This window comes from Spirosoma litoris (assembly GCF_054776755.1).
This window is the reverse complement of record NZ_BAAHBI010000065.1, coordinates 57,672-99,428: the sequence shown is the minus strand read 5'-3', so window position 1 is coordinate 99,428 and position 41,757 is coordinate 57,672. Positions and strand designations below refer to the sequence as shown.

General features: G+C 45.7%; 38 protein-coding genes. 19 read left to right on the top strand and 19 right to left on the bottom strand.

The features are described from left to right. Positions 1-276 precede the first annotated feature (276 nt). The 3 genes from ACYVGR_RS32005 to ACYVGR_RS31995 all read right to left on the bottom strand — a co-directional run bounded on the left by ACYVGR_RS32005 (position 277) and on the right by ACYVGR_RS31995 (position 3,291). Complete coding sequence (locus ACYVGR_RS32005; RefSeq protein WP_460964154.1) at positions 277-912, bottom strand: peroxiredoxin; 636 nt, start codon at positions 910-912, stop codon at positions 277-279. Positions 913-1,052: 140 nt separating this feature from the next. Continuing rightward, positions 1,053-1,709 carry a response regulator transcription factor gene (locus tag ACYVGR_RS32000; RefSeq protein ID WP_182464410.1) on the bottom strand — a complete coding sequence of 219 codons (657 nt, stop codon included), beginning with the start codon at positions 1,707-1,709 and terminating at the stop codon, positions 1,053-1,055. Between the two features lie 4 nt (positions 1,710-1,713). Continuing rightward, entirely contained in the window at positions 1,714-3,291 is a 1,578-nt protein-coding gene (locus tag ACYVGR_RS31995; RefSeq protein WP_460964152.1) for a sensor histidine kinase, read from the bottom strand. 90 nt (positions 3,292-3,381) lie between these two features. On the opposite strand from ACYVGR_RS31995, the gene ACYVGR_RS31990 reads away from it, so the two are divergent. Continuing rightward, positions 3,382-3,882 (top strand): DUF3299 domain-containing protein, encoded by a 501-nt coding sequence (locus ACYVGR_RS31990; protein ID WP_182457398.1) that lies wholly within the window; start codon positions 3,382-3,384, stop codon positions 3,880-3,882. Positions 3,883-4,092: 210 nt separating this feature from the next. On the opposite strand, the gene ACYVGR_RS31985 is transcribed toward ACYVGR_RS31990, so the two are convergent. Continuing rightward, positions 4,093-4,218: an SDR family oxidoreductase gene (locus ACYVGR_RS31985; RefSeq protein ID WP_460964150.1), complete on the bottom strand. Its 126-nt coding sequence runs from the start codon at positions 4,216-4,218 to the stop codon at positions 4,093-4,095. Positions 4,219-4,429: 211 nt separating this feature from the next. Between ACYVGR_RS31985 and ACYVGR_RS31980 the strand changes: the two genes are divergently transcribed. Further along, positions 4,430-5,770, top strand: a complete 1,341-nt coding sequence (locus tag ACYVGR_RS31980) for a chorismate-binding protein (RefSeq protein WP_460964148.1) — start codon at positions 4,430-4,432, stop codon at positions 5,768-5,770. 35 nt (positions 5,771-5,805) lie between these two features. Here ACYVGR_RS31980 and ACYVGR_RS31975 read toward each other — a convergent pair whose 3' ends face one another. Together ACYVGR_RS31975 and ACYVGR_RS31970 are read right to left on the bottom strand one after the other, a co-directional pair. Continuing rightward, entirely contained in the window at positions 5,806-5,985 is a 180-nt protein-coding gene (locus tag ACYVGR_RS31975; protein ID WP_460964147.1) for a hypothetical protein, read from the bottom strand. A 60-nt stretch (positions 5,986-6,045) separates the two neighbouring features. Further along, complete coding sequence (locus ACYVGR_RS31970) at positions 6,046-6,303, bottom strand: adhesin (protein ID WP_460964145.1); 258 nt, start codon at positions 6,301-6,303, stop codon at positions 6,046-6,048. A 306-nt stretch (positions 6,304-6,609) separates the two neighbouring features. Here ACYVGR_RS31970 and ACYVGR_RS31965 point away from each other — a divergent pair, with 306 nt between their 5' ends. Both ACYVGR_RS31965 and ACYVGR_RS31960 read left to right on the top strand, forming a co-directional pair. Then, a complete protein-coding gene (locus tag ACYVGR_RS31965; protein WP_460964143.1) occupies positions 6,610-7,683 on the top strand; it encodes a glycoside hydrolase family 130 protein in 1,074 nt (357 codons plus the stop codon). A 31-nt stretch (positions 7,684-7,714) separates the two neighbouring features. Next, on the top strand, positions 7,715-10,519 hold the full coding sequence (locus tag ACYVGR_RS31960; RefSeq protein WP_460964141.1) for a hypothetical protein: 2,805 nt from the start codon (positions 7,715-7,717) through the stop codon (positions 10,517-10,519). 174 nt (positions 10,520-10,693) lie between these two features. On the opposite strand, the gene ACYVGR_RS31955 is transcribed toward ACYVGR_RS31960, so the two are convergent. Beyond that, positions 10,694-11,368, bottom strand: coding sequence for a DUF6624 domain-containing protein (locus tag ACYVGR_RS31955; RefSeq protein WP_460964140.1), 675 nt, complete (start codon positions 11,366-11,368; stop codon positions 10,694-10,696). Positions 11,369-11,459: 91 nt separating this feature from the next. Here ACYVGR_RS31955 and ACYVGR_RS31950 point away from each other — a divergent pair, with 91 nt between their 5' ends. Both ACYVGR_RS31950 and ACYVGR_RS31945 read left to right on the top strand, forming a co-directional pair. Next, positions 11,460-14,417: a S9 family peptidase gene (locus ACYVGR_RS31950; protein WP_460964138.1), complete on the top strand. Its 2,958-nt coding sequence runs from the start codon at positions 11,460-11,462 to the stop codon at positions 14,415-14,417. A 45-nt stretch (positions 14,418-14,462) separates the two neighbouring features. After that, on the top strand, positions 14,463-14,840 hold the full coding sequence (locus ACYVGR_RS31945) for a retropepsin-like aspartic protease (protein ID WP_460964136.1): 378 nt from the start codon (positions 14,463-14,465) through the stop codon (positions 14,838-14,840). Between the two features lie 68 nt (positions 14,841-14,908). On the opposite strand, the gene ACYVGR_RS31940 is transcribed toward ACYVGR_RS31945, so the two are convergent. Both ACYVGR_RS31940 and ACYVGR_RS31935 read right to left on the bottom strand, forming a co-directional pair. Continuing rightward, positions 14,909-17,521: a GH116 family glycosyl-hydrolase gene (locus ACYVGR_RS31940; protein WP_460964134.1), complete on the bottom strand. Its 2,613-nt coding sequence runs from the start codon at positions 17,519-17,521 to the stop codon at positions 14,909-14,911. Between the two features lie 153 nt (positions 17,522-17,674). Beyond that, positions 17,675-18,067 carry a DUF1573 domain-containing protein gene (locus tag ACYVGR_RS31935; protein ID WP_460964132.1) on the bottom strand — a complete coding sequence of 131 codons (393 nt, stop codon included), beginning with the start codon at positions 18,065-18,067 and terminating at the stop codon, positions 17,675-17,677. 254 nt (positions 18,068-18,321) lie between these two features. On the opposite strand from ACYVGR_RS31935, the gene ACYVGR_RS31930 reads away from it, so the two are divergent. From ACYVGR_RS31930 to ACYVGR_RS31920, 3 genes are all read left to right on the top strand, one after another. Beyond that, on the top strand, positions 18,322-19,584 hold the full coding sequence (locus ACYVGR_RS31930; RefSeq protein WP_460964130.1) for a sensor histidine kinase: 1,263 nt from the start codon (positions 18,322-18,324) through the stop codon (positions 19,582-19,584). Positions 19,585-19,641: 57 nt separating this feature from the next. Continuing rightward, on the top strand, positions 19,642-20,307 hold the full coding sequence (locus ACYVGR_RS31925) for a response regulator transcription factor (RefSeq protein ID WP_460964129.1): 666 nt from the start codon (positions 19,642-19,644) through the stop codon (positions 20,305-20,307). Positions 20,308-20,375: 68 nt separating this feature from the next. Continuing rightward, positions 20,376-21,515, top strand: coding sequence for a hypothetical protein (locus ACYVGR_RS31920; RefSeq protein WP_460964128.1), 1,140 nt, complete (start codon positions 20,376-20,378; stop codon positions 21,513-21,515). On the opposite strand, the gene ACYVGR_RS31915 is transcribed toward ACYVGR_RS31920, so the two are convergent. Then, the gene (locus tag ACYVGR_RS31915) at positions 21,478-22,671 is read right to left on the bottom strand and encodes an alpha/beta hydrolase family protein (protein WP_460964126.1); all 1,194 of its coding nucleotides are present in this window, start codon (positions 22,669-22,671) and stop codon (positions 21,478-21,480) included. The two genes, ACYVGR_RS31920 and ACYVGR_RS31915, sit on opposite strands and share 38 nt — an antisense overlap. A 440-nt stretch (positions 22,672-23,111) precedes the next feature. Between ACYVGR_RS31915 and ACYVGR_RS31910 the strand changes: the two genes are divergently transcribed. The 5 genes from ACYVGR_RS31910 (at position 23,112) to glgX (ending at position 27,286) form a co-directional block, all read left to right on the top strand. After that, entirely contained in the window at positions 23,112-23,828 is a 717-nt protein-coding gene (locus tag ACYVGR_RS31910; RefSeq protein ID WP_460964124.1) for an OmpA family protein, read from the top strand. Between the two features lie 73 nt (positions 23,829-23,901). Further along, positions 23,902-24,114 carry a hypervirulence associated TUDOR domain-containing protein gene (locus tag ACYVGR_RS31905; RefSeq protein ID WP_460964123.1) on the top strand — a complete coding sequence of 71 codons (213 nt, stop codon included), beginning with the start codon at positions 23,902-23,904 and terminating at the stop codon, positions 24,112-24,114. A 7-nt stretch (positions 24,115-24,121) separates the two neighbouring features. After that, positions 24,122-24,472 carry a DUF3140 domain-containing protein gene (locus tag ACYVGR_RS31900; protein ID WP_460964121.1) on the top strand — a complete coding sequence of 117 codons (351 nt, stop codon included), beginning with the start codon at positions 24,122-24,124 and terminating at the stop codon, positions 24,470-24,472. A gap of 97 nt (positions 24,473-24,569) precedes the next feature. Continuing rightward, positions 24,570-25,025, top strand: a complete 456-nt coding sequence (locus ACYVGR_RS31895; RefSeq protein WP_460964119.1) for a ferritin-like domain-containing protein — start codon at positions 24,570-24,572, stop codon at positions 25,023-25,025. A gap of 131 nt (positions 25,026-25,156) precedes the next feature. Next, a complete protein-coding gene (gene glgX / locus ACYVGR_RS31890) occupies positions 25,157-27,286 on the top strand; it encodes a glycogen debranching protein GlgX (RefSeq protein ID WP_460964117.1) in 2,130 nt (709 codons plus the stop codon). Positions 27,287-27,645: 359 nt separating this feature from the next. Here glgX and ACYVGR_RS31885 read toward each other — a convergent pair whose 3' ends face one another. The 5 genes from ACYVGR_RS31885 to ACYVGR_RS31865 form a co-directional block, all read right to left on the bottom strand. After that, positions 27,646-28,149, bottom strand: coding sequence for a pyridoxamine 5'-phosphate oxidase family protein (locus tag ACYVGR_RS31885; RefSeq protein WP_460964115.1), 504 nt, complete (start codon positions 28,147-28,149; stop codon positions 27,646-27,648). A 109-nt stretch (positions 28,150-28,258) separates the two neighbouring features. Beyond that, complete coding sequence (locus ACYVGR_RS31880) at positions 28,259-28,675, bottom strand: four-helix bundle copper-binding protein (protein WP_460964113.1); 417 nt, start codon at positions 28,673-28,675, stop codon at positions 28,259-28,261. A gap of 33 nt (positions 28,676-28,708) precedes the next feature. Beyond that, positions 28,709-28,921: a DUF2188 domain-containing protein gene (locus tag ACYVGR_RS31875; RefSeq protein WP_182457421.1), complete on the bottom strand. Its 213-nt coding sequence runs from the start codon at positions 28,919-28,921 to the stop codon at positions 28,709-28,711. Between the two features lie 297 nt (positions 28,922-29,218). Beyond that, the gene (locus ACYVGR_RS31870) at positions 29,219-30,691 is read right to left on the bottom strand and encodes a two-component system sensor histidine kinase NtrB (protein WP_460964111.1); all 1,473 of its coding nucleotides are present in this window, start codon (positions 30,689-30,691) and stop codon (positions 29,219-29,221) included. Between the two features lie 79 nt (positions 30,692-30,770). Beyond that, on the bottom strand, positions 30,771-31,211 hold the full coding sequence (locus ACYVGR_RS31865; protein ID WP_460964109.1) for a response regulator: 441 nt from the start codon (positions 31,209-31,211) through the stop codon (positions 30,771-30,773). 622 nt (positions 31,212-31,833) lie between these two features. Here ACYVGR_RS31865 and ACYVGR_RS31860 point away from each other — a divergent pair. Further along, positions 31,834-32,478 (top strand): porin family protein, encoded by a 645-nt coding sequence (locus ACYVGR_RS31860; RefSeq protein ID WP_460964107.1) that lies wholly within the window; start codon positions 31,834-31,836, stop codon positions 32,476-32,478. 89 nt (positions 32,479-32,567) lie between these two features. On the opposite strand, the gene ACYVGR_RS31855 is transcribed toward ACYVGR_RS31860, so the two are convergent. Both ACYVGR_RS31855 and ACYVGR_RS31850 read right to left on the bottom strand, forming a co-directional pair. After that, a complete protein-coding gene (locus ACYVGR_RS31855) occupies positions 32,568-34,043 on the bottom strand; it encodes a sigma-54-dependent transcriptional regulator (RefSeq protein ID WP_460964105.1) in 1,476 nt (491 codons plus the stop codon). An 84-nt stretch (positions 34,044-34,127) separates the two neighbouring features. Further along, entirely contained in the window at positions 34,128-34,487 is a 360-nt protein-coding gene (locus ACYVGR_RS31850; RefSeq protein WP_240543420.1) for a response regulator, read from the bottom strand. 497 nt (positions 34,488-34,984) lie between these two features. On the opposite strand from ACYVGR_RS31850, the gene ACYVGR_RS31845 reads away from it, so the two are divergent. From ACYVGR_RS31845 to ACYVGR_RS31830, 4 genes are all read left to right on the top strand, one after another. Then, positions 34,985-35,152, top strand: coding sequence for a lmo0937 family membrane protein (locus ACYVGR_RS31845; RefSeq protein ID WP_157589464.1), 168 nt, complete (start codon positions 34,985-34,987; stop codon positions 35,150-35,152). Between the two features lie 414 nt (positions 35,153-35,566). Next, complete coding sequence (locus tag ACYVGR_RS31840; protein ID WP_460964102.1) at positions 35,567-35,818, top strand: YtxH domain-containing protein; 252 nt, start codon at positions 35,567-35,569, stop codon at positions 35,816-35,818. A 46-nt stretch (positions 35,819-35,864) separates the two neighbouring features. Continuing rightward, positions 35,865-36,236 (top strand): YtxH domain-containing protein, encoded by a 372-nt coding sequence (locus ACYVGR_RS31835; protein WP_460964100.1) that lies wholly within the window; start codon positions 35,865-35,867, stop codon positions 36,234-36,236. A 200-nt stretch (positions 36,237-36,436) separates the two neighbouring features. Next, positions 36,437-37,672 (top strand): efflux RND transporter periplasmic adaptor subunit, encoded by a 1,236-nt coding sequence (locus ACYVGR_RS31830; RefSeq protein ID WP_460964098.1) that lies wholly within the window; start codon positions 36,437-36,439, stop codon positions 37,670-37,672. 258 nt (positions 37,673-37,930) lie between these two features. Here the strand turns inward: ACYVGR_RS31830 and ACYVGR_RS31825 are convergent, their stop codons facing one another. Together ACYVGR_RS31825 and ACYVGR_RS31820 are read right to left on the bottom strand one after the other, a co-directional pair. Continuing rightward, complete coding sequence (locus tag ACYVGR_RS31825) at positions 37,931-38,731, bottom strand: M28 family peptidase (RefSeq protein ID WP_460964096.1); 801 nt, start codon at positions 38,729-38,731, stop codon at positions 37,931-37,933. An 86-nt stretch (positions 38,732-38,817) separates the two neighbouring features. Continuing rightward, positions 38,818-41,496 (bottom strand): sodium-translocating pyrophosphatase, encoded by a 2,679-nt coding sequence (locus ACYVGR_RS31820; protein WP_460964094.1) that lies wholly within the window; start codon positions 41,494-41,496, stop codon positions 38,818-38,820. Positions 41,497-41,757 lie beyond the last annotated feature (261 nt).

The window sequence follows — 41,757 nt, the reverse complement described above, 5'->3', positions numbered from 1 at the left end:
TGGTTGATGTATCCATAAAATAAGCTGAGGGATGTGTCAACCTATTTCAGGACGAGTCACTGAAATGATAAAAGCCTCTTGTAGTTGCAAGAGGCTTTTATCATTTATAGCTTAACTATTACTAGTGCTCGTCCAATTTAGATTCTATAGCTTCTTTTGATACTATCGTTTCTAATTAATCAGTACACTAGAATCGACCGGGCGGGCGGCCCCGAGAACCTATAGAAACAGTTAGAATCTATTTTGTCAAAGCACTACGTCCCTGGCCCCATTGCCTTACTTATTAGGCTGAGGAGTTGTTCGTAAATATGGTTTCACGAACGTTACACCTTTCGGAAATTTAGCCTCCAGCTGATCATTCGGTACAGCAGGTGTTACAATTACGTCCTCGCCTTCTTTCCAGTCGGCAGGGGTTGCTACCTGATATTCAGCCGTGAGTTGTAGCGAATCGATTACGCGCAGGAGCTCGTTAAAATTACGGCCCGTCGAGGCTGGATACGTCAGCGTCAGTTTGATCTTTTTATCGGGTCCAATCACAAACACTGAACGCACCGTTGCTTTTTCACTAGCATTGGGGTGAATCATATCGTAAAGTGTGGCTACCGTACGATCGGGATCAGCGATGATGGGAAAATTAACTTCCGAACCCGTAACGTCTTTAATGTCGGGCGTCCAACGGTTGTGCGATTCCAGATCATCGACCGATACCGCTATAACCTTTACATTACGCTTGCCGAATTCATCTTTCAACAAAGCGGTTCTTCCTAGCTCGGTTGTGCAGACAGGCGTAAAATCGGCTGGGTGCGAGAATAACATTCCCCATGAATTACCTAACCATTCGTGGAAATGAATGTGACCTTGTGTTGTGTCGGCCTCAAAATCGGGGGCGATATCTCCTAAGCGAAGTGACATATAAGAGGTGGTTTAGTTGATAAATTCTATCTTGTTAATATAGTATTCAGGAAATGGAAAACCGGCAGCGAGCCGGTTTGATGGGCAAACCTAAAAAATAAGTTGCGAGTTCGCCATTTTTCAAAATTCCTTGCCAGAATTTAGATCAATTTATCTTCAACGGCCATCCGAACCAGTTCAGCTGCGTTACGCACCTGCAACCGACGCATCATGTTAGCACGGTGATTATCTACCGTTCGAACGCTGAGTTGAAGTTTTTCGGCGATTTCCCGGCTACTCATACCGGCTACTAAAAACTGTAGAATCTCTTTTTCCTTGTTCGACAGTTTTGATTGGCGCTCAGTACGGCTGTGTCGGCTACCTTTTTTGAGTTGCTGCATGTATCCACTCAGGATAATGGAAGCAACAGGAGAGCTATAGTATTTTTCGCCAGCAGCAATGGTACGAATCGCTTTGATCATTTCGTCCGACGATGAGTCTTTCAGCATGTAGCCATAAGCACCAGCCTCCACCGACCGTAAAATATAATCTTCGTTGTTATGCATGGATAGCATTAACACGCGCACATTCTTATACAACCGACTAACCACTTGTGTAGTCTGAATGCCCGACATGCCTGGCAAGGAAATGTCCATCAAAATCAGATCTGGCAGCAGTTCTGGAGTGGCCTGATGGGCTTTGAGCTTATCAAGGGTCTCTTCTCCGTCATTAGCTTCGTCAATAATTTCCAGACCATCGGCCTGCTCCAGTAGGAGCCGAATGCCATCCCGAACAATAGAATGGTCGTCTACCAGCATTAATTTAGTAGGTGTCATGATGAACAAGATGCGTTTGATAAGGTACGCTAACCTGTAGTTTAGTGCCTTTCCCCGGAGTAGACGTTAATTTGAATTTGCCGTTAACCAGCTTCGTTCGTTCCTGTATGTTATGTAATCCCTGCGAGGGCGGACGTAACGTTGCCGATTGAGTTGTACTCGTTGTATTTTCCTGAATCGGTTTCATTAACTCGTTAGGCTGGTTTTTGCGAGGTACCTGAAAGCCTTTTCCATCGTCACTCACTGTTAATTGTAAGCTATTTCCACGCTCTTTTAGTTCGATATGTATATGCGACGGCTTCGCGTGCCGCACTGCATTACTGACGGCTTCCTGCGTTACCCGATATAACATAATCTCTATGTTGCGGTCCAAACGGGGCATATCGGCCGTAAAGTTTGTTTTAAAGGTAACATCCAGTGTTTCGTTCCGGTCATGCTCAGCCAACATTTTAATGGCAGGAACTACACCAAAATCACTTAACACGCTAGGCATTAGATTGTTAGAGATCGTCCTGGTTTCCTGAATCGTCTGCGTAATAAGACTTTTTAACGTCTTTAAATTTTTCGAATAACTGGGTGTTCCATTTTGCTCGGTTGCGGCTGCTTTTGTTATCCCCGCTTCAAGACCTTCGATTTGCAGTTTAATGGCCGTAAGCATCTGACCCAGACCATCGTGCAACTCGCGCGACATTCGCTTACGTTCTTCCTCCTGGCCAGCAATCAGGTATGATGTGCGCAGTTTTTGGTCGTCGATCTGCTGCTCATACTGCTGCTTCGTTGCCTCAAAAAGTTTCTGACGCGTTTCCTTCAGCGATTTGTTGGCGCTTAACAGTTTCTTGTTAGCGGCTGCCGTCTGACTCTCAGCTTCAATAAGTTGGGCAAAGGTTTGCTTAAGTTTCCGGGCGGCTGGTCTGAAAATCAGTAAGCCAATGCCAACAAGTGCAATAACCGTGAAGACGTACAAATACAATTCAATAGAGCGCAACATGCTTAGTTTAGCCCTAAAATCGCTATTACAGACTACTACAATTCCGTCTATTTTCTCTAGAAATGGCTTTTCATTAGCCAGCATTAATTTAAGGCTAGCCTGTACATCGGGCTGCTTTACTTCATCAAATCGTTGAAGACGCATGATTCGATGGGCGCTTTGCTGAAAAGCTTCAAACTGTGGACGAATCCCCTCATACAACCGATTAATGTTATCATCATAAATAAGATGTATTTTAGGGTCATCGGTCCGGCCTTCCCGAGTCTGTAAGTGGTAACGTTCAAAAACGGGAAATAACCGTCGTAATTCAGCAACGTTTTCGTTAAAGCTGCTTTGTTCACTCGCATCTGTTACCTGCAAAACCTGCTTCACAATCTGTTGACTTTGGTGGCGTTGTAGCGCGGTGTGACGAACAACACTCAATTCCTGATCAATGCCTCCAAAACGCCATTGGGTTAACCCCTGCCCCGCAGTTAAGATAACGGCCAGGATAATAAGCATTGTTAAGTATAAACGAGTGAACCGAACGGGAATTACCGAACCGTCTTTTGCGTTATCGATGGGTGAGTCGGACACGGCAGCGTGATCGAAGCTTAAAGTGAATTATAAAAGTAATCTTTTTTGTAGTTTTACCTTTGTTTTCTACCGTTAAAGTCTTTCAACGCCATGAACCGTATAGTAATTGCTTTCCTCTGCGTGTCGCTCGTAGCCTCGGCCTTTCGTCCCGCTATCTTACCCATCGAACGAACCACGTCCAAGAGAGTAGCTCCCGTCGCTGCCGAACCGGTAAAATTGTCGTGGGAAGTCCTGCGCGACGTCACGTTCAAGAAAAAATGGTACGCTGAAGAGTCAGTGTACATGCTCTACCCAACTTTTGGGCAGGCTATTCAAAAATTAAACGGAAAAACGGTTGACCTAACGGGTTACGTACTTCCCGTTGATCTTGAATCGAATATTTATGTACTATCGGCTTTCCCCTATAGTGCCTGTTTCTTCTGCGGTGGTGCTGGACCTGAATCAGTAGTATCACTGAAGTTCAAAAAGTCGGATAAGAAATTCAAAACGGATGAGCGTCGTACCTTCCGGGGAACCCTCAAGCTCAACGCCGATAACATCTATGAACTGAATTACATTCTGGCCGATGCCGAAATGATTACTCAGGACTAGTACTTTACCAAAGTAGGTTCTGTAGATTCTATTGCCACTATTCTACTGATAATCAGCGTACAAGTCATCAATTAGAATCAACCGCGCGGGCGAACCCGAGAATCTCTAGAATCTAAATTGGACAAGTACTAGATATAACTAGTTGCAAAAAATAGCCCTAGCTACTTCTAACGATTAGCTGGGGCTATTTTTTGTAGGGTTATGTTATCTTTACAACGTTCCAATACCACCGCCAGCTACGATTTCTTCGCCAATTACAAACGACGAATCATCCGACGCCAGAAACGTAGCAATAGTGGCAATCTCTCTTGGCGATCCAAATCGCTTCATAGGCACTAGTTGAGTATATCCTTCAATGCCCGCTTATATCATCCGGGGCCTATGCTCGTAAATGAACCAGACTGATAGCCAGTGCAGATCACAGTTATCTATATAAATTATAGACATTTGTTTATCAATAACTAAAGAGTTTCGATTTGTCGACGCACAAATTTTCGGCAAACTCTGTTATCTATATAACCAACCCTAACCCGGTAGGTTGTTGATTATGCAATCGGATTATAGAATCAATACTTCATCAATAGGACAACTCGCCGAATCACAACGAACTGGCCAACCCAACGCCAGCGACCTTTGGGAAACGGCCCTTTCACTTGGATTTCCAGCCGCTCTTTGGCGGTTACCTAATCAACAGGATAAGCAGCTGATTGTCTCATTCGAAGAGGTTTTACCCCGTGTATCAGCCGATCTGGATGAATTACCCGCAGGTTTTCTGATTAGTCCGTTCGATAACCTCGCCAAAAACGCTCCCGTAGAAGCACAACTTTCCGAACACTTAGATCAGAGTGGGATTGTTCCACAAACCCTTTTTTTACGGGCCGATATCCAGGCTACTTTTCTAGGCAATGGCGATTCTTCTCAAAAACGAACTGAGCTTAAAAATTCAGCTAGCGAGAATGTCGGGCTGTTTTGGAACACGCTAAAAACACGTGCTAAAAATAAGATTAGTCAGCCCGCTTTGTCAGGCTTACCCGTGCCTATTGCCGACCCTTCTGCGGAAGCTTTGTTTGAGAAAAACGTAGGGCAGGCAGTTGAAGCAATTCAACGGGGAGAATTACGAAAAGTAGTGCTATCACGCACTAAACAGGTGCAGTTTGCCAATGCTCCTAATGCTATTGAATTATTTGATAAACTTTGCCAGAAATACCCCACGGCCTTTGTATCCGCTGTTTCGATTCCAGAATGGGGGCAAATCTGGATCAGCGCTACGCCAGAGCGGTTAGTAAGCGTTAATGCCGACGGAATTTTTCAGACGACATCACTAGCAGGGACTCAATCGGCATTTCATCCTGACGGTACAGCCAAACATCCGGCCAAAGCTATGTGGTCGCAGAAGGAAATTGAGGAGCAGGCATTGGTGAGTCGTTATATTATCGAATGCTTCAAGAAGATTCGGTTGCGGGAATACCTCGAAGAAGGCCCCAAAAGCATTATAGCGGGTAATTTGATGCACCTCGGCACCTCGTTCACCGTCGATACTCAAGCCGTTCGTTACCCACAGCTCGGCACGGTTATGCTGCGTTTATTGCACCCAACCTCGGCCGTTTGTGGTACCCCCCGCGATGCAGCCTTTGCGTTTATTCGCCAGCACGAGCCCCACAACCGTGAATTATACAGCGGTTTTCTAGGACCTGTTAATATAAGCTCGAATAACGAGGGACCAACGAGTAGCATCTTCGTCCATATCCGTTGCATGAAACTCGAAGGACGGCTGGCAACCCTCTATGCAGGCGCAGGCATCACCGAAGATTCGGACCCTGAACAAGAGTGGCAGGAAACCGAAATGAAATGTCAAACCCTTCTTAAGGTAATGATGAATGATAAATGATGAATAGTCTCCATTTATCATTCATCATTAAAAAATTACGCTCCTTCGGCTGGATCATTTGGGGCTCTGGAGCCATCTTCGGCGGTTCGATCACCCGCTTCGCTAGCAGCCGATGATTGAGTATCGGCATCAGGTGCAGTGCCTTCGGTTTCGGCGTTTGCGGTTGTCACTAAAGGTTCTTCGGCCGGATTCGGCGCTTGCTGTTCTTGTGTCATAACGTTGAAAATTAAAAGATTGAAACGAAAACTGACCGTAGTGTACTACGGTCAGTTTTTTTACTCCATACTGTCATCGTCCAGATCGTCGTCGATGTCGTCATCTAAGTCTTCATCGAGATCTTCAGGATTGAAGTCTTCTTCAATGTCGTCCAGATCATCTGCCCCATAGCCGCTACCGGCGCCAGAGCCAAGTTCATCGAAGTCGGCATCGTCTTCATCGAAGTCGTCCTCATCATCGTCAAATGCAGCTGCTTCTGGATCAGGGTTCAACATCAGCACGTCTTCATCCTGATCAAACGTTGGCTGGTAAATCATGGTTAATAGAGAATAAAAGTTAGTTTACTTTTCTTAACGCGGCTCTTTCCCCGAAGGTTTAAGCCGCTCCCAAACTTATTCAATAATTGATTCAAAACTACAAGGTCTGTACAAAGTTTATTTGTCATGACGCCTGAATTAATGAATAAAGGGACTTCACAACTCGCTTAATTATACAGGCATTCGCATCCTATTACCTTATCAATCAGTTCGTTACTAAAGCATTCTGAATAGAACTTAAGGCTATACGTGTCCGCCATCTTCATTCTTGCGAACATAGTCTAACAATTCTCAAGACTGTACCTTATGAAAAATTATCAGCTCCGACGTTTATCCGACCAACCCATTCTGCAAACCAGTGATGTAACGCCCAGTGTTGAAGGCTTTGATGTACTAGGGGCCTTCAATCCGGCGGCTTGTCTTTTCAACGATGAAGTTCTGCTTCTATTACGTGTAGCCGAAGCACCAAAGGCCGAAGCAGGTACTATTGTGATACCGTTGATTGAAGAACAGGATGGTGTGCCTTCTTTAGTGATCCGAAATTTCCCGCAGCCCACAGAACCATATGATCCACGGGTAATTTCGCTGGATGGAAAAGTTTACCTGACGTCTCTCAGTCACCTTCGTCTCGCTCGTAGCAAGGATGGCATTCATTTCAAGATCGACGACAAGCCGTTTTTATTTCCGGCTCGCATGGATGAATCGTACGGTATTGAAGATGCTCGAATCACGTTTATGGAAGGGAAATACTGGATTACTTATACGGCAGTCTCCGAACATGGCCCTGGTGTAGGGCTCGCTGTCACAACCGATTTTGTAAACGTTGAGCGCATCGGTATGATTTTGCCACCTCCGAACAAAGACGTAGCCTTGTTCCCGCAGAAAATCAATGGAAAATACAGACTGCTTCATCGACCTATGGTTTCGGATATTGGTAAGCCATCCATCTGGTTAGCCGAATCGGAGGATGGTGTCCATTGGGGCAATCATCGCTTTTTGTTTGGCGGTCGGGGGCACACTAGTCTTGACCCACTGGCCAATCCTTATGGTTGGGAAGGCGGAAAAATTGGCGCCGGGCCAGAGCCAATCCTGACTGACGAAGGCTGGCTCGTTTGCTACCACGGAGCCGATCCTACTCACTCCTATTCCCTGGCACTGGCTTTGTTGGACAAAGAAGACCCCGCCCACGTGTTAGATCGCTCGAGCTTGCCTTTGCTCTCACCCGAATTATCGTGGGAGCGCGAAGGTTTCTTCCCCAATGTTGTGTTTTCAAATGGCTGGGTTCAGTGGCCCGATCATAGCGATAAGGCTGGTCAAATTTGGGTATACTATGGTGCAGCGGATTCGGGTGTAGGACTAGCCGAATTAGTGCGCGTATAAGTACTCTCAAACTCTCGTATATTGGGGCATTATGAGACTAATTCTAACGATTGCCCGGTTCGAGTTGGCATATCACTTACGCCAGCCAGTAGTTTACCTATTTGCTGTTCTCGTTTTCGGGCAGGGAATCTGGTACTCATCCCAATTAGCAGCGCTGTATTCGTACAGCGATCCTGCCGTTACAGCTTATCTGATCGTAGCCTCACTAGGGGTTATGTTAGCTGTAGCGTCGGTTTTACTGGCTGGCCAATCGCTCACCAAAGATCTGGATTACAAAACGACGGCCTACTTATTTTCCTTGCCGATCACCAGCCGGATGCACTTTGCCGGGCGGTTTATGGGCACGTATGGTGCCGTTTTGCTGCTGGCGGTGTGTTATCTGCTCGGTATTGGATTCCATTCAGCAGCCTTCGCCCATGCACCAACCTCATGGCTAGCGTTAGCCGATGGTTTCGTACGATTAATCGCTCAAAACTGTTTTATAGCCGTTAGTCTAACGTTCTCTCTGACGGTATTTCTCCGAAGCATACGGGGAGCCTATATCAGCTTGTTTCTGGTTGTGCTCTATTTTCTACTAACCGAATCCAGCCAGAATCTAATGGCCGATTCAGATCTATGGAAACTACTGGACCCGTTTGGCGTGGATATGGCGAGAGAATCAGTGGCCGACATGCCTTTTAGTGATGATCCTGGCGGGTGGCTTGCCTATTCCGATATGTTTTTCATTAATCGACTCTTATGGCTCGGGCTATCCTTTGGTTTGCTAGCATATGCAGAGGGCCGATTTTCCTTTGAATTTTTCGCCAGTACACAATCCAGGAAATCAGCCCGTTCAAACAAGTCAATCATAGAACGGTCTGCTCCTTTACAGCTTCCTTCTGTGCAACCTCGCTTTGGCGGTTGGCTATCCTGGAAAACTACCTGGCGATTAACAAAACTAGAATTCCTGAATCTGATTCAGCAACCCGTTTTTTCGATTTCGGTGGGCTTATTAGTGCTCTTGGCTATACTATTGGCAACCGTACTAGGTACGAATCCTGACTTTCCCGAGCTACCTGTCACCTCACGCATGACAGCCCTTCGGTTACCGTTGGGGATATTTATTGGTTTGTTTTTGCTAGTTATGACTAGCGAACTAATTTTCAATGAACGAACCACCGGCTTCTGGTCTATTTATGACGCCCTCCCCCAGCCCAACGCGATTCTACTACTGGCCAAATTGCTGGCTATGGTCGGCGTTGCAGCTTTATTGACAATTGTCCTTTTTTTGACCAGTGTTGGCATACAGGTAGGGAGTGGATTCCGTGAAATCGATTGGTGGCGCTATACCGCCGACTTGCTGACCGATGGATTTCTACGCTATTGTCAACTTATAGCCCTTGGCGCGTTGGTTGCCACGCTGACAAATAATCGCATTGCCAGCCATGTTGTTAATTTACTCATTTTTAGCGCCCTGACGTTCCTGTATCAGATCAATGGTCATGAGCATACCGTTCTTCTCTATAGCTTTCTGCCAGGTTCAGCAACCTATTCGGACTTAATCGGCTTTGGGACCAATGCACCCCTTCGCACTATCATTCAATTTGTGTGGTGGGGTGTTGCTGGCGTCTTCCTGACTTCCTTTTTTCTGACCTGGAATCGGGGTGTAGCCAGTGGATTAACGGAACGCGCTGGCCACTGGCGAAGTCAGTTTCGTTGGCCTTATCAAGTATCTTTTCTGGTATTTGGTATCCTGCTCGGCTTAGCCGTTTGGCAAACTCACCAACGCCTACAGACAGTACCAGCTACACAAACCATTCAGTACAAATCGCAAACGCTGGCTATTCAATCGGTAGCTGGCAAGCCCATTGCCATTCGAGTGCGCCACCATCACCCGTATCAGGTTCAGCATATACTCCGTGCCACGGAACGAGCTTTGCACAGGGGCGAACAACTATTTGGAGCCTACCCTTATGCCGATTTACAAATTTCTGAAATACCGGTTGGCATAGCCGATGTTACATCAGCACCCGGCCAAATTCTTATTTCCGAAAAGCAAGGCTGGATCGCTGATAATCGACAACCCGATAAGCTTGATCACATTGACTACCTGATTGGTCGTGAAGTATTTAAGCAATGGCTAGTGCATCAATTAAAGCCCATTGCAAAACCGGGAGATGGTTTTATCAAACAAGGTTTGGCAGAATATCTGGCCTTACAGAGTGTTGGGCAGCAATATGGTCAGGAACGGCTCCAGCAACGACTTGCTCAACGGGCAACGTGGTATGCTCAAAGCCGACAGCATAGTAATAAGTCCGAACGTCCTATACTTCAATCAAGGGGCAACGATGCCGTCGAACGTGGGCGAGCTGTTCTTGCCCTAACTAGCATCGAACAGGTTTGGGGAGCGAAACCGCTCAGTTTTACGATTAGCCAATTCTACCAAAAAGCCATTCAACAGCCAACATCGGCGACAGCGGTTGCCTTTGCCAGTGAACTTACCCGCCAGTTACCCGACTCGTTAGCTTACTTGAAATCCTACTTAAGCGATCAGTTGTGGTTCGACTTTAAAGTAGGACGGGTAGCCAACCTATCGAATGGTTTAACGGTTGAAATTATCACGACAAAGTGGCGAGAGGCCAGCAAAGGGCAACGGCAAAATATCCCCATTAACGACTATGTTCCCCTTGCCATTCTTGATCAGGATAATCGTGTAATCTACAGCCAATTGGCCCATCCAAATGCAGACGAACGGTTTGTATCGCTGCCTCCTTTGCCAAATGCCCGGAAAGTAATTATAGATCCATTGGGCACCTGGATTGAGCCTAACAAACGGGATAACTATAAGATTTTCTGAGGGTTATTTTTCGGCAGGGTGGATAGGATTTCTAGTACGGTTTCTATTGATTCTTTAGATTCTATGGTTGCTGTCACGCCGATAACCAGAACCAATAGAGTCTCAAGAATCTACAGAAACTGAATCGAAACAGCCCTAGAAATCCTGTGCATCCTGTTAATCCTGTCGAGAATTTCACAACTCCAGGATATACAATTTCCGGGCGCTTTCCATTGTCAGTGAGGGGTCGTAGGAAGCATTTACCCGAATGGCGTTCTCGGCCACAGTGAGCGGTAAACCAGCTTGTTTTCGGCGTTGATTCACGTTTCGGTAGTCTTCAATGGGCCATACGAAACAACGGGAAGCTAATGACTCCCGAAGCTTCCGACAGGCAACTTGGGTGCCATACAGTTGCGGTTTTTGGGCGTACATCAACGATCGGTCGAGCATCAAGGCATACTGACGGAATGGCAATTCGCCCTCGTCAGCTGCTTTTTTGACAGCGGGCAAGTAATTATCCACCGTATGCGCGTGCTGGATGATATAAAAAACAACCTCGTTGGTTGGCAAACCAACTTTGGTTTTACCGGGATAACCGTGTTGCTTCAGAATCATATCAGCCCGCTTCAGATTACTGGAATCTATTTTTATCTGCTCGGTCCAAAGTACGCCCGCCAATTTGGTTCGATCAACTTTATAAAGAGTAGTTAAACTATCTGTCAATGGCTGATTATTACCCAGTTTAGTCAACCATATTCGATTACGCTGATCCAGTACATACATACTGTCTAACTCGCGTTTAAGCGAATTTCCTGACTGCGAAAAGGCATAGACGGGTAGTAAACTGATTGCGAATAGTAGGAATCTCATGATTAATTGTAAGTAATAGACAAATTAACGAAGATAGGGGTAGCACTGTTGGATTTTCAGTAATTTAGTTGGTCCTAACTTTTCTCTTTATATGACTCGCTTCATTCAACTCTTACTCTGTTTTTTACTTTCCTCTCCCCTATTTGCCCAAATTCAGAAGCGCGCACTTACCAGCGCTGATTACGACAAGTGGCAAAGCGTCCGCTCCGAAAAAATCTCGAACGATGGTCGCTGGATTGCCTACCAGATTGACCCTCAGGACGGCGACGGGCGACTGGAAGTAGCTGCCAGCGCTGCAGCTACGCGCTATGTTTTTCCACGGGGCTACATGGCCCAATTTACACCAGACAGTAAATTTCTGGTGATGCGCCTGAAAGTACCGGTAGCCGATGTTCGTAAGGCCAAGCTCAAAAAACGAAAGCCTGACGAGATGCCGAAAGATAGTCTCTTAGTGCTGAATTTATCGACGGGTAAATCAACTAAACTACCGAATATCAAATCATTCTCGTTTGGCAAGGAAGCCGGTTCGTGGCTGGCTGTGGTTCAGGAACGGAAGGAAGATAAAGAAAAACCCGCTCCTAAACCTGTAGCACAAGCGCAGAAAGATACGCTTAATCCAGCTCCTCCCGTTTCCACAACAACGGTAGCTACTCGGAAAGGCCCGGTGAAAAAGCCCAAAGGTGATGACTTGACGCTGTTCAACATGGCCGATGGTACCCGTAAAACCGTTCGCTACGTTTCTAATGCTGTTGTTTCTGATAATGGTCAGGCAGTATTTTATAGTAAAGAATCGGCCAGTGACTCACTAAAAACGGGCGAAGCAGGTATTCCAGGCGTTTTCCTGTTCAATACGACCGATGGCAAAACAATGCTTGTCGACACAAGCTCGAAGCGAAAAATTTACAAAGGTTTAGCCATTGATAAAGCAGGCAAACAATTGGCCTGGATGGCATCGGCCGATAGTGCGGGTTCTGATGTGAAAGTGTTTTCGCTCTACTATAAAAGTCTATTGCCGGCAAGCGTAGCTAAAGGCAAAAAGCCAAAAACACCCGTGGCTGAAGTGCCCTTTACCGTAATTGCCGATACGACGGTTAAAGCGCTGCCCAAAGGCTGGTCGGTGAATGAGTTCCGGGAGCCGAAGTTTGCCGATGATGGCAAGCGGCTGTATTTTTCAACATCGCCTATTGCGCCCAAACCAACCAAAGACACCCTAACGCCTGATGATGAAAAGGTGCGGATGGATATCTGGACCTGGACCGATACGCGCCTGCAACCGATGCAACAGAAACGGCTTAAGGAAGAAAAAGAACGTGGTTTTCTGACCGTCTATGATCTGGCCACTGGTAAAGTTATTCCCCTAGCCAACCGGGAGGTGCCAACGGTTGGCTTCGACCCAAAAACAAATCCTCGTTATCTATTGGGCTTAAGCGATTTGCCCTATCAGGTACAGTCGTCCTGGGACCCAGGACATACGGATTTATACCTGATTGATACGCAAACGGGCGAGAAAAAGCGGATTGCCAATGATATTATGGCATCGCAACCAAAGCTATCGCCAGAAGGGAAATATGCTTATTGGTTCGATGAGCGGGATTCGCTCTGGCGCGCCTGGTCGATAATGGATGGCAAACGGATTGATCTGACACGCGGCCTACCTAGTAAATTTTTCGATGAAGAGCACGATACGCCAAATCTGCCTGGTGCCTATGGGGCGGCTGGCTGGACAACTGGCGACCGTTATGTGTGGCTCTATGACCGCTACGATATCTGGCAGGTTGACCCAACTGGTCATGAGAAGCCGCTTAATTTGACTGCTGGCTGGGGTCGAAAAAATAATGTTCGTCTCCGTTATGCCGAAGTAGACAGCGATGATGACGACGCCCCTGGACGACGGGGAGGAGCTATCGAAAAAGCAATCGATCCTAAAAATGAAGTCTTCCTGACAGGTATATGGGAAAGCGATAAATCGACCGGGATTCTGAAAAGTAAGAATGGGCTTGCGGCTATGGACCCAGCCACGTTGAGCCGTAGTAATCACCGGTATTTTGGGTTGAACAAAGCGAAGAATGCGTCGACGATGACGTTTTACAAAGGCAACTATCAAGAGCCAATTAACATCTTTGTGACCGATACAACCTTGGCCACACCGAAACAATTGACCCGTGCCAACCCGCAGCAGGATAGCATTCGTTGGGGTAGTGTGGAAATTGTGAAGTGGGTAGGTACCAACGGTGTTAAACTTGAAGGGCTGCTCTTCAAACCCGAAGGCTTCGATCCGAAAAAGAAGTACCCGATGCTAACGTATTTCTACGAGCGAAATGCCGAAACGCTAAATGACTATCGTGCTCCAGCCCCAAGCCGCTCGACGATTAATATACCCTATTGTGTTTCAAACGGTTATCTGGTTTTCATCCCAGATATCGTTTATACTACTGGGCAGCCAGGCCCCAATGCCTATGACTGCATTGTGCCGGGCGTATTAAGTTTATTAGACAAAGGCTTCGTTGATCGCGACCGGTTAGGAATTCAGGGGCAAAGCTGGGGTGGTTATCAGACTGCGTACATTATTACCCGCACAAACCTGTTCCGGGCCGCCGAGGCTGGCGCTCCCGTAGCTAACATGACCTCGGCCTATGGGGGCATTCGTTGGGAAACGGGTATTGTCCGGCAATTCCAGTATGAAAAAACGCAAAGCCGGATTGGAGGTACGCTTTGGGATAAGCCAATGAACTACATTGAGAACTCGCCACTTTTCTTCGCAAATCGTATTCAAACTCCGCTGATGATGACCCACAATGACGCCGATGGAGCCGTTCCCTGGTATCAGGGTATTGAGATGTTCTCAGCGCTGCGTCGACTGAATAAGCCCGTTTGGATGCTGGTCTACAATGGCGAAGGACACAACCTGACCCAACGGCATAACGCGAAAGATTTGAGTATTCGCTTATACCAGTTCTTCGATTATTATCTTAAAGATGCGCCCATGCCAATCTGGATGAAAGAAGGACGATCGGCCGTTGAGAAGGACCGGGGTGAGATGAAATATTGATCTGAAATGGGCTTTTATGTAACTTTACAGAAACAACCCGCCGACATGTCAATTATCAAGCAGCCACTACTTTATGTAGGTTCTCAGGGAGAAAAACATTTGTACACATTGTTCGACAGTGGTGCGAATCTATCATGTATTAATCCAGAGCACGTTCCAGATTTAGCGCATCTAGAAAGTTTAGGAAGAATTCGGCGCGTAGCTACAGCTGCCGAAGGACATTTCATTGAAATCAAACATGTTGTTCGCTTAGACTTTTACCTACAAGATGTGCTTCTCTCCGATGAATTTCTTGTCGTACCAAATTTGAGTGAGGAAGCGATCATTGGCGCGGCTACGATGCAGAAATGGCGTATCAAGTTAGATTTCGAGCATGATACAGTCCACGTAGACCCTAAAGTGGCTAAAATGCAGTTGATTTAGCGATTCACATGTATCCACGGGCTTCAGTTCGTGGGTACATGTGAATTTCTTTTGAGTTGTCAATAGACCTATTCATTTACAGTAAAAGTGATCGTTTTCCCTTCTCCCAATTCCTGCCGTTTAGCGAATGAATGCTTTCCTGCATTCTGAATCTTAAACGTCCGAAGTCCTATTTTGCCACTTAGTACGGTTAAGGCAATGTTCGTTTTCGGGCCTGTCTGACTTACAGCGCAAGTTCCCCAGGCGGAGCCATTTGACCAGAAATAAGTGCCAGGTTTTGAGGTTATGGTCATCGTTTCTGCGACGCCCGAATATTGAAACTGGCTCCAGGCCAACACGGTATTCCAACTGGTCATCGATCGGGCATAATGATAGCCACATTCGGGTTCGTTAAACGGGTTTCGCTTTTGGCCGTCAAATCGATTCCGAATAGCCGAAAGACAGCTAAGGGCATTCTCGGTCTGGCCCTCATAGAGCATGCCTACCGCAGCACAATATTCAAAACCCGTCATCGACTCGGCAAAATAGGGGAATGGTACTTTTAAACGTCCTTTGGGCCAGCTTGCCATAAGCAATCCGGCTTCATCGCCCATGACATACGAACGCATGTTGTTGAAATGATCTGAGAAGTTGTCCAGATAATTGTATTTCATAATGCTTTTTAGCGTCGTCTGGATGTGTCCCTGATCGGCCAGATACCCTAGTCCTACTATGTGCGCCATCATCTGACCAACTAACTGATCTACAAGGCAGCCTTTTCCTAACTGATAATCCGGCACATTCACAGTAGAATCTCGTTCCCAATTAAGGAAAGCAAATGTTTTGGGGTCTGTAATTTTGTGCTCATAATACTCTCCATTAAACAGGTTCTTATCTATCCAAGCACTCCCTTTCTTCGCTAAATCATCGCACTTTTTAGCCAGCTCAGGATCGTTCATCGCGATGGCCATTTCACGACCTGCCTTCAACGCTCCCAGATACCAAAAACTCATCTGCGGATTGGGCCCGAAATAATCGACGTCCATCGTATTATGTTGGCGTCCTTCCATTACGCCATCCTGGTTGCCATCCCAACCGCCATTGACCCAGGCATAGCTCAGAGCCTTTTTCACCTGGGGCCAGTTCTTATTCAGAAACGCCTGATTACCGGACAGTTGCCAATCGCGGTAAAACTTCAGGATTGTTCCCAGTTGTCCATCGGCTGCGGCATTCTTCCACTCCTGCGCTTTTTCGAGCGGCAACATGACCCTAAAGCTCATCTTGCCAACTTCGTTCGTTGCATAATTAAACTCAATATCCCGCATCGACTGCGATAGATCGGAGAATAAAAAGGCCGTTGCCTGCTCATAATTCCAGACGTGGGTGCAGGAGCCAAAGCACGAGCCAAATTCATCGAAAACACCCTCCCAGCCCATTAAATGGCCACTTGGAATTCGGAAAACAGTTTGCGACCGTAGCGTGGCCAGGTTAAACAGCGCTGCTTCCTTAATCACGTCGGGATAATCACTTTGCAAAAAGGCGTTGACGAACTGGAGAGTTTTCTGCTCCAGGGTCGGCAATCGAGGCAAGGTTTTGACAATAACATCCCAGGCATCGGCATACTGAGCCGAATAGTAATTGCCAACAGCTGGTTGATCTGCCTTTGTTGAAAATGAGGCCCAGGCCGCTCTATTCGGAAAATTCCAGGTGATAAAAAATGTAAATGTCTGGGTCTGACCAGGTGCAATGACTTTCTGAACAGCCAGCGACGCCAATGGATCATCATCAACTAGTTGCTTCTTTTCGGTCAGGACACCATCTGCACTAAAATCATCCCAGAAATCAAGCATGGCATTTTCCCAATCGTTAGACCGCGAACTAGTCCGGTAGCTGACGCCTGTCTGGCTGTTGGTTGTCAGGGCTATGGTTCCCCAGGCGGCATCCCGCCGATTCACGCTATCCGAGTGCATAAATATCCCCTGTACATCGCCTTGCTGTTTGTAGGTATTCACATTTTTTTTTGCCCCGATTGGAACATAGTCGCCTTTCCAGTCTTTTATGGATTTGCTCCCATCCTTCCCGATAAAATTTCGCATCGACCCGCACACCGACACGGTTAATGGTGCCTGACTTGTATTGGTTACGTCATAGGCGAGCACCGCAATGGGAATTCCGCTGTTATCGGCATCGCCGGGAATAAACGGATTAAAGCCTTTCACGGTTACACGAACCGGCATTCGTTTATCCGACAGATTCACCTGCCCAAACGGATAAGCCGCATCGAACGAAGCATCCGTAAAACGGGGGAAACCATGCTGATTTACGGGCCGCCCTTCATAATGCTGAAATTCCGAAGGATCTAGTGGGCCAAGTAAAGCCTTCGTCATGGATTTACACTGGGTGGGTCGCACAGTAATGGCAAAAAACGGGGCGTTATTTCCAACAGTAACTGTGCTAAACCCTTTGGCGGGCTTATTCATAATTTCCCAGTCGCGCAATTCTCCTCTCCCACCGAGCGATACCGTTCCGGTGCCAATTCCGCCCAGCGGAAGGGCAATGTTCCGCAGGTGGTCTTTGTCATAATGTTTCAGAGTTGGCCAGTTGCTGGGTTTCCATTGGGCAATACAGATACGGGTTGTAAGCGACAGAAAACAAAGCAAATAGAGAAGTGATAGACGGAGCTGACAGGGAATTCGGTTCATAAAGGGCTCTGTTTTGCAAGTAAACAGATCGGTACGTCCCCAATGGGATCGTACCGATCTAGGCTACTAAAAGCGACGCCCTGGATAATTATTACTGTTGTAGAAAAAGGGATTAATTCAGCTCAAAAAGACTGATTACCAACTACCTCTCCTTTATTGAGCCATTGCGCCTTCTTTCACGACCTCGCCTTTGAAATAAAGGACTTGCGTTCCTCCTTCGGCATTCGACTCAACAGTGACCGATTTGTTAAACGCACCCAAAGCAGCAGCATTAAAGGTAGCCTTGATTACACCCGACTGACCTGGCAAAACAGGTGCTTTAGGATACTCGACTCCCGTGCAGCCACAAGACCCTTTGGCCTGATTGATCACAAGGGGTAATTCGCCTTTGTTCGTGAACGAAAATTCTGCTGTAACAGGCTTATTCTGAACAACACGTCCAAAATCATGGGTAGCGCTACGCCAGTTGAATAGAGCAGCAGGAACCGTCATGGCCATAGAAACGGCCAACACAACTAACGAACCGAAAAACAGGAAACGTTTCATAGAAAAATGGTTTGAGATGGTTTATCAACTTGCCCACTCAGGCAACGATACAAACCTACCGTCGTCCTGTCGATAGCCTTGTTAAGCACTTGCTAACGTTTGTTAATGAGTTGTTAACGTTAGAAAAATGAGCGAAAGAGTGCATGAGTGATTGAGCGAATTCACGTTACTTTACAGACAAGAATAGATTACGCCAGCCATTCGCACAATCACTCATTCACGCCGGCCGGCGCTCCGGTTTCGCTCATTAAAAAATGTCCCGTTTGCGTCTGTTAGTTGTTCTTTCGGTGCTATCCATCATCGGAATCCTGGCTGTACAGGCAGTTTGGGTTCGAAATGCCTATGCTCTGCGCGAACGGCAGTTCCGGCAGTCGGCGTTTATTGCTTTGCAGGATGTGGCCGACGACGTAGCCAAGCTCAACAACTTCACCTTGAATCGGTATGCCGTTACTCAACTCTCTGCCGATTATTTCATCGTCAATACCGACGCCCCTATCGACCCAGCTACACTCGAACTATACATTCAGCGATCCTTGCAGCAACATAATCTCATTACCGATTATGAGTATGGTATTTATAATTGCGAAACCGACCGTATGGTCTACGGTGCTTATGTAAGCACCAGTAGTTTGGCCGTAACGAAAGTACAAAACGGCAAAATGCTGCCGAAATTTCCACGATATACGTACTATTTTGGCATTCGCTTTCCCAATCAAACCGCCTTTGTAGCCGGTCAGTTAACGGGTTGGCTGTGGTCTACGATGGCTGTACTGCTGGTAGTTAGTTTCTTCGGCTATACGCTGAGTGTTGTGTTAAAACAGCGACGATTAACCGAAGTACAGCGCGACTTTATCAACAACATCACCCATGAATTACAGACCCCAGTTTCAACCATCCGCATTGCGGCCGATGTACTTCAGTCCGAAACCATTACCCAACAACCCGACCGATTGAAACAATACGCCCGTGTGTTGGGCGAAGAAAGTAGGCGATTGCAGAAGCAAATCAACAGCGTTCTACAACTGGCCCGCTCCGAACGCACAGGTTTCGGCCTTGAACTAACAGATGTTGATTTACATGAAGTTATGCGCACTGCTGCTGACTCCTTTACGCCAGTTATTACCCTTAACTTGACCGCAACGAACGCACATATACGTGCCGACCGATACCAACTCGAAACGGCCTTAAACAATCTGATTGACAACGCGATCAAATATTGCACACAAGAGCCATGTGTCGTACTGCGTACACAAAACGAGAATGGGCAACTAATCTGGTCGGTGAGCGACAACGGTATTGGTATTGCACCCCAGCATCAAAAAGCTGTTTTTCAACAGTTTTTCCGGGTCGCATCAGGCCATACGCACGATGTAAAAGGCTTTGGACTTGGATTATATTACGTTCAGCAAGTTATTCGTGCGCATGGTTGGCGACTGAAGCTTATTAGCGATGTAGCCAAAGGCAGTACATTTGAATTAAAGAGTGAATGCGTGAATGAGCGAAAGAGCGTTCTATAAAGGCATGCTCTACGACCAGTACCCTAATTTCGCTCATTCACTCTTTCGCTCTTGAAAATGGCTCACATTCTATTCGTTGAAGACGATGTCAACCTTGGGTTTGTGATTCGGGATACGCTCGAAAACGTCCCGTTTCGGGTTACGCATTGCACCAATGGGCCTGATGCCTGGACGGCGTTTCAGGCAGGTTCGTTCGATGTTTGTTTGCTGGATGTGATGCTGCCGCAAAGTGATGGCTTTACGCTGGCAAAGCAAATCCGCTCCATCAATACACAAGTTCCAATTTTATTCCTAAGTGCCCTGGCCAACCGCGATGACCGTCTGCAAGGGCTTCGTTTGGGTGCCGACGACTACCTAACCAAGCCTTTCAGTATCGAGGAATTAATCTTAAAAATCAACGTTTTCCTCCGGCGAACAACAACTGTTGCAGATCGACAACCAGTAAGCCATACCACCCTCGATCGGCAAAATCTAACGCTTACGGTGAAAGGGCAAACACAGACCCTCACCCATCGCGAAGCCGATGTAATCGCGTACCTCCTTGACCGGCCCAATACGCTTGTCCGGCGAGACGAATTATTGCGGGCTGTTTGGGGCGATGATGATTATTTCATGGGTCGGAGTCTCGATGTATTTATTTCCCGACTTCGAAAACGCCTTGCTCAGGACCCAACTATCCGAATCGAGAATGTGCATGGAGTCGGGTTCGTTTTACGACAATAGCCTCTGTGGGCGCTAGCATCATCTATTAGCCATATTATTTATCTTGCGCCTAACTTCGATAAGCTACTATGGTTTTTAAATACTGCACCATTTTCGTCACTGGGCTGGCCCTCGTTTTTGGCTGTAAAACAGCTAAAGTAGTCAGCAGCGCAACCACTACGCCTACCGCAAAAATTACCGAAGAAGGATTCCTGACCTGCTTTGCCGCTGGAACTTCGTTAAACGGGCAGGCGGTCTGGTGCGAAGCTTCGGCTGTTGTGTTCGACGGCAGAAATCTGATTTTCGCCAACGATAAAGATATGCCTGCCGGTCAGAGTCCGGTGTTTGTGAAAACACCCCAAACACTGGCCGATTCGAACCAGTCCCCAACGTACCTGACGCAACCTATATTCTCCAATACCCGCAAATACGAGGACTTTGCCCAAACGCCCGATCGGAAGTTTATCCTGCTCACTACCGCCTTCGACCGTGTAAAACCCGGTAGCCACGATTGGGACAGCTACAATACAATTCTATACTGGCGAAGTGGCGACGAACAGCATCCGCACGTACTAGCTCCCGATGATACCAGCCATAATTCGATGGCTTATCGGCATCGAATTGCGCAGGTTCTGGCCAACAGCGAGTTCCCTGGCGAAATTCCTTATTTCAAAATTGAGGGGCTGGCCGCTACCGACAACCAACTTTTGTTTGGTATTCGGGAGATGGGTAAATCGTATGAAAGTTTCACCTATCAGGCAAAAATCATTGGCGTATCGTACCAAATTGAGAAAAGCGGCAATACAGAACGAATTCGAGTGCTGGACGATTGGAAACTGATCAATGATTTCGACATCGCCAATGCTGATGCAACGTTGTCAAAACCACTCGCCCTATCGAGCCTGGAATATGATCCGTTTCAAAAGCGGTTCTGGATGCTCACCTCGCAGGAAGCCAACGGCAAACTGGATGCTTATCTGTGGACAGCTACTTCCGACGAACTATACGCCAACAAGCCGTTCACGCTCATCCGCGATGCAAAGGGGCAACCTGTACATACGCCGGGACACAAAGCCGAAGACCTGACACCCTTAGATACCAAGCGGCTCCTGCTCATCTGTGATGACGACCGCGCCCGAACAACCATTGGTTCACAAACGCGGCAGATTAACCAGGCGGCCTACATGATCCTTACTGTATCGAGCCAAAGAAATCGTACGTCCCCGTAATGAATCCTAAAACTCCGGTTCCGTGAGTGGCTCCTTTTAACGGAATCAGCGTAACATTTGTGGCACCCCGTTTTATCATGGCGTCGTAGGCATTCTGCGAATTCAGAAAAGATACAATCTCATCGGCATCACCATGATACAGGCGAGTTGGGGTGCGCGGTTTCCAGTCGTGAATGTCGTTGTCCTGAACAGCAGCCAGAAACGTTTTATCGGTACCCTCGTTGATACCCTGTTTAAAACTATCCGTAAACGTCTGATTCAGGCTCACATTAATGGAAGCATCTTTGCCCTGTGCTGCAATCTGTGTAGCATAGGGTTCTTTGAAGTAAGCCGACATAGGCCGATTGAGTCCATAAATGCGGTCATAGGTTTGTAATACCCAGATATAAAGTCGATTGATATAATCGACACCTGTCGTCTTTTCGTTGATGATTTGCTTCATGAAAGCCGGTTTATCATAAGCACCTGCCCCACAGCTCGAAGCAACCAGATTGAATTCATTGGTCGTCTCTTCCTCTATTTTCTTTTGTAGCGACAGAGTAGCATAGCCCCCTTCGGAGTACCCAGCAATGAATAATCGTTTGTCCCAGTTGATCCCCTGATCAGACAGAAAGTCGCGAGTAGCACGTATCATATCCAGCGAGGCTGTAGCGAGTCCGTTACGCTGCTCATAGGTATGCGGAAGGTCTTTGGAGGCCCCGTAGCCAATGTAATCTGGAGCCGCAATGATATAGCCCTGCGAGGCAAACACCGACCCAAATGAATACGCTTCACTACTCGGACCAAAATTCGAGGGGGCATCACTCTCACTCGTAATCGTCCCGTGTTGCATACTTAGCAGCGGCACGGCCGTTGGCACATTCGGAATAATAAGCGCTCCCGATGCTTTAATGGACTTTCCATCTGTGTTCGTCGTGATATATTCTAACCGATACACCTTAATTCCGTACCGGATAAAAAGCTGAAGAGCGGCATTTGTCCCCGTAAAGCGGCTACGTAACTGGGCGGTGGTATATTCTCCTAGTAACGTACTCGTCACTAATGTGCGGGGAAATGCCGCTACGACTGCATCTACCGATGTTTTGCAGCTTGTTGGTGCAACGAGTAGCAGAACCCCTGCAAGTAGCAGAGAAAAAAATGATTTAATAGTCGACATGTAGTTGGATAAAACAATAGACAGGCTACTTATTTAACGTTTGCAAAATCGTTTTCGTTTGCTAAAACAAATAAACAGACTGACACAAAAAAAATAGTTAAATTATTAATAATCATATAGTTGACTAAAAATTCAATAACTATACACACTACGTTCCTTTTTGTATTGGTTGCAACGAATCACAACAGCGCCCTATCTCTTGCCCAATTGTCCATTTATGTAGAGCGAACTCCACAACAATAGGCATCTAGCTTCCCGCTTACTCTATCAAATTAGTTGTCTTAAAAATTAATTAGCTAAAATACGACCCTACCCAATGAAAGATAAACCCCTAATTATCAAATACTTGAGCAGATATATAAAAACATCAATATGTGCCACGCCTTAAACTGGTACAGCGTTTGGATAGCTATGAAGCAATACCAATTATTCACAACGCTATGAACTATCAATGGAAATCAGTCGGAACGAAGTCAATTGCGCTTCTGATGGCTGTCAGCATCTTATCTAGTAATGTGTCTACTGCCCAGAGTGACAAAAAGAAATTAAACAAAACCCAGAAAGGGGCTATAGTTGGTGCCAGTGGAGGAGCCGTTCTTGGTGGGATGCTTGGCAAAACTAAAGGGAATACAGCTTTGGGCGCTATTCTGGGCGCAACCGTTGGGGGAGCCGCCGGGGCCGTAATTGGTCGTCGGATGGATAAACGAGCTGAAGAAATCAAGCGTCAGATGCCCGATGCGCAAGTAGAGCGGGTTGGCGAGGGAATCAAAGTGAGTCTGGGTTCAGATATTCTATTCGATACAGATTCTTATGCACTTAAATCAGCTACGCGCCAACAGCTGATCAACTTTGCACAAACACTCAACAAAGAAGAGGATACGAATATTTTGGTTGAGGGTCACGCCGATGCTACAGGTTCGGCAGAACACAATCTGGCTTTATCTAAAAAACGAGCCGATGCCGTTGCCAGCTTTCTGGAAGGACAGGGTGTAAAAACATCCCGTGTCGACGAGAAAGGGTATGGTGAAAGTCAGCCAATTGCCGACAATGCTACCGCAACTGGCCGTCAGAAAAATCGCCGGGTCGATATTGCTGTGTTTGCTAATAAACAAATGCAAAAAGATGCCAAAAATGGCAAGCTTGACGCTAGTGAATAAAGTTATTAGCCGGTTAAGAACTCTGTTCTTAACCGGCTGTTTTCTTCTCTACCCCGTTACCTAACTAAATGCCATGAATAATCCGAAAAAAGGCGACGAAGTAAGTTGGAACTATAGTAAGGGGAGAGCTACAGGCCAAATCGTAGAAGTTCATCCGGAAGATATCAAACGAACGGTTCAGGGAACAACCGTAAAACGGAAAGGCTCTACAGATGAACCGGCTTTAGTTATCAAACAAGGAAAGAAACGAATTGTAAAATCGGCTAGTGAAGTCACCAAACAATAAGACGATTATGACCACGGCTACACGCAACGATCAGGATAAGAAACAGACCCGAAAGGAGTTTGAGCAAGTCGTCAACATGTCGGCGTCTCAACTTGAAGGCTGGCTAAAAACCAACGAATCGAGGTCGGTTGGCCAAACAAAAGAGGGTGAAAACGAATCGATTGGCCACAAGTCAGGAAAGCGAATTATCGACATTCTTAACAAGAAAGCCAGCGATTTAACCGACGACGACTATTCTCACATGGGAAAAGTAGTCAGTTACGTAAAACGTCATACTGCTCAACGCCCTGAACATGTAGCTGACTCCAATTGGGAATATTCCCTAAAAAACTGGGGTCATAATCCTACTAAATCGTAATTACCGAATAATCAAATACAAGTGCCTTTCTGATTTGCTCAACTCGAAACGTTATGAATTTTTGCCGCCTAGTTAACACAACAAACCTAAAAACGTTATGAATGTAAAAGTAAGCCGGGTTGAAATCCTGGATCAATTAAGTCAGCTCCTAACCCTTAGTCATGATGCCGAAAAAGGATATCAGGAAGCCGCCGAAAATGTAGATGATAACGATTTAAAAATATTGCTTCAAACCCAGTCGCGTCAACGGGCTGAGTTTGCGCAGGAACTGGACCGTGAGATAAGGGCACTGGGTGGAGAACCCGACGAAGGCACCAGCTTAACAGCTGATTTACACCGTGCCTGGATTAATATCAAGTCAGCATTTTCCACCAATGATGATAAAGCTGTAGTGCAGGAGTGTCATAGAGGAGATCAGGAAGCTCTGAATACCTATAACGCCGTACTTCAGGAAACAGACTTAGCAGCCAGCACACGTGAATTGCTGCTTCAACAGAAGCATAGCATCGACTCAGCCAATTCAACAATGGCTCGTCTGGCCTTGGTAGTGTAGTGAATGGTGGGATTGGAAAGCCTACCTCCTTTGGAGGTAGGCTTTTTTGTGTCATTTACTCACCAAAACATTCATCTCATACAGGCGGTTATTCTTTGTATAAACACCTTTTATTACTACACAACTACGTTATGAGTAAACAATCTAATAGCAATTCATTATCCGAATCGATCCAATCCAAACCTGGTAAACCTTACCCATTGGGCGCTACCTATGATGGCGAGGGCGTTAACTTCACGCTTTTTAGTGAAAATGCTACTGCTGTTTCTTTATGTCTCTATGATGTCAATGACCCGAGTCGCGAAACGGCCCGAATCCCGCTTATGGAGCGCACCGACTTAGTTTGGCATATTTATCTCGATGGCCTGCAACCGGGGCAACTGTATGGATTCCGGGTAGATGGTCCCTATGACCCACAGGCAGGTCATTTTTTTAACCCCAATAAGCTGCTGCTCGACCCCTATGCCCGGGCCATTAATGCCCCCGTTAATCATAACGATGCCTGGCTAGCCTACGACCATACTAAACCAACCTCTAATGACGATGGCACGGACGAATACTTAGTTATGAGTCAGGAGGATAGTGGACCAACCATGCCTAAAAGCGTGGTTGTCGATCCAGCGTTCGATTGGGAAGATGATACACCACCAGCTACTCCTCTGCATCGTTCGGTTATTTACGAGATGCACGTCAAAGGATTTTCCCACTTACATCCAACGATTGATGAATCCATTCGAGGCACGTATGCGGGTTTGGGTACGCCCGAAGTAACGGATTACCTGAAAAAACTAGGGATTACGGCGGTTGAGTTGTTACCTGTCCATCAATTTACCGATGAGAGTTACTGGGGTTATAACAGCATCGGTTTCTTCGCTCCTCAGAATACCTATTCCTCGTCTGGAATGGCTGGGCAGCAGGTTGCGGAGTTTAAGCAAATGGTTAAAAACCTGCACAAGGCAGGTATCGAAGTTATTCTGGATGTGGTCTATAACCATACCGCCGAGGGTAATCAACTGGGGCCTTTACTTTCGTTTAAAGGAATTGACAACCGTGTTTACTACCATCAGGTTGGCGATAGTCCTGAGTATTATATGGATTATACGGGCACTGGCAATACGTTCAATCTAAGTCATCCACGCGTCTTGCAGCTGGTGATGGATAGCCTGCGCTATTGGGTAACCGATATGCATGTTGATGGTTTCCGGTTCGATTTAGCGTCTGCCCTGATCCGTACCGACGAAGAGTTCGGCAGCGTTTCGTCATTCCTGGACACGGTGGCTCAGGACCCAATTCTGGCTCAGGTAAAACTCATTGCTGAACCCTGGGATATTCAATCGTATCATGTCGGCGGTTTCCCTGTACGCTGGTCGGAGTGGAATGGCAAGTATCGCGATACCCTCCGGGCTTTCTGGAAAGGCGACGAAGGCAAAGCGGCCGAAACCGCCACTCGCCTATTAGGTAGCCCCGACCTCTATGCCAATGATGGTCGCTCACCTGCCAATAGCATTAACCTGATCACAGCACACGATGGCTTTACACTTAATGATCTGGTTAGCTATAATGACAAACACAACGAGGCTAATGGTGAAGATAACCGTGATGGCTCTAACGATAATATGAGCTGGAATTGCGGAGTTGAAGGGCCTACCGACGACCCTGCCATCAACGAATTGCGCGAACGTCAGAAGCGTAACTTCCTGACAACAATGTTACTTAGCCAGGGTACACCCATGATTGTGATGGGCGATGAATGCGGACGGACGCAGCATGGCAATAATAATGGCTACAATCAGGACAGTGAAATTAGCTGGATGGATTGGCACTGGAACGAGAAACAACAAGCTTTGTTCGAGTTTACTAGTCAATTGACAGCCCTTCGGCACGACATTCCCCTGCTAAGTCGACGTCGTTTCTTTGGCAACGAGCAAGTTGCCTACCTGCGCCCAGATGGCGAAGAAATGACCGGCGATGATCTTAGTAATCCACACACTCACTGCTTGGCCCTTTTCATTGATGGTTTACGGGTATCGGAGCAAACCGAAGACGGTCAGGACATTGGCGATGAGCAACTGATCTGGATTTTAAATGCTTACTGGGAAGACATTCCGTTTATGCTACCAAAAATTGGCCGCAAAAGCTCTTCCTGGGAAGTTATCGTGAATACCTTTACCGGGCAAGTGAATCCTCAGGTAGCTCCTACGGCGGGTGGGAAGCCGTTCACCGTACCAGGTCGTTCATCGATACTCTTGCGACTGAAATAGTTGATAGTTTTAGTTATAAACCGGAAAGGCCGCGCAAGTTGCGTGGCCTTTCCGGTTTCTGTTGTTAGTACTTTTCCGTGGTGTCGGTTATAAGTAGCTACTGTATAAACACATCTCGGGTGTAGTCTAATCAGCCCTGTAAGGGCGTCCTGTCAATAGTCATGGCAGTTTATTGTGCTCCCAAGCGCCGTAGGTGCGGCCTAATTCTATTTAAATAGGTCGCACCTACGGCGCTTGGGGTTATTTCCAATCCTCTGTTTTCTATTAACAGGTCACTCCTAGCGGAGTTTCAAGGATACTTAAAAGATATATAAATACACTAACTATCAGTAGCTGACACCACGGAGCCAGTTATTCTTCTAATTATACACTTTTTCGTTCTCTCCCATTTTGGGTGGATTACCTGTAATGACAGCAGTTGCCTGTTGAATTAATCGAATCATGCGACTATCGCTTGCATTCCAGTATTCTGCCATATCGATGTGAACTTTCAGTAATGTCAACTCTGGGTCGTCTTTTCCCTCAGGAAACCAGGCTTTGGCCTGCGGATTCCAGAGCTCGTTTACTTTAGCCTGGTCCTCAACCTCCTGCGCCTGACCCGATACCGACACATAACTGGCATCACTAACCGAAGCAAAGGCCAGGTTTACGCGGTGACCGGTCTGCTCAAGTTGATCAACTTTAGGCGACGATCGTTTCGTAAAAAACCAGATGGTCCCATCTTCATCTACCTGAAGCGCAGCCATTGGGCGACTTACTAAATTTCCCTGCTCGTCGAGGGTTGTCATCATGGCGATACGAATGTCTTCAATCATATCGCGCACTTTCTCCAGGGGTTTGTTAATTTGTTCTGTGGTTTCCATAACGTTGAAAAAAAACGTCAGTCGATAGTAAGTAGTCAATAGTATAGTTCTAAAACATACCTACTTTGACCGTTGACTATCGACTGACGACTATGTGTACTGTTGCCTATTAATTATAAAGTGTTTCCCGCAAGTCTATACCATAAAATAAGGAAGCTGGTGTAACAGCAGGTTTCTGAACTTCTATATCCGTTTGATAACCCATATCAATGATGTTCACACAACTGGCAATTGTTTGCTGACATATGGCATAAATCTGACGGCTACGATCAGTATCAAACTGGCTTACTTCCTGCGCACATTTTTCGCACACTTCAATACAGGCCTTAGCTAACAGACGAGCGTTTTCAGAACCCCGAACATACAACATGGCAAGATTACGGCACATATCGGCACAATCCAGATTCAGGAAAATGCTACGATAACGCATCTCAATGTCTTCTGCATTAGAACATTCGGTGGCGAACTCGTTGCACAGGGTAGCGCAGCTTGTCAACGAATCATAAATGTTTTTCTTCCAGATCATAGCCAATGGTAGATTTTGTATAGTGAATTTTGGTTAGGCGTAAGGTTGCATTACTCTACTTGACCACTCCCGATTGGCGCTTTCAACACGCGCCCACCGTCGAGCCTCTTCAACACTCATCATAATGATGTGCTGCTTCTCTAATTGCCCTTGTTCGAGCAATTGGTTCGCAATCTCAATTGCCTTTGCCCGAGTAGTTGGGTTTAATGACCGCATGGCCGCCGGAAAATGAGTGATAGACCACATAGTGTTAGGTAGTAGGTTATTTACTAGATAGCTTTTATTGTGCCATTTCCGTCATTAGGCGACTACCTTACTCAGTTCCCCTTGAGAAGTGATTCATTATCAGTCCATTAACTTTATAAATAGGAGCTTTTTTATTAATCCAGCATGTATTTTCCTACCATATCTGTAGAATTCATTAGTGAAGTGTGTATATTTTTACCCACTCAATTCCACAAAAAAAACCAGCTTTTCTACAAAGCTGGTTCTGGTAAATTTTGGTCTAAAGACAATATGCCAATTTCAGAGAAGGTGACTCTGCTATTTGGGAAATAGAAGTCGGAAGGTTGTCCCTTGCCCTACGTTACTTTCTACCTCAATGGAGCCTTTATGACTGTTGATAATATTCTGGGTAGCGGTCAACCCTAAGCCCATTCCCCCCGATTTCCCGGTGAAAAATGGATCGAAGAGTCGTTGACGGTCTGCTTCGCTAATACCACCGCCATTATCACTGACCTCGACACACACCCGATTAGTATCTGTGCAGCTCGTCCGGACAGATAATATGCCTTTCCCCTCTTCCATTGCTTCAACAGCGTTGACCAGAATATTAAGCAAGGCTGTTTTTACCTGATCACGATCCAGCAACGCCGTACAGTCTTCGGTCGTGAAGCTCGTTTCCAAACGCATTCGCTTAAGTTTGATACGGTCACTAACGAGCTGTAATGTTTCTTTAACAACAATATTAAAATCCTGTTTTTTCCGATCCAGATCACGCGGTTTCGACGAATTGAGCATTTCGGTAATGAGTTGCCCAATGCGGTCTACATTACGCCCGATAATATCGGTAAACATAGTCACGTATTCATTATCCGTATCTAGCTCATCTTTGAGCTGTTCTAAGGCCAGGCTGAGGTTAGTAAGCGGATTCCGAACTTCGTGCGCAATACTCCGGGCAATTTTTCCGGTCATTGTTAGCTTCTCGGCCAGAATCAGATCCTGTTGTGCACGTTTCTGATCGGTAATATCCCGCACAATACCCTGATACCACTCTGGATGCCCAATCACATCTTCAACGGCCCAAACCGAAATCAGGCAAATTCGCTTGCGCCCATTCCGATGAATGAGCATTGTTTCGAAGTCTTTAATCTGTCCATGTTCCCGCACATTGAATCGAAGATTACGCAGGTGATTCAGGTCAGCAAAAAGTCGGGCAGGATTCAGATACCGGAGTTCATCCCGGCTGTAGCCTAGCAGTTGCTCAACAGATGAATTCGCATCCTGAAAACGTAGCTCGTCGTTGGCCACAAAAATGGCATCGATCGATCGTTCGAACAGGCTACGGTATTTATTTTCTTTCTGGGCCACTTCGGCCAGCACACTGGCTTGCCGAAGGGCATACCGGATACTACGGCCAAGCAGTTGGGCATCAATACGCCCTTTTACTAAATAATCGGCAGCGCCCAGCTCAAGCGCTGATTGATCGACGGTTAGGTCATCCTGGCCAGTAAGCAGGATCATAGGTGCTCTACACCCCATCCGAAACGCTTCCTGGATCAGGTCGATGCCCGTGTAAGGTCCTAATCTATAGTCGACAAGGTAAACGTCATATTCTCCCTTGTCAATAGCCGCCAGACCACGATCGTAACTATCGACCCAGTCGAGCTTTATAGATGCATTCTCCCGAACTGAAACTAACGCTTTGGTGAGCAAATAATCGTCTTCGTCATCCTCAATGAGCAGGATGCGAATTGTCTCTTTTTTTTCGACAACATCAAGTGCAACAGGTATCATAAACCGTGAGTAGTTGGCAGAGAACAGTGAAAGACACAGTAATCAGCAGAAAAGTATAAAAATCACTGACCGAAAGCTGTTATGGCAGTTTAACGGTATCTATCCAGTATGTTTTCAAAGCACTGACCATTTCGACCAGCCGATTAAAATTAAAGGGCTTTGTCACAAATGAATTAACGCCAAGATTATAGGTTTTTAGTACATCTTCGTCGGCTGAGGATGTGGTCATAACAACCACCGGCAATCGACGCAGTTTAGGATCATCTTTTATTTCATTCAGAGCCTGAAAGCCATTTTTCCGGGGCATGTTCAGGTCTAAAATCAATAGATTAGGCCAGGGGGCATTTTCCTCATTATAACGCCCTTCCTGACGCAGATATTCCATCAACTCTTCGCCATCTTCAACAAACTGAACATTTTGCGTATAACCACTCTGACGAAGTGCCTTATCCATGAACAATCGATCATCTGTATCATCGTCGGCGATCAGAATGGTCATGGTTGTAAGTTTACGGTGCATACAGATCAGTAAAAATTACGGCTATTGAATACTAATTAATTTCTTACGTTTTAGTAGGCTATAATCAACTTAACGTCTCTAATCAATTAGCGCCATTATCTATTTTCAATTTTTTCAGGAGGTGTACCTCTTTTCCAAAATTACTTAAAAACATCAATTTATTAACGTATTATTTACCAGTATAAAACTCCAGATACCTGGCTCTGCTTAATTCCGGCTTGTTGTTTTCTACATTAGCTTACCCAAATGCCTGATTTCTAACTATAGACAGCTAAAGTATACTTTTGAGATAAAAGGAGGTTATCAATAAGTAAATATATTTTTAGGGTTATAAGGCCAGACTCAATAGATAGGCCCTATAAATTGCCTGCCAACTTACAACTTATCAAGTACCAACCGCTCTAGTAGTAAAACTGATTGAGCCGCTCTACAAATTGGGGAATTTCTTACTCATTGTTGCTAACTAGGTAAATAAACTCATACCCTTTCGAAAGTAACCTAACCCCAAGTAAACCAGGCATAAGCGTGTATTTACGCTAATTCTGCCCATTCTGGCACGGATTTGAAACAACCTCTACCAAGACAGATATAATTTATGTTCTGTTTTTAACCAATTAACGTTATGAACAATTCAGTAAAAACTTTGACGGTGGCTGCCTTCTTTAGCGTAGGTGCCCTATTGTTGAACTCATCTAGTGCGCTTGCACAAGGTAAAACCCGGGTCGGATTAAAAGGTGGTTTAAATGCAAGTTCGTTGTATTACGATAGTCAGGGAGCTACGAACAAAAACGAACGAATCGGATTTCATGCGGGTGTTTTTTCACAGATACCCGTCAGTGAGTTTTTTGCCATTCAGCCCGAGTTGCTTTACATGACAAAAGGTGCTTCGGCTACTTACAATGTTATTGGCTTCAGCGGCAAAAACACCTTCAAACTTAATTATGCTGAGCTACCTGTTTTGGCCACGTTTAAATTAGGACAGGCCGTTGAGTTGCAGGCTGGTCCTTATGTATCATACCTGCTGAACTCGAATATTAATTCGAATGGTGATTTTGGAAGCGGCTCTACTGCAGTCAACCGCGACAATTTCAATAAGGTCGATTATGGCATAGCGGGTGGGCTTAACCTCTACTTCGGCAAGGCATTTATTGGAGCCCGTTATGAGCAGGGCTTACAAAACATCGCTAACAGTGGAGCAGCCAATACGATACTGGGCAATGCTAAAAACGGCGTAGGCTTACTCTCAGTAGGCTTTAGTGTGAACTAGAAGAATAAAGAGTGAAAGTGCGAATGAGCGAAAGAGTGATTATCTAATGTAGGTTAATCACTCTTTCGCTCATTCGCACTTTCACTCTTTTATAAATGGATATCGTATGCTTTCAATTTATTGTAAAGCGTTTTACGGTCGATATTAAGAACCTCAGCGGCTTTGGTTTTGTTGTACCCCGTTTTCTCCAGCACCTTCAAAATAGCCGCACGTTCGGCATTTTCCGAAACCGACTTCAAGTTAGCTGCCGATTGGCTAAACACCGGAATACCTGGTCGAGCAGGATCGTAGTTAACCTGAACATGGCCAGCATTCGTCTCTTCGGGTGTAAAGTACTGGGGCGAAATAATTTCATGGGGCAACACATCGGCTTCTATATAATCGCCTTGTGTGAGCAACACGGCTCGTTTCACCACGTTTTGCAATTCTCGCAGATTACCGTGCCAGTAATACTCTTTCAATTTATCCTTCGCTTCTTCTTCGAAGCCCTGAATATCTTTCTCTAACTGCTGATTGGCCAATTCCAGAAAATGCTCCGCAAAGATCATAATATCGGATTTACGTTCACGCAAAGGCGATAGGTGCATTTCGAACTCAGCAATCCGATGGTAAATATCTTCCCGGAATTTTCCTTGCCGAACAGCTTCACGCAAGTCCTCATTGGTGGCGACAATAATCCGCACATCAACCGGAATATCCTGGTTACTACCTATTCGCCGAATTTTTCGCTCTTGTAGCACCCGTAGCAGCTTAATCTGATTGTCGTACGATAAGTTACCGATTTCATCCAGAAATATGGTCCCTCCATTCGCAAACTCAAAGCTTCCTGCCTTGTCCGACATGGCTCCCGTAAACGAGCCTTTCACATGACCAAATAACTCACTACCAGCTAGTTCTTTACCTAAAGCTCCACAGTCAATCGCCACAAATTGCTTATCTGCGCGTTTACTCTTGAGGTGAATAGCGTTGGCAACAAACTCTTTACCCGTACCAGTCTCGCCAGTAATAATTACCGACATATCCGTTGGGGCAATCAGATCAATATGTTTCTGAAGCTGTTCGGCGGCACGACTTCGGCCAAATATAAATCGTTTACCGTCGGGCGTTAAAGGCGTCTTACTAGGCGACGGCTTTGTGGTGCTTGCTTTTGTGGTACCTGATGCAGCGGTTACAGGTGCCCCTTTTGCCTGATTCAACGATTGCGCACGCCGTTCGAGGGCTGCTTTTATCGTGTATAGAATCTCGTCGGGATACAGGGGTTTCGTTACGTAATCGTATGCCCCATGCTTAACCGTTTGCACCGCCATTCGAACATCCGAATAGCCTGTAATAATAATAACAGCTGTAGTGGGGTGCATAACCTTAATACGCCGAAGCATTTCAAGGCCATCAATATCGGGAAGTTTAAAATCGCAGATGACTAACTCAAAAGCTTCTTTTCGTAACAAAACCAGCCCATCATCACCCCGCTGTACCGACGCCGTTTTATAGCCCTGCTTGCTCAAAAAACGCTCTAGAAGCAGGCATATATCATTGTTGTCGTCAATAATCAGAATTTTTTCCATGAAGCGGTATTGAACTTGTTCAGACAGACCATGTCCAGTAATGAACAACGAATGAATCTACCTTTGCTGTATGAACAAAGTTACTCAAACCTGAATGGTTTGCAAAGCCATCTCTACCGAACGTCGGGTAAAGGGCTTGCCTATAAAATAATCAGCACCTTGTTCAGTAGCTCGCCGACGTTCGGCTTGTCCATCAAACGCACTGATCATAATTATCTTAGCTTCTGTCTGGTCTTCTTTGATGAACGGCAACAGATCAAAGCCCAACCCATCTGGCAGATTTAAGTCTAGAAAAATAGCGTCGAATTTCTGTGTGTGGAGACATTGACGGCCTTCTTCAATAAAATGGGCACAGGTAGGCTGGTATCCCAAACGACGTAATAATCCTGATAACAGCAAACAGATGTCAGCTTCATCATCGACAATCAATACGCGCTTTGCCATAGGGGTCGCATTAATAGCGATTGGCCTGTATTGCTGCCCCATGTTAATCCCTGTTATTGTATTTACCACGGCACATCTCGTTTTTCAATTGTGTTCTTCTGACAATACACTGTATAAAATATGTGCCGAAAGTGCTTTTAGTGCTCAATTTTCGAGTATCAGCCTATATTAATGTCCATTGGATTAGCTGATTGCGGTTATAATGTCATAAATTTAGCCAGTCTCCAGATTAATTAGTGTGGAAACACTCAGCCGTTAATTGAGCCATTTTTCCACGCTTATTCTACAGTTGTGTAATAAATTCCACAGTTTTCATTTTTCGGCAGCTAACTCCCCAAAGGCCTATTTAAAGATTATACCCTAGTTACATGCTCATTTCCAAGCGTATAAGGCCTTCTAGTGCCTATAACTAGCTGTATCTACCAATATTGGCACAACTTTTTCTAATCAGTTTATCAATTGCGAGATAGTTTGTTCTGATTTACTCAATAAACGTCATGGGAAACCTTCTTTACACTATCGCTGTCATCCTGATTATTATCTGGCTCCTGGGTTTCCTAGGGGTGCTGGGTACAGGAATTGGTAGCAGTAGCTTAATCCACATTTTGCTGGTGATTGCAGTAATTGCGATTATCCTGCGTCTGATTCAAGGTCGTGGTGTGTGAAGAAGGGAGTACATTAAGTTATGAAATATCATCTGTGATATAGATAATTTTCTAACCAACTCGTTGTGTTAGGCCTGGGTTAATCCAAGGTAAATTATTTTAGGTTAAGTACAAGTTACGGTGGGTACGGAATCCCTGCGCCAAATTGAGCGCGGGGATTTTTTTTGTAGCCATTATCAAACTCGCTCTTTGGGCCAGGGTCTTTTAAAATAATAAGTATCAATCTCAGCCTAAAGATATTTATTGCGTAAAACGTGGACGTCCTTGTAGAAAAAAATCCTCAATGTACATAAATAAGGCTAATCACAAATAACTAATTTACAACCACTTAACGCATTTAGTCAATAGTGGTACAGTATTTTCTAGTAGATTGACCATCTTGGAACCATAAGTCATTCACCAAAGTTAGAAATCATGAAATCACTACCAGGTATTTTAGTAGGATTAGCAGTTGGCGCAGTTATCGGTGTTTTGCTTGCTCCCGAGAGCGGTAAAAAAACGCGGAAACGTATCACGTCTGAATCAGATTCGTTTTTCAAAGATTTGCAGGATCAATTGCAGTCAGGGCTGGATAATATTAAAAACCAGTACAATGACTATGTTGATTCGGCAACCGGGAAAACCCAGGATCTGGTTAATCAGGCTAAGAAAAAAGCTAAGCAGTAATCTGCGGATTCGCTAAAATCAACACTCACCTAAAACGCATAAAACGATGAGAAGTACAAGAGATTTTTTGACTGGTATTATTACCGGTGTTGTTATTGGTCTTCTAACAGCTCCCCGCAGTGGTAAAGAAACCCGTGAGAAATTAGCGGAAGAAGCAAACAAGCGCTCAGGCGATTTAAAGGACCAGTGGGAGAAAGGTGTATCGCAGGTAAAGGAAGGGTACGAGCAGGCGGTAAGCCAGGTAAATCAATACACTGACAAAGCCAAAGAGCAATTCAACCAGTATAAAGATCAGGCGCAGGCTGCCCTCAATAAAAATAAAGAGGAGGCCAAAGACGCCTATAACGACAAAGTCGAAGAACTAGCCGATAACGCAAAATCGGGAGTTGATGACGCTAAGTCTTCCTTAAAAGCTTAAGTAATAGTACTCTATTTACTCAACGTTCTTGAAAGCAACAGTGCCTGTTAGATCAATCTGACAGGCACTGTTGCTTTCCGGCTTTAATAACCTTTTAATTTGGGTTTAAGAAGCCTTTAATTAATAAAGTAGACTTTTGTAAAGGCTCCTTTTTGCTTATCAGCGACTAAAAAATATATCGTTGTAAGAGCCGTAACATCATGAAAAAATACCCATTTGCTTTCGTTTACTCTCTGGTCCATAACTGGCTGAAGCTTATAAACGATAAAGAAGTAACGAACCTGCAAAATCAAGTAGCGGTGTCCGTAGTACGTACAGATTCTGGCCGGGAAGTTCGATCTATACAGAGTGGGGCCTTTGTGATTGCTATTGGTCTGGCCGTTTTGGGTGGCTTAACTAGTTGCGATAGTACTGCTCAAAAATCAGAAGAAAATTCTACCTCCAAAGAGCGCCAAGAAACGAATCTGCTAGCCACGGCCGCCTTCGACACGGCCAAGTATGAGAATGCCCGTAATGAGCTGAATTTAACGGGCAAAATCACCTTCAACCAAGATCAGGTTGTCAAGGTGTTTCCGTTGGTAGGGGGCCACATCGAAACTCTCAAAGCAGATTTAGGTGATTATGTGAAAAAAGGCCAAACCTTGGCTGTAATCCGATCTGGCGATCTGGCCGATTTAGAACAGCAGAATGTCTCAGCAAAAGGCCAGTTGGCCGTTGCTCAGAAAAATTTACAGGTTGCCGAAGACATGACCAAAGCTGGCTTAAGCTCACAACGGGAATTGGTGGCAAGTCAGGAGCAATTGCTGGCAGCGAAAGGGGAAGTGAATCGGGTGAATGAACGACGCCGAATTGTGGGCGGAACAGGTGCCGTTTACATTGTAAAGGCTCCTGTAAGCGGTTTTATTGTCGAGAAATCTGCATCACAAGGAATGGAACTTCGTTCTGACGACCCAGAGAATTTGTTCACGATCTCTAACCTCGATCATGTGTGGGCGCTCGCGAACGTTTATGAGTCTGATTTAGCGAACATAAAAGAGGGCGATCAGGCAACGATTACTACCCTCTCCTACCCGGATAAAATCTTTCACGGCCGAATCGACAAAATCTTTAACGTACTCGACCCCGACAGCAAAACCCTGAAAGTTCGTGTTACACTCGATAATGCCGATTACCGACTCAAACCTGAGATGTTTGCTAACGTAAGCGTTACTTATGCGGGTCAAGATAAACGTGTGGCCATTCCGGCAAGCGCCGTTGTATTCGATAAGAACCGCAACTTCGTGGTTATGGTTAATCGTCAAAATCAGCCGCTGGTACGGGAAGTAGACGTCTATAAATCGATTGGACCAAAAACGTACCTATCAAGCGGATTAGCCCCCGGCGACCGCGTTGTGACGAACAATCAGTTACTGATTTACAACGCATTAGGAAATTAATAGTAAGTCCATTATGAAAACAGCTCGCTCTATTCTGAGAGCGAGCTGTTTTCATAATGGACTCAAGAAATAGTATAGTTCTTTCTATTTCTTTTAATTACATTTTTTTTACCAGCTAATTCAGCCTGTAATTCAAGAGCAAAGGCAATTGATACATCTGCTGTTTTTGCAATCTGCTAAACTGTCTTACTTGTATGTTGTTTAATGTATTCAGCTATACTATCCATTGTCTTGTCGGTTTGTGATTACAACTATTTATTACCTATCATCAAATTTCAGTAAAGTACTCCAGATCGTTTCAGTAGTTTGCTGAAGACACACTTCTGATAAATGGATACTCAAATCTGTTGGTTTATGGTAATGCTTAAAGATAGGTGCCTGTTGCATAATTTCCTGTAGCACAGACCTATCAACATCAAACTCCTGGGCTTTATAATAATGATAGGCGACATTCAAATCTTCTTCTGAAACGCAGGTTATTGTAAAAGCGTCATTCAGCCCTGCTTTTCTGAAACTTAGGTGATCTGCGGAATTAGTTACAATTTGATCAAATCTACGGGAATAAATATTGGCCCCACGGGCAGCTTCCTCAAAGGCTTCCAGTATTTTGCCTGAAGATGTTTCATTCAATGACCACAGTGCAAACCTATCCCCCTGCCCAACAAGTTCAAGATTTATTAGGGCTTCTATGTCATCAATACCGAACTGATTAACATAGGCTTTCGATCCTTTTAAGCCACGTTCTTCTTCATCGAAAAAGAAAACAGCGAGATCAAAATTAGTAAATCTATGTGTTTTGATTTTATACAGAATGGCGAAACAAACGGCTATTGCCGACGCATTATCGTTGGCTCCCGGGGATTCAGGAACCACATCAAAATGTGAACTTAACGCAACTACTGCTTTTCTATGGTTGGGTCGTACAATTAAGTTTGCTCCCGACTGGTACTGTTGCACAGAATAGTCGATACCATTCTGGCTAAGAAACCGTTTGATATAATTACTTCGTTCGTTGTTCGAACTTCCCTCTAAGTCTTGTATGATTTTTAATAGATGCATCGTCAATCATAAGTTTTCGCATTAAAAAAGGTCGATTCTGGTTGAAACCGACCTTTTTTAATAAACGAATTAAATTAATTCTGCAATTATTTCTTCGTCACCCGAACCGAAATCCGGCGGTTTTGCGCCCGGCCTTCTTCTGTATCGTTTGAAGCAACAGGATGCTCTTGTCCGTAGCCTTCAGCTTCAAGGCGATCTTTGGCAATGCCCATTTTCTCTAATTCGACCCGTACCGAATTGGCCCGATCCTGCGAAAGTTTGAGGTTGCTAGCAGCATTGCCTGTGTTATCGGTATAGCCCCCTAGTTTGATATTCACGGCTGGATAGGCTTTCAAGATTTCGGCAATATTCTTCAACTGTTCCTGCGATTGAGGTTCCAGCGTGGCGCTACCTGTCTGGAATAGCAAGCGGTCGAAGTCAAACCAGGTTGTTTTGTCAACAGGCTTATCGCCTTTGATAAAAGCCAGTAGTTTGCTTTCAATACCAAACTCAGGAATGTTCAGTTCGACACCACTCGTTAATTTTTCAGGGCGGAACTCCCCGAGGCCTGTGTTTGGTGTGCTCACTTTATCGTTATCGGCCGCGGTAGATTCTTCCAGAGGCAACTCTGTGCCAGCAGCTTCTTTGCCTTCTTTGTTATAACCCGGCGTTTCGGCAGAAGGAACAGCGATGTAAGGGGCAATAACGAGCGACACGATCGACATCAGTTTAATCAGGATGTTCATCGATGGACCCGACGTGTCTTTGAAAGGGTCACCAACGGTATCGCCGGTAACTGATGCTTTGTGCGGTTCCGATTTCTTGTAGTAGGTCTGACCATTGATTAGCACTCCTTTTTCAAACGACTTTTTGGCGTTGTCCCAAGCACCACCGGCATTGTTCATGAAAATACCCATCAGAACGCCCGATACAGTAACACCCGCCAGCAAACCGCCCAATACTTCGGGCCCGAAAATGAAGCCAACCACTACGGGTACCGTCAGGGCAATAGCACCCGGCAACACCATTTCACGGATAGACGCCTGCGTTGAAATAGCGACGCATTTTTCGTATTCGGGCTTACCTGTCCCTTCCATGATACCCGGTATTTCGCGAAACTGACGGCGAACTTCTTCCACCATCGACATAGCTGCACGACCCACAGCCGCAATCGCCAGCGACGAGAAAATATATGGAATCATACCGCCTACAAACAGGCCAGCTAATACGTCGGCTTTGTAAATGTCAATGGCCGAAATACCCGAAATACCCACAAAAGCAGCAAACAGAGCGAGTGCGGTTAAGGCAGCCGAAGCAATAGCAAAACCTTTACCGGTAGCCGCAGTTGTGTTTCCAACGGCATCCAGAATATCGGTGCGACCACGTACTTCTTCAGGCAGGTAGCTCATTTCGGCAATACCACCGGCATTATCGGCAATCGGGCCGAATGCATCAATGGCTAATTGCATAGCCGTGGTAGCCATCATACCAGCCGCCGAAATAGCCACACCGTATAAGCCAGCAAAATGATAGGATGTATAAATACCAGCCGCCAGTACCAAAATGGGTATCACAGTTGATTCCATACCCACCGACAGACCGCCGATGATGTTGGTAGCTGCACCCGTAGCCGATTGCCGGATAATCGATAATACTGGACGACGGCCCATCGCCGTATAATATTCGGTGACGGTACTCATCAGTGCACCAACGACAAGTCCCGTGACAATCGCGTAGAATACATCCATCCGGGTAAATTCCACACCCCGGATTTCCATGGTACCCGTAGGCAACATGGCATTAACCAGAAAATAAGAAGCCACCAGCGTAATTGCAATCGATGCCCAGTTACCCAGGTTTAAGGCTCCCTGTACGTTTCCATTATCGTCTTTAACCCTAACAAGGTAAGTTGCAATGATGGAGAAAATCAAACCCAAACCCGCAATAACCATCGGTAAGACGATAGGAGCATGACCCATAATTGGATCGTTCGGGATAACGATTTCACGGCCTAACACCATCGTAGCCAGAATGGTAGCCACGTACGAACCGAACAAATCGGCACCCATACCGGCTACGTCACCCACGTTGTCGCCTACGTTATCGGCAATCGTAGCCGGGTTACGCGGGTCATCTTCAGGTATACCCGCTTCTACTTTACCCACCAGGTCGGCCCCAACGTCGGCAGCTTTGGTGTAAATACCCCCACCTACACGAGCAAACAACGCAATCGATTCAGCACCGAGAGAGAAACCGGCCAGTACTTCGAGCGCTTTCTCCATCGGCAGGCCATTCACATCGCCCGATGGCTCAACGTATAATTTGTAGAGAATAATGAACAGACTCCCCAGACCCAGTACGGCAATACCGGCAACCCCGATTCCCATAACCGATCCGCCTGTAAACGACACTTCAAGGGCTTTCGTCAGGCTTGTACGCGCAGCATGCGCGGTACGAACGTTGGCCTTCGTGGCAATGTTCATACCGATATAGCCAGCCAGCGCCGACAGGAATGCACCCAAGATAAAAGAAAGCCCAATAATTGAGCTGGAATTTGGAACCAGGCTGCCCATATAGGCTAGCAGAAGGGCGACTATAATCCCAAAATACGTCAGCACACGCCATTCAGCTTTAAGAAAAGCAATGGCCCCATCAGCAATATAGCCTGAAATCTCCTGCATTCGGGCGTCGCCAGCATCCTGCTTGGAGACCCACATAAATTTGGTAAACATCACTAGCAGGCCAACAATGCCGAGGATGGGAACCAGATAAACACTGTAATTCATAGAAATAGGTAAAGGTTAAATAAGTGATTCTCGCAAAGATAGAATTTGCCATTGCATAACGGCCATGCTACGCGCAAAATCATTGACTTTTTTTAAGGTTTTTTTCGGTTATTCTAGGAGTTCATTAATTATCTCTCTAGAAATCAAGGCTATGTTTGGAAGTGGGCGCTCGACTGCGTAGGTTCAAAAGAAAAAACACAAAACCAACTCTTCATCAAAATAATAATTACCTCTTTTTGCTTTATGCGACATATTTATTCT

What these genes read in the sequence shown, in the direction of transcription:
- ACYVGR_RS32005 (WP_460964154.1), bottom strand. Translation starts at nt 912, where the DNA reads ATGTCACTTCGCTTAGGAGATATCGCCCCCGATTTTGAGGCCGACACA.
- ACYVGR_RS32000 (WP_182464410.1), bottom strand. Translation starts at nt 1,709, where the DNA reads ATGCTGGTAGACGACCATTCTATTGTTCGGGATGGCATTCGGCTCCTA.
- ACYVGR_RS31990 (WP_182457398.1), top strand. Translation starts at nt 3,382, where the DNA reads ATGAACCGTATAGTAATTGCTTTCCTCTGCGTGTCGCTCGTAGCCTCG.
- ACYVGR_RS31980 (WP_460964148.1), top strand. Translation starts at nt 4,430, where the DNA reads ATGCAATCGGATTATAGAATCAATACTTCATCAATAGGACAACTCGCC.
- ACYVGR_RS31975 (WP_460964147.1), bottom strand. Translation starts at nt 5,985, where the DNA reads ATGACACAAGAACAGCAAGCGCCGAATCCGGCCGAAGAACCTTTAGTG.
- ACYVGR_RS31970 (WP_460964145.1), bottom strand. Translation starts at nt 6,303, where the DNA reads ATGATTTACCAGCCAACGTTTGATCAGGATGAAGACGTGCTGATGTTG.
- ACYVGR_RS31965 (WP_460964143.1), top strand. Translation starts at nt 6,610, where the DNA reads ATGAAAAATTATCAGCTCCGACGTTTATCCGACCAACCCATTCTGCAA.
- ACYVGR_RS31960 (WP_460964141.1), top strand. Translation starts at nt 7,715, where the DNA reads ATGAGACTAATTCTAACGATTGCCCGGTTCGAGTTGGCATATCACTTA.
- ACYVGR_RS31955 (WP_460964140.1), bottom strand. Translation starts at nt 11,368, where the DNA reads ATGAGATTCCTACTATTCGCAATCAGTTTACTACCCGTCTATGCCTTT.
- ACYVGR_RS31950 (WP_460964138.1), top strand. Translation starts at nt 11,460, where the DNA reads ATGACTCGCTTCATTCAACTCTTACTCTGTTTTTTACTTTCCTCTCCC.
- ACYVGR_RS31945 (WP_460964136.1), top strand. Translation starts at nt 14,463, where the DNA reads ATGTCAATTATCAAGCAGCCACTACTTTATGTAGGTTCTCAGGGAGAA.
- ACYVGR_RS31940 (WP_460964134.1), bottom strand. Translation starts at nt 17,521, where the DNA reads ATGAACCGAATTCCCTGTCAGCTCCGTCTATCACTTCTCTATTTGCTT.
- ACYVGR_RS31935 (WP_460964132.1), bottom strand. Translation starts at nt 18,067, where the DNA reads ATGAAACGTTTCCTGTTTTTCGGTTCGTTAGTTGTGTTGGCCGTTTCT.
- ACYVGR_RS31930 (WP_460964130.1), top strand. Translation starts at nt 18,322, where the DNA reads ATGTCCCGTTTGCGTCTGTTAGTTGTTCTTTCGGTGCTATCCATCATC.
- ACYVGR_RS31925 (WP_460964129.1), top strand. Translation starts at nt 19,642, where the DNA reads ATGGCTCACATTCTATTCGTTGAAGACGATGTCAACCTTGGGTTTGTG.
- ACYVGR_RS31920 (WP_460964128.1), top strand. Translation starts at nt 20,376, where the DNA reads ATGGTTTTTAAATACTGCACCATTTTCGTCACTGGGCTGGCCCTCGTT.
- ACYVGR_RS31915 (WP_460964126.1), bottom strand. Translation starts at nt 22,671, where the DNA reads ATGTCGACTATTAAATCATTTTTTTCTCTGCTACTTGCAGGGGTTCTG.
- ACYVGR_RS31910 (WP_460964124.1), top strand. Translation starts at nt 23,112, where the DNA reads ATGAACTATCAATGGAAATCAGTCGGAACGAAGTCAATTGCGCTTCTG.
- ACYVGR_RS31905 (WP_460964123.1), top strand. Translation starts at nt 23,902, where the DNA reads ATGAATAATCCGAAAAAAGGCGACGAAGTAAGTTGGAACTATAGTAAG.
- ACYVGR_RS31900 (WP_460964121.1), top strand. Translation starts at nt 24,122, where the DNA reads ATGACCACGGCTACACGCAACGATCAGGATAAGAAACAGACCCGAAAG.
- ACYVGR_RS31895 (WP_460964119.1), top strand. Translation starts at nt 24,570, where the DNA reads ATGAATGTAAAAGTAAGCCGGGTTGAAATCCTGGATCAATTAAGTCAG.
- glgX (WP_460964117.1), top strand. Translation starts at nt 25,157, where the DNA reads ATGAGTAAACAATCTAATAGCAATTCATTATCCGAATCGATCCAATCC.
- ACYVGR_RS31885 (WP_460964115.1), bottom strand. Translation starts at nt 28,149, where the DNA reads ATGGAAACCACAGAACAAATTAACAAACCCCTGGAGAAAGTGCGCGAT.
- ACYVGR_RS31880 (WP_460964113.1), bottom strand. Translation starts at nt 28,675, where the DNA reads ATGATCTGGAAGAAAAACATTTATGATTCGTTGACAAGCTGCGCTACC.
- ACYVGR_RS31875 (WP_182457421.1), bottom strand. Translation starts at nt 28,921, where the DNA reads ATGTGGTCTATCACTCATTTTCCGGCGGCCATGCGGTCATTAAACCCA.
- ACYVGR_RS31870 (WP_460964111.1), bottom strand. Translation starts at nt 30,691, where the DNA reads ATGATACCTGTTGCACTTGATGTTGTCGAAAAAAAAGAGACAATTCGC.
- ACYVGR_RS31865 (WP_460964109.1), bottom strand. Translation starts at nt 31,211, where the DNA reads ATGCACCGTAAACTTACAACCATGACCATTCTGATCGCCGACGATGAT.
- ACYVGR_RS31860 (WP_460964107.1), top strand. Translation starts at nt 31,834, where the DNA reads ATGAACAATTCAGTAAAAACTTTGACGGTGGCTGCCTTCTTTAGCGTA.
- ACYVGR_RS31855 (WP_460964105.1), bottom strand. Translation starts at nt 34,043, where the DNA reads ATGGAAAAAATTCTGATTATTGACGACAACAATGATATATGCCTGCTT.
- ACYVGR_RS31850 (WP_240543420.1), bottom strand. Translation starts at nt 34,487, where the DNA reads ATGGCAAAGCGCGTATTGATTGTCGATGATGAAGCTGACATCTGTTTG.
- ACYVGR_RS31845 (WP_157589464.1), top strand. Translation starts at nt 34,985, where the DNA reads ATGGGAAACCTTCTTTACACTATCGCTGTCATCCTGATTATTATCTGG.
- ACYVGR_RS31840 (WP_460964102.1), top strand. Translation starts at nt 35,567, where the DNA reads ATGAAATCACTACCAGGTATTTTAGTAGGATTAGCAGTTGGCGCAGTT.
- ACYVGR_RS31835 (WP_460964100.1), top strand. Translation starts at nt 35,865, where the DNA reads ATGAGAAGTACAAGAGATTTTTTGACTGGTATTATTACCGGTGTTGTT.
- ACYVGR_RS31830 (WP_460964098.1), top strand. Translation starts at nt 36,437, where the DNA reads ATGAAAAAATACCCATTTGCTTTCGTTTACTCTCTGGTCCATAACTGG.
- ACYVGR_RS31825 (WP_460964096.1), bottom strand. Translation starts at nt 38,731, where the DNA reads ATGCATCTATTAAAAATCATACAAGACTTAGAGGGAAGTTCGAACAAC.
- ACYVGR_RS31820 (WP_460964094.1), bottom strand. Translation starts at nt 41,496, where the DNA reads ATGAATTACAGTGTTTATCTGGTTCCCATCCTCGGCATTGTTGGCCTG.